The sequence below is a fragment of the Methylobacter sp. BBA5.1 genome, assembly GCF_000746145.1.
Lineage (GTDB): Bacteria > Pseudomonadota > Gammaproteobacteria > Methylococcales > Methylomonadaceae > Methylobacter > Methylobacter marinus.
In genome coordinates this window covers 57672-115342 of the sequence record NZ_JQKS01000019.1, presented here as the reverse complement: position 1 = coordinate 115342, position 57671 = coordinate 57672, and the positions used below count along the sequence as shown (strand labels likewise).

Sequence of the window (57671 nt, the reverse complement as noted above, 5' to 3'; positions counted from 1 at the left end):
CGAATCGATACCGCAAAACCCGCCGTTTACACCCGGCATGCGTTCACCCGCTGGCACGGCAAAACACTGCTGCAATTGGTCTACCAAATCTGGCTGCCGGCGCGGGAAAAAACCGGTCTATTCGATTTATACGGCGGCCCGCTGGATAGCATTATTTGGCGCGTCACGCTGAGCCCCGAAGGGTCGCCGATCGCCTTTGACAGCATGCACGGCTGCGGCTGCTATTATCTATTGTTTCCCGGTCCGGGCTACCGCGCGATAGCGCCAAAAGACGGCGAGGAGCCGGTACTCAGTCCGATGTCGATGCCTGAAATACCCTCCGATAAACGTCTACTGCTCCGTTTGGCAACCCGCACTCATTATTTGCAGCAATTAGCCGTTGTTCCCGATAGCCCTGATCACACCGCGCGGCGCTATGCCTGGCAGGAATCTGAGCAGTTGCGCTCGATGCCCCTGCAAGACGACGCATGGCGCAGTCTTTTCGGTGCGGACGGGATTATCAATGCCAGCCGGCGCGCCGAACGCTTTCTGTTCTGGCCTTTCGGTATCGCCAGTCCCGGCGCGATGCGGCAATGGGGCACCCATGCGATTGCCTTTATCGGCAGACGCCATTTTGATGATCCGCTTTTACTGGAAAAGCTGCTGGCGCGCGAATAAGCCTTTAATGCGCTTAACTTATCCGGTCAAGTATTCTGCACAACGATATTAGGGAATTTGCTGCTGAAATCCTTGGCTTTCAGCGCCAGCCTAGCCGCGGTCTTGCGGGCGATTTCCCTGTAAATCTGCGCCGGGCGCCCGTCGGGGTCGGCCACGACCGTCGGCCGGCCGCAGTCGGCGAATTTGCGGATGGCAATATCCAGCGGCAGCGAGCCCAGAAACTCGACCTTGTTCTTCTCGGCCATGGCCTTGCCTCCGCCCTCGCCGAAAATGGCTTCTTCATGACCGCAGTTGCTGCAGATATGGATGCTCATGTTTTCCACGATGCCCAGCACCGGCACATTGACCTTTTCGAACATGCCGAGACCGCGCTGAGCGTCGATCAGGGCGATGTCCTGCGGCGTCGTGACGATGATCGCGCCGCTGACCGGAATCTGCTGCGCCAAAGTCAGCTGAATATCGCCGGTGCCGGGCGGCAAATCGATAATCAGATAATCGACATCGGTCCAGTTGGTATCTTTCAGCAACTGCTGCAAGGCATTGGTTACCATCGGCCCGCGCCAGATCATCGGCTGATCGGCGTCGATCAGGTAACCGATAGAATTGGTCTGCACGCCGTAAGAGACTTTCGGCATCATGGTTTTGCCGTCCTCGCTGGCCGGATAGCCGGAAAGCCCCAGCATGGTCGGAATGCTGGGGCCGTAAATGTCGGCATCGAGAATGCCGACCTGCGCGCCTTCAGCCGCCAGCGCCAGCGCCAGATTGACCGCAGTCGTGGATTTGCCGACGCCGCCCTTGCCCGAGGCCACGGCAATAATGTTTTTGACGTTGGGCAACGGCTTCAAGGCCTGCTGCACGGCATGCGAGACAATGTTCACCGAAACTTCGACCGTCACATCGCCTATGCCGGCCAGTGCTTTCAGGTGCTGTTCGACGGCCGCCTTAAGCTCGGCCAGGTAACTTTTGGCCGGATAACCCAGTTCCAGTTTAACGCTGACGTTTGCGCCATCGACGGCAATTGCTTTAACCGATTTTGCGGAAACCAGATCGGTGCCATTGTTGGGATCGATAAACGTACTCAGCAGTTTTTCTATCGCGGCCTTTTCGATGCTTGCCATGACTATGCTCCATGTTGGGAAGAGAAGGATGAGTAATAACCAAGTGATTTACTATGGAATAGAAGGCATTTTACAGCTTTTCTTTTATAATGCACATTTTAGCGCCCGCTACTCGGTAGTGCGCTTATTTTGTGCCATAATACACGGTTCGTTTTGTCTTCGTACTGCTTGCTATTTAATTAATTATGTCGGATAGAAAAATTCTCGTCACCAGCGCTTTACCTTACGCCAACGGCCCTATTCATCTCGGACATCTGGTTGAATACATTCAAACGGATATCTGGGTCCGTTTTCAGAAACAACGCGGCAACCAGTGCTACTACGTTTGCGCGGACGACACGCACGGCACGCCGATCATGCTCAAAGCCGATCGCGAAGGCATCACGCCGGAAGCGCTGATCGCCCAGGTCGGCAAGGAACACCTGGCCGACTTTACCGAATTCGGCATCGCATTCGACCATTATCACAGCACCCATTCCGACGAGAACAAGATTTTTTCATCGCTGATCTACGAACGCCTGCGCGATGCCGGCCACATCAGCTCGCGCACGATCACGCAGGCGTACGACCCGGTCAAGAACATGTTCCTGCCCGACCGGTTCATCAAAGGCGAGTGCCCCAAGTGCGGCGCGGCCGATCAATACGGGGACAGTTGCGAAGCCTGCGGCGCCACCTATTCACCGACTGAATTGAAAAACGCCGTTTCCGCCGTATCGGGTGCGAAACCGGTGGAAAAGGAATCCGTCCATTACTTCTTCAACCTGGCCGATTTCGCCGGCCTGCTCCGGCACTGGACCAAATCCGGCCACCTGCAGCCGGAAGTCGCCAACAAGCTCGACGAATGGCTGGAAGCCGGCCTGCAGCAATGGGACATTTCCCGCGACGCGCCGTATTTCGGCTTCGAGATTCCCGATGCCCCGGGCAAGTATTTTTACGTCTGGCTCGACGCGCCTATCGGCTATATGGCCAGCTTCAAGAGCCTGTGCGACAAGCAGGACCTGGACTTCGACGCGTTCTGGGGCAAGGACAGCAATGCCGAGCTGTACCATTTCATCGGCAAGGACATCATTTACTTCCACGCCCTGTTCTGGCCGGCCATGCTCAGCGGCGCCGGTTTCAGGACGCCCAGCGCCATTTTCGCGCATGGCTTTTTAACCGTGAACGGCGAGAAAATGTCCAAGTCGCGCGGCACGTTCATCAAGGCCCGGACCTATCTGGAGCATCTGAACCCCGAATACCTGCGCTATTATTTCGCCGCCAAACTGAGCGCCGGCGTCGATGATCTCGACCTGAATTTCGACGATTTCAGCCAGCGCGTGAATTCCGATCTGGTCGGCAAGGTTGTCAATATCGCCAGCCGCTGCAGCGGCTTCATCAAAAAGCGCTTCGACAACAGACTGTCGTCGCGCTGTTCGGAGCCGGCTCTGTTCGCCGAATTCGTCAACGCCCATAAGCAAATCGCCGAATTCTATGAGACGCGCGAATTCGCCAAAGCCATGCGCGAGATCATGGCGCTGGCCGACAAAGCCAACCAGTACATCGACGAGAAAAAACCCTGGCTGATCGCCAAGGAAGAAGGCAAGGATGCCGAACTGCACGAGGTCTGCTCGATGGGCATCAACCTGTTCCGCATGCTGGCGGCCTATCTGAAACCGGTCATCCCGGCACTGGCGTCCGAAGCCGAGCAGTTCCTGAACATTGCCTCGCAAGCCTGGCCGGCAGCCGGCGCACAACCGTTGACAGACCATGTCATCAACGATTTCAAACCGCTGATGACGCGTGTCGAGCCTGATAAAATCGCCGCCATCATAGAGGCCTCCAGGGAGAATCTGGAAAAAACGACCGAACCGCCCAAAGCCAAGGCCCGCACCTGCGACCCGATCGCCGATACCATCGAATTCGACGATTTCGCCAAACTGGACCTGCGCATTGCACGCATAGTCAAAGCCGCCCCCGTCGAAGGCGCCGACAAGTTATTGCAACTGACCGTTGATATCGGCGATGAAACCCGCAACATTTTCGCCGGCATCAAATCGGCTTACGCACCGGAAGATCTGGAAGGCAAATTGACGGTCGTGGTCGCCAATCTGGCTCCGCGCAAAATGCGTTTCGGCGTTTCGGAAGGCATGGTGCTGGCGGCGGGCCCCGGCGGCAAGGATTTATGGGTGCTGCACCCTGATAATGGCGCGCAGCCGGGTATGCGCGTTAAGTAATTTAGTAGTAGAGAGTTAGAAATGTTTTGTTACCACTGTCAGGAAGCCAAAAAAAACATCGCCTGTGATTCCGCCGGTATCTGCGGCAAAAAAGAAGATGTCGCCAGTCTTCAGGATTTATTAGTGTATGTTCTGAAAGGTTTGTCTTTTTACGCGCATAAAGCCAGACAACTGGGCATAAGCGATGCCAGAACCGACCGGTTTACCGCTCGGGCATTGTATTCCACGGTGACCAATGTCAATTTCGACCCGACCGTGTTCGTTTCCCTGATACAGGAAGCCGTGCAACGTAAAAATCATCTGTGCCACCGGTTTACCGCCGCGTTCGAAGCACAGAACGGCGTTGCCTTCAGCGAACCGGTGCCCGATGAAGCCGCCTGGCAATACACCGATGTCTCGGAAGCGGCCTTTGTGGCACAAGGCGAAACGGCCGGCGTCATGCAGATTCCGGCGCTGGACGACGACTGCCATGCCCTGCGCGAATTACTGGTGTACGGCCTGAAAGGCCTGGCGTCGCTGATCGAACATGCCGAAGCGTTGGATTTTTCCGATGCCGAATTGTATGCCTTCCTGCACGAGGCGCTGGCTTTCAGCATGAAAACCGACAGCCCGCTCGATGAACTCATGGCCATGACCTTGAAATGCGGCGAGCACGGCTTAGCCGCTTTCGCCCAGCTCGACAAGGCCAATACCGCGCGCTTCGGCGCCCCGGTTCCGACCAAAGTCTATTTCGACAGCTGGGACAAGCCGGGCATACTGGTTTCAGGCCATGACCTGCGCGACATCGAAGACCTGCTGGAGCAGACCGCCGGCACCGGCATTGACGTTTACACGCACGGCGAAGCCATTGCCGCGCACGCCTATCCGGCCTTGAAAAAATACTTCAATCTGGCCGGCAATTTCGGCGATGCCTGGCAGGAGCAGCGCACCGATTTCCAAAAATTCAACGGCCCGATTCTGATCACCACCAACAGTATTCAGCAGCAAAAAGGCAACTACAAAGACAAGATTTACACGACCGGCATGGTAGGTTGGCCCGACATACCCCATATCGCCGACCGCCGCCCCGGCCGGCGCAAGGATTTCACCCCGCTGATCGAGCAAGCCAGGCAATGCGAGCCGCCCAGCCAGCTCAGCGACAATACGACGACCCTCGGCTATGCCCATCAATCGCTGCACAACTATCTGAACCAGATCGCCGCGGGCATTCAGAACGGCGCCATCCGGCGCCTGATCGTGCTGGCTGGCACCGACGGCCGTCACAAGGAGCGCCGATACTACACGCAGTTCGCCGAAGCGCTGCCTCAGGATACGCTGATCCTGACCGCGGGCGATACCAAATACCGTTTCAATACACTGCCTCTCGGCGACATCAACGGCATTCCGCGCCTGCTGGACGCCGGCCAGAGCAATGATTTTTACTCGTTACTCGTGTTCCTGAAAGATCTGCAGCAGACTCTGGGCCTTGACGACCTTAACGCACTGCCAGTATCTTTCAGCATCGCCTGGTATGAACAGAAAACCATTCTCATGCTCCTGGCGCTGTTGGCGCTGAACATTAAACACGTGCGCCTGGGCCCGACCCTGCCGCCTTTCTTCACGGACACCGTCAAGGACAGGCTGACCGAACAATTTGCCTTGAAAGGCATAGACACGGTTGAAAACGATGTCGCGGCGATAATGGAAGGACATTGACCTGGACGTGATCGATCGAATTAACGCTTTACTGCCGCAAACCCAATGCGGCCAATGCGGCTTCAAAGGCTGCAAACCCTACGCCGAGGCCATCGCTGCCGGCACGGCGGACATCAACCAGTGTCCGCCCGGCGGTGATGAAGGCATTATTGAAATCGCACGTTTGCTGGGCGTACCGTCCAAACCGCTCAATACGCGATTCGGCCGGCACAAGCCCAAACAGGTCGCATTCATTATCGAAGACGACTGCATCGGCTGCACGAAATGCATCGCCGCCTGTCCTGTCGATGCGATCTTGGGCGCGTCCAAATGCATGCATACGGTCATCGCCTCGGAATGCACGGGCTGCGAGCTGTGCATCTCGCCCTGTCCGGTCGACTGCATCGTCATGAAACCAGCTCCCCAGCCGGCGCAAAAGGCCGAACAAGCGCAAAAAGCCATGCGCCGCTACGAGGCGCGCTGTCTGCGCCAGGCACGGGCAGAAGCGGAAAAAGCCGAGCGCGCGCGCAAGAAAAAAGAAGCCTTGCTGAAACTGAAATCGTTCAAGCGATGAACACCGAGAAACGCCGAATCATCTTTGACCGCCTGGCCGAAGCCATCCCCGAGCCCAAGACCGAGCTCCGGTATGAGACACCGTTTGAGCTGCTGATCGCGGTCGTGCTGTCAGCCCAGGCCACCGATAAAGGCGTCAATAAAGCCACGGCCAAACTGTTTCCTGTCGCCAATACGCCCGAAACCATTCTGGCACTGGGACTGGAAGGTCTGAAGGACTATATCAGGACGATCGGCTTGTATAACAGCAAGGCGGCCAATATCATGACGCTCTGCCAGCAACTGCTCGACCGGCATGCGGGCCAGGTGCCGCGGACGCGGGAAGAACTGGAAGCGTTGGCCGGCGTCGGCAGAAAAACGGCCAATGTCATGTTGAACACCGCGTTCGGCCAGCATACGATTGCGGTCGACACGCACATCTTCCGCGTCGCCAACCGTACCGGCATCGCACCCGGCAAAAACGTGCTGGAAGTAGAGCGGAAGCTGGAGAAATGGGTGCCCAAACAGCATAAAAGAGATGCCCATCATTTATTGATATTGCACGGCCGTTACACCTGCATTGCCAGAAAGCCGCGCTGCCAGAGCTGCGTCATTGAAGATTTGTGCGAATACCCGGACAAAACAGTCGATTAGCGAAAAACTCAGTGGCAGGAACTTGGCTAAGGCTGTATAGTCTGTGTAATTCAGTATTTGAACAAGCGGATATTCATCCGCTGTTCAGTTGTGCTTGATACCATACGCCGCACCCGATGCAGCTTATGTATCATTGTTTATATACCCGGGAGTCAATATGAAAAAAACCAACAAAACACCTTTCGCAGCGGCCATGGGAACCGCGTTTCTGTCTACCTTTGCCGCGACCGCAGCCAACGCCGAAGCCAACCCCTTCGCCATGACCGACATGAACAACGGTTATATGCAAGTGGCTGAAGCCAGCAAATCCGGCGAAGCCATGCCCGGCATGAAAGAAGGCTCATGCGGCGAAGGCAAATGCGGCGGCGCCATGCAATCCGCGCCTAAAACCGTGGAAGGTGCTTGTGCTGGCAACAAGCCTGCCCCTAAAGCGGCGGGTAAGGCGACAGAAGGCAAATGCGGCGAAGGCATGTGCGGCGCCATGATGGAAGGCGGCAAAATGAAAAAAGGCATGGAAAACATGTGCGGCGCCATGATGAAAGGTAAAGAAGGCGCTTGCGGCGCCATGCAAAAAGGCGAGAAAGGCGCGGGCCAGGAAAAAGTCAGCCCTAAAGCCGCAGCCGGCGAATAAGCCTCAAGCAGGTTTAGGAACGGGAATGAAATAAGACCCGCAATTGAGGCAGGATTTCTGTTCATATTCAACGACTGCATGGATGCAGGAGGTAGAGCAACGCATGGAGCAGTTGCCGAGGCGCGCAAACAGGCGCATAGCAAGCTATGAAACTGTTTGCGCAACGCCGAAGAGGGACAGAAAGACAAGTCAGTTGCGGGAGTTATAAAATTCACGTTCCTTATAGCCACCAAAAGAGGGCATGAACATCATGCCCTCCCGCTTTAACCCCATACACAGGTGTTCTTATGGACACAACTCTAAATCTCGTGCACGGCGCCGGCCTGGGCCTGCGTCGGTCGTTTCTCAGTGAAATCGTCGAAAACCCGCCCAAAGAAGTCGACTTCTATGAAGTCGCGCCGGAAAACTGGATCACGATAGGCGGCAAACTGGGCAAGCAATTTCGGGCCATGACCGAACGCTTTGACTTTGTCTGCCACGGTCTGTCCCTATCGATAGGCAGCACCGATCCGCTCGACGAAAAGTTCGTGCGGCAAGTCAAAGACTTCATGGCCGAACACCAAATCAAATTCTACAGTGAGCACTTGAGCTATTGCAGCAAGGAAGGTCATCTGTATGACCTGATGCCCATGCCGTTCACGCAGGAGGCCGTCTCGCACGTGGCCGCCCGCATCAGGCGCGTTCAGGACATACTCGAACACAGAATCGCTATCGAAAACGTCTCGTATTACGCCGCCCCGGGCCAGGAAATGGCCGAAATAGACTTCTTCAACGCCGTCGTCGAGGAAGCGGACTGCGACGTGCTGATCGACATCAACAATATTTACGTGAACAGCGTCAACCACGGCTACGATGCCGAGGCCTTCCTGAAAGCCATCCCGGCCGAGCGCATCGCTTACGCGCATATTGCCGGGCATTATGTGGAAGCCGAGGATTTCCTGGTCGACACGCATGGCGCCGACATTATCGATCCGGTCTGGAAACTGCTAGGTAAGGCCTATGAGCTTTACGGCGTATTCCCGACCCTGCTGGAGCGGGACTTCAACATTCCCTCTTTGGCGGAGCTGGTGCAGGAAGTCCGCACCATCCGGACGATACAGAACGCCTGGAAAAGCCAGCATGAAAAACAGACCGCCTGAAACCGCCAAGCGCGTCGACTTCAAAGCCAAACAGCGTGAATTTGCGGCCTATATCCGGAACCCTGAAAACAATCCGGCGCCGGCCGATGTCAAGGCCCAGCGCATGGCCATGTACCGCGAACTGTTCTTCAACAATGTCGAAAGCTTCCTGTCCAGCAGTTTTCCGGTCCTGCGCAGGATTCTCGATGACCGGCAATGGTTCAGGCTGGCCCAGGATTTTTTTGCCAGCCACCGCTGCCAGTCGCCCTATTTTTCCGAAATCCCGGAAGAGTTCCTCGATTACCTGCAGAACGAACGCGACAATCCCGACGATTTGCCGTTTCTGCTCGAACTGGCGCATTACGAATGGGTGGAAATGGCGCTGTCGACCGCCAAAGTCGAGGTAGCGGTAAACAGTCGCGCCGACATCGAAAACCTGCCGGACAAACGCATCATTCTGTCACCGCTGGCCTGGCCGCTGGCTTATCAATACCCGGTCCAGCGCATATCGCCCGATTATCTGCCGCTCGAGGCACCGGAACAGCCGACCTTCCTGATCGTTTACCGCGATATCGATGACCAGGTGCATTTTTCCCAGATCACGGCGATCACCTACAGACTGCTGCAACTGATCCAGGAAAACGAAGGACTGAAGGCGGAGGATTACTTAAGCCAGGTGGCGGCAGAGGCCCAGCACCCCGACCCGTCCCGGATCATCGAAGCGGGCCTGGCGATATTAAACGAATGGGCCGAAAAAGCGATTATTACGGTAATCGCCTGAAATACCGTTAAGGGGGCGACTCAAGTCGCCCATGGGCGGATATACCCTCAAGAGATCAATACATCCGCCCTTCTCAATCTCAACGCCTTATTGCTACCTGCCAAACAACTTAGGTCCCTTGGGCTGGGCTTTCTGCTGCAGGCAGTGATAAGCCGCGTTTTCATACTTGATCACTAAAGACCGCGTGTTTTTATGCTCGGTGATGAATTTCTTGGCTTCCGCGGCCGTCAGATCCTTCATCAGGAAAGTCGCGATACACATGCAGTCCTCGGAGAGCCGTTTTTTGTCGTACTCTTTATTGACGGAATTTTGCAGTTCCCTGGCCACGCATTGATCGGCGAACTGGTGCTCGAACGTATGTTTTTGAATATCGGTCACTGGCACATCATGCGAATGATCGAAAGGATCATGCACGGCGGCGGTGCTGGCCGGCTTTTGTTGCTTTTGCTCTTCCTTGTCATCCGAGCAGCCTGTCACGGACAGTGTCAGAATTGTGCCGATACAGGCCGCAAAAAAGAAATTCTTTGTCAATGTAATCGTTTTCATAAATTCAGGTCGTAATAGTTAGAGTCTTAATCGGCTATACAGGAAAAAACCTTGGCAGGCCGTCCGCGATAAACGCAGAACTTTATCATTTTATGCCGCTTCGTTCTACTGATCATCGGTTAATGCGAAGCGCCAATATCCGGGTAAACCGCCAGGCCCTTTCTCCGAAGGAAGCGGGACCCATCGGTTCACATCATAGCAAGCCATTTAGCCTCCGCCTCGATACAACCGGCGCGATTATTTGAAAAAATATGCCTTTAAGCTCGCTAGCGAACATAACCGGGGATCGTCACTATGTAAGATTAGGTGTGAATAAAAGCGATCTGGAGAAGGCCATGACCACGACCAACAAAAGTCAGTCGAATAAAAGCACCGCGCCCAAATGCGCTCATCCCGGCTGCAACTGCCCGGCGCGGCCGGGCGAGAAATACTGCAGCGATCTTTGCGAGAACTTAGTGGGCTCGGACATGTGCGCGTGCGGACATGCCGAATGCAAAGGCAAGACGGGGGCACATCATCATGAAAGATAATGTCAGCGATTTTCTCCTGCACCGCCTGTCCGAATGGGGCGTCAAACGCATTTTCGGCTATCCGGGCGATGGCATCAACGGCGTGTTCGGCGCTCTGAACCGGGCCTCCGACATGATTGATTTTGTCCAGGTGCGGCACGAGGAGACGGCCGCTTTCATGGCCTGCGCGCATGCCAAATTCACCGGCGAAGTCGGTGTCTGCGTCGCCACTTCGGGGCCCGGTGCGATTCATCTGTTGAACGGCCTGTACGACGCCAAGCTCGACCATCAGCCCGTGGTCGCGATCGTGGGCCAGCAAAAGCGCGCCGCCCTGGGCGGCAATTACCAGCAGGAGGTCGACCTGATCTCGCTGTTCAAGGACGTCGCGCATGAATACGTGCATATGGTTTCAACGCCTGCGCAAATGCGTCATATTGTCGACCGGGCCATGCGTATTGCCCAGTCCGAGCATAATGTGTGCTGCATCATCATCCCTAACGATGTGCAGGAAATGGAGGCCGAAAAGCCGCCCCGCAAGCATGGCACCATCCATTCCGGGATCGGCTACGAAGCCCCTCGCACCGTGCCTCACGCCGAAGAATTGCAGCGCGCCGCCGATATCCTCAATGCCGGAGACAAAGTTGCGATGCTGGTCGGCGCCGGGGCGCTGCATGCCACGGATGAAATTCTCGAAGTGGCCGACCTGCTCGGGGCCGGCATTGCCAAGGCGCTACTGGGCAAAGCCGCCGTGCCCGACGACATCTCCTATGTAACCGGCTCCATCGGCTTGCTGGGCACCCGGCCCAGCTACGAGATGATGACCGACTGCGACACGCTGCTGATGGTCGGCTCGAGTTTTCCCTATTCCGAATTCCTGCCCGAGGAAGGCCAGGCACGCGGCGTGCAGATCGACATCAACGGCCGCATGCTCAGCATCCGCTACCCGATGGAAGTGAATCTGGTCGGCGACAGCGCCGAAACGCTCAGATTGCTGATACCGCTGCTGCATAAAAAAGAGGAGCGCAGCTGGCGCCAGCGCATCGAAAAGAATGTCGCCGAGTGGTGGGAAACCCTGGAGGACCGGGCCATGGAATCGGCCAACCCGATCAATCCGCAACGCGTCGTTCAGGAACTGTCGCCGCGCCTGCCCGATGATTGCATAATCACCTGCGACTCCGGTTCCGTCACCAACTGGTACGCGCGCAATCTGAAAATCCGGCGCGGCATGATGGCCTCGCTGTCCGGCGGGCTGGCCACCATGGGCGGCGGCGTGCCTTACGCAATGGCGGCCAAATTCGCCCATCCGGAACGCCTGGTTATCGCGCTGATCGGCGACGGTGCCATGCAGATGCTGGGCATGAACGAAATGCTCACGATCGGCAAGTATTGGCGGCGCTGGAGCGACCCGCGCCTGATCGTCATGGTGCTGAACAATCGCGACCTGAACCAGGTTACCTGGGAACAGCGCGCCATGGCCGGCGACCCGAAATTCGATGCCTCGCAGGATCTGCCCGATTTCCCCTATGCGCGCTTCGCCGAACTGGTCGGCCTCATGGGCATCCGCGTCGACCAGCCGGAACAGATCGCTGATGCCTGGGACCGGGCGCTCGGCGCCGACCGCCCGGTGGTGCTGGAAGCCTATGCCGACCCCGACGTGCCGCCTTTGCCGCCGCATATCACCTTCAAGCAGGCCAAAGCCTATGCCTCGGCGATCCTGCAGGGCGATCCGGATTCCGTCGACATTATCAAGGCTTCCATGAAACAAATCTTTTAGCCTGGACAATGTCCCGACCCAACCATGCCGGCTACAACGGCGCACCTATCGCCAGTCTGCAAGGCTCAGCCTTTCGGATTCCGACCGCCGCGCCGGAATCCGACGGCACGCTTGAATGGACGGCAACGACGCTGATACTGGCCGAAGCCCGTGCGAGCGGCAAGACCGGCATCGGCTTCAGCTATGCGGATGCCGCGGCGGCCAGGCTCATTAACGACCGGCTGGCGGCGGTGGTGATCGGTTGCGACGCGCTGGCGGTGGCCTGCTGCTGGGAAGCCATGGTAGCCGTCATCCGCAATCAGGGGCGGCCGGGCATTTGCTCGATGGCCATTGCCGCCGTCGATAACGCGCTGTGGGACTTGAAGGCGCGGCTTCTCGAGCTGCCCCTGGTGTCCCTGCTTGGACAGGCGCGCGCGGCGGTGCCGGTCTACGGCAGCGGCGGCTTTACCTCCTGCCCGACTGCCAAGTTGCAGGAACAGCTGGCCGGCTGGACGGACCGGGGCATCACCCGCGTCAAGATGAAAGTCGGCCGCGAACCGGAACAGGATCCGGCGCGCGTCGCGGCCGCGCGTGCCGCGATCGGGCCGGCCCATGAGTTGTTTGTCGATGCCAACGGCGCTTATTCGCGCAAGCAGGCCCTGGCCATGGCGCGGACCTTTGCCGAAACGGGGATGTCCTGGTTCGAGGAGCCTGTCTCCAGCGATGATCTTGAAGGCCTGCGCTTGATCCGCGACCGGGCACCGCCGGGCATGGACATCAGCGCCGGCGAATACGGCTACGACAGCGTGTACTTCCGGCGCATGCTGGAGGCCGGCGCCGTCGACGTGCTGCAAGCCGACGCGACGCGTTGCGCGGGGATAACCGGCTTCCTGCAGGCCGCCGCCCTGTGCCGGGCCTTCAATGTGCCGCTGTCCAGCCACTGCGCGCCGGCCATGCATGCGCACGTCTGCCGCGCGGCCGCGCCGGTACGGCATCTGGAATATTTCTACGACCATGCGCGCATCGAGACGCTGCTGTTCGACGGCGCGCTCGAACCGGTCAACGGCGAGCTGGCGCCCGACCTTTCCCGGCCGGGCTCGGGGCTAGTGTTCAAGCATGCCGATGCACGGCCCTATGTGGTTTAATCCATGAGCCAAAGTCATGATTAATCCTTCTCTTAACATCGCCGCCCTCGCCGCCGAGCTAAGCCGGAACATTGAGGGCGAAGTGCGCTTCGATGACGGCAGCCGCGCCCTATACGCCACCGATGCCTCCAATTACCGTCAGGTGCCCATCGGCGTGGTCGTACCGAAATCGATCGACGATGTCGTCGCCACGATCGCGGCCTGCCGTCGGCACGGCGCGCCCGTGGTCTCGCGCGGTGGCGGCACCAGCCTGGCGGGCCAGTGCTGCAATGTCGCCGTGGTCATGGACCTGTCCAAATACCTCAATCGTATCCTTGAACTCAACCCCGACGCCAAAACCGCACGGGTCGAGCCCGGCTGCGTGCTCGATGACCTGCGCGAGGCCGCCGAACAGCATCATTTAACCTTTGCGCCCGATCCGGCCACGCACACGCACAACACGCTGGGCGGCATGATCGGCAATAACTCCTGCGGCATCCATGCATTGATGGGCGGCAAGACCGTCGACAACATCATCGAGCTCGACATACTGCTCTACGACGGCACGCGCCTGACCGTCGGCCGCACCGATGCTGTTGAATTCGACCTTATTGTCACCGAGGGCGGACGGCGCGCCGACATCTATACGCGGCTGAGAGCGCTGACCGACAAAGAGGCCGACCGAATCCGCCGCCGCTACCCGAAAATCCCGCGCCGCGTCTCCGGCTATAACCTGGACGAGCTGCTGCCGGAAAACGGCTTTAATGTGGCCCGCGCCCTGGTCGGCTCGGAAGGCACCTGCGCCGTGGTGCTGGCCGCCCTGGTGCGGCTGGTTGACAGTCCGCCGGTCCGCTCGCTGCTGGCGCTCGGCTATCCCGATGTATTCAGCGCCGGCGACCACGTGCCCGAGGTACTGGCGCACCAGCCTATCGGCCTTGAAGGCCTGGACGACCGCCTGGTAATGGATATGGACGCTATCAGCCTGCATCCCGAAAAAGTCGAACTGTTGCCCGAAGGCGGCGGTTGGCTGCTCGCCGAATTCGGCGGCCATGATCAACACGAGGCCGATGCGGCGGCGAAAGCCTGCATGGACGCGTTAAGGCAGTCGGACAATCCGCCAGCAATGAAATTGTTCAGCGATGCCAAGACCCAGAAAAAAGTCTGGAAAGTGCGCGAGTCGGGGCTGGGCGCGACCGCCCATGTCCCGGATAAGAAAAACACCTGGCCGGGCTGGGAGGACGCCGCCGTACCGCCCGACAAAGTCGGCGCCTATCTGCGCGATTTACGCCGGCTGCTGGACCAATATGGCTACGGCTGCGACCTGTATGGCCATTTCGGCCAGGGCTGCATCCATACCCGCATCGATTTCGATCTGGAAACGGAGGCCGGCATCCAGACCTTTCATGCCTTTTTGCACGAAGCGGCCGACCTGGTCGTCAGCTATGGCGGCTCGCTGTCCGGCGAGCACGGCGACGGGCAGGCCAGAGCGGAATTTCTGCCGAAAATATTCGGCGAGGAATTGGTGCAGGCATTCCGTGACTTCAAATCGATCTGGGACCCGGACGGGAAAATGAACCCGGGCAAGGTCGTCGACGCCTATCCGCCGACTGAAAACCTGCGCCTGGCCGGTTTCCAGCCGGTCCAGCCGCTGACGCACTTCCGCTATCCGAAGGACAAGGGCCAGTTCAGCCAGGTCGTTCTGCGTTGCGTCGGCGTCGGCAACTGCCGCCAGCACCATGGTCAAACCATGTGCCCCAGTTACCGGGTGACGCGCGAGGAAAAACACTGCACGCGCGGCCGGGCCCGGCTGCTGTTCGAGACCCTGCGCGGAGAGGTCATTACCGATCGCTGGCAGAGCGAGGCCATGAAAGAATCGCTCGATCTGTGCCTGGCCTGCAAAGGCTGCAAGGGCGATTGCCCGGTCAAGGTCGACATGGCGACCTACAAATCCGAGTTCATGGCCCATTATTACCAGCACAAGCGCCGTCCGCGCCAGGCTTACGCGTTCGGCTGGATCGACCGATGGGCAGCGCTGGCGGCCCATGCGCCGGGGCCGGTCAACTGGCTGGCGCAGGCGCCCGGCATCGGCGGGCTCATCAAAACCGTGGCCGGCGTGTCCTCGCAACGCCGCCTGCCGCGCTTTGCGCCGGAAACCTTCCGGCACTGGTTCAAGCATCGTGCACCCGGCAATGCCGGCAAGCCGGCCGTCATGCTCTGGCCGGACACGTTCAACAATCATTTTCACCCGGCAACCGCCAAAGCGGCCGTCATGGTGCTGGAAGCGGCGGGGTTTCAGGTGCACGTGCCCGAACGGCAAATTTGCTGCGGCCGGCCGCTGTATGACTTCGGCATGCTCGATCAGGCCAGGCGCCAGTTGCGGCGGATTCTTGCCGATCTGCGCCCGGCCATCGATAGCGGCATGCCTGTTGTCGGCCTGGAACCTGCCTGCGTCGCGGTCTTCCGTGACGAACTGGTCAATCTCTTCCCTGAGGATGAAATGGCGCAACGGTTGAGCCGGCAAACCTGTTTCTTTAGCGAATTCCTGATCAAAGAGGCGCCGGATTTCCCGTTTCCGAAGCTGGCGCGGAAAGCCTTGTTGCACGGACATTGCCACCAGAAGGCCCTGGCCGGCCTGGAGCACGAGCAAGCCCTGCTCGACAGGCTCGGGCTGGACTGGCAGGATCTCGACTCGGGCTGCTGCGGCATGGCCGGCTCGTTCGGATTCGAAACAGACAAAGCCGAACTGTCGGCACAGATCGGCGAGCTGGTTTTATTGCCGGCGGTACGCAACGCCCCGCCTGACACGCTGATCGTGGCCGACGGCTACAGTTGCCGCGAGCAGATCGGACAGCTGACCGCGCGGCGAGGGCTGCATATGGCGGAAGTCATACTCATGGCGATGCAAAATGGGGAAACCCGAAACGGTTAACCTGAATATTTCACCATGAAGGACACGAACGCCGCCATCCCTGGGGTCGTTCGTGAACGCTGTGGTGTTTATGAAATATCCGGGCTAACCCTCTCTTTGGCTATAACCGTTATCGAGTTGCTGGTCAATCTGACGCACTTTAGCTCATTGCCGTTGTCAGAAGGAAAAATAACGCGATTGCCCTGACAACTCTGCCCAGGCTGTTTATAAATGATTCCGGGACTGGTAAACGGCGGCCCTGGAATTATCAGCATCCGCTTGTGGCGGAAAAATTTTGAGAGGGAGGCGACTCGAATGCAGGCTAAGCCCATAAAGTTATTTACGTTTGCAGAACTGGCGGTCTTATCGTTACCGACATCTTTGACGCTTTACCCTGTTGAAATCGCAGGCACTTCCTCGATCCACATGATGATCCCTATCGGGCTAATGACGACGGCGGCCGCCATTGTGCCAGTTTTGGAAAGCGGCTCATGACGGGGTGGGTAACCAGGCACTGGCGTGCCCTGCTGCTCTGGACGCTGGGGCTTTTTGCCGGGCTCACCCTGCTGGCGCTGATGATCGCTTATTCGGGGATTTACAACATAGCGGCCAGCGCCGGCCATCCTGCCTGGATGGAATGGGTTCTGCAGCTGGGCAAGGAGCGTTCGGTTAAATTCAACAGCCGGTCCGTCAAGCCGCCGAAACAGGATTCCGCCGACCTGGTGCCGCTTGGCGCCGCGCACTTTCAAAGCACCTGCGCCACTTGTCACGGGGCGCCGGGCCAACCGCTCAACCCGGTTTTCGGGCATATGCTGCCTTCGCCTCCCGATCTGCAAAAACACGCGCATCACTGGACGCGCGAGCAGTTGTTCTGGATCGCGCGCCACGGCATTCAATTCACCGGCATGCCGGCCTGGAGCGGCGCGGGCCGCGATGATGAAGTCTGGGCGGTCGTGGCTTTTCTGGAAGCCCTGCCGTCCATGTCCGAGACCGATTACCGACGCTATGCAGGCGGCCATAGCGAAACGCAAGGCTATTCCGCCGGCGCGTTCGTCAGTCAGGGGCGGCCCCGGCTTGACCTGACCGCCTGCAGCCGCTGCCACGATACGGCCGGAGCGGCGCCGCCCAGTCCTTATGTGCCACATATTGGCGGCCAGAATGAGGCTTATCTGAGAAGGGCGCTGCATGAATATCGCGACGATTCCCGGCAGAGCGGCTTTATGGAGCCTGTCGCGGATGACCTCGATGACGAGCAAATCGATCGTTTGGCCGCCTATTATGCCTCTCTGCCGCCTTCCCCCCGCCAGCGTCCACGGCCTTCCTCTCCGCAGCTGCGCGAGCAGGGCCGCCAGCTCGCGGAACAGGGCGATCGTGCACGCAAGGTTCCGGCCTGCCTCTCATGCCACGGCGCGAACGGGCGATCGGACTATCCGCGCCTGGCCGGCCAGTCGGAACAGTATATCCGGCGGCAATTGCAGGTCTGGCGGCGAGGCGGCCGTCATAAAACCCCGCACGGCGCCATGATGTCGGTTGTCGCAAAGCGGCTGACGGACCAGCAGGTCGAGGCCGCCGCATCGTTCTTCGCGGGTCGGCCGCCACAGGCTGATCGCGTTCAGGAAGAGGCTTCGGCGCCATGAAAACGGCCCGCCCTCGCCTGCTGCCGTTTGTGGCCCTAACGCTGCTGACCCTGGCGGGCTGCGCCGGCGAGCAATCGGCATTTGCGGGGCTCGGGCCGGTTTCGTCGCGCATTACGCTGCTGACCTGGATCATGTTCATCGCCGCCGCGCTGATAACGGTTTTCATCTGTCTGTTGCTGTTTGTCGCCATCGCCGGTCCCGCCGACTGGCGGCGCCAGCTGACCCAGGTCAAAACCGTGGTGCTGGGCGGCATCGTGTTCCCGGTCGTGACCTTGAGCGCCCTGCTGATTTACGGCTTTTCAATATTGCGCGTCGGGGAAAACCTGATACAGGCGGAAAATGCCCTGCGTATCTCGGTGGTGGGCGAACGCTGGTGGTGGCGGGTTATTTATCGACACGACGATGGCCATACGACGGAAGCCGCCAATGAGATACGGATTCCCACGGGACGCCCTGTCGAAATCGAGCTATCGACGGCAGACGTGATTCACAGTTTCTGGCTGCCGGCCTATGCCGGCAAGGTCGATATGATCCCCGGCCGCATCAATCGCCTGCATTTCTCCGCCGACAAGCCCGGCATCGTGCGCGGCCAATGCGCGGAATACTGTGGCGGCGCCCATGCGCTGATGGCTTTTTATGCCGTGGCCATGCCCCCCGACGACTATGACGCGTGGCTCGCCAGGGAAAAGGCGGATGCGGAACCGGCGCGCGGACACGCGGGCGAACGGCTGTTTTTAACCAGCGGCTGCGGCGGCTGCCATACCGTACGCGGCACCCGGGCCGACGGCAAAGAGGGACCGGACCTGACACACGTCGGCGGCAGATTGTCGATCGGCGCCGGCATACTGCCGAACACCCCGGAAAGTTTTGGCCGCTGGATCAGCCGGCACCAGCAGCTTAAGCCGGAGAATCTGATGCTACCCTACGACTTCTTTACCGAAAGCGAGCTTCAGGCTTTGTCGGCTTACCTTAAAAGCTTGGAATAACCCCCATGGTCGATTTTAATGAACTCAGCCTGACCATTAACATGTCGATCTTTGTGGCGGCCGCCTGCGCGGTCTGGATCTCCGGCACCAAGATCGCCGCCTACGCCGATGAGATGGCCAAGCGCTATGCCCTCAGCCAGGCGCTGCTCGGCCTGTTGCTGCTCGCCGGCGTGACTTCGCTGCCGGAGATCGCCACCAGCTTTACCGCCGCGCGCAGCAACAATGCCGCGCTGGCGGTCAATAATTTGCTCGGCAGTATCGCCATGCAGGTGGCGTTACTGGCCATCGCCGACATCTTGTTCGGCAGGCGGGCGCTGACCTCGGTAGTGCCCAATCCGGTGGTGATGCTGGAGGGGGCGCTGAACATTTGCCTGCTGGCCTTTGTAGCCGTCGCCGTGCTGGTCGGCGACGTACCGTTTCTGGGCGCCGGCGCCTGGTCATGGGGCTTGTTCGCGGCCTCCATCTACAGTTTTGTTAAAATCAGCGAAGTCGATAAACGCCGCCCCTGGGTAGTCGGCGATGCCAAAAATCACGTGCGCGGCCAAGAGGGCAGTCAAGATGAAGATGACAAAGCGCGTCCTCTCAAAAACGACAGTCTGGCCCGGCTCATCGTTAAAGCGGCCATCGGCGCGCTGACAATCCTGTTCGCGGGCTATGTCGTCGCAACCGTCGGCGATGTGATCGCGCGGCAGACCGGCCTGGGCGCATCCTTTGTCGGCGTGGCCTTCGTGGCTATCGCGACATCGCTGCCGGAGGCCAGCACCGTGTTTGCCAGCGTGCGCCGCGGCCTTTATACGATGGCCATCTCCGACATCCTGGGCACCAACATTTTCAATGTGACGCTGCTGTTTGGCGTCGACGCCCTCGCGGCCGGACAGCCGGTGTTATCCCGCGTCGGCCGTTTTTCCGCGGTTGGCGCCTTGCTGGGGCTGACTGCCACGGGCTTGTTTCTGATGGGGCTCATCGAACGCGCCGACCGCACGATCTGGCGCATGGGAACCGACTCGGCGGCGGTGCTTGCCGTGTATGCCGGCGGCATGGTTCTGCTTTATACCATGAGGGGGGGATAGTGGCGAACGAGGACAAAGCGACGTTACCTAACAGCCTGCCGCGCCCGGACGGCGAAAAGGATGAATTGCTGCGTATCTGGAAAACGCCAACCGGGTGGCGCTGGCTTACGGCCGTCAACAATACGGTCGTAGGGCTGCTGTATCTGGGCGCCGCTTTTGCTTTTTTCGTGCTCGCCGGCCTGCTCGCGCTGGCCATGCGCACGCAGCTGGCCGTGCCCGAGAACGATCTGCTCAGCCAGGATCTGTACAACCAGGTTTTTACCGTGCACGGCACGACCATGATGTTCCTGTTTGCGGTCCCGGCCATGGAAGCGCTGGGCGTGCTGCTGCTGCCGCAAATGCTGGCCGCGCGCGACCTGCCGTTTCCGCGTCTGAGCGCTTTCGCCGTCTGGGCCTATATCATCGGCGGCTCGGTGTTTTTCTCTACGGTTTTTTACGATCTGGCGCCTAAGGGCGGCTGGTTCATGTATCCGCCTTTGACCCTGACGGCCTATTCGCCCGGCGACAATGCCGATTTCTGGCTGTTAGGGATAGGGTTTATTGAAATCTCCGCCATCGCGGGCGCCATTGAGATTATCGTCGGCACGCTGAAGACGCGTCCGCCCGGCATGTCGCTCGATAAGCTGCCGATTTTCGGCTGGGCCATGCTGGTTTTCGCCGGCATGATCGTCGTGGCGTTCCCGGCCGTCATTCTGGCAACTATGTTTCTGGAAATCGAACGGTCTTTCGGCTGGCCGTTTTTTACCGCCTCGCGGGGCGGCGATCCTCTGCTTTGGCAGCATCTGTTCTGGTTTTTCGGCCATCCCGAGGTCTACATTATTTTCCTGCCCGCGGCCGGACTGGTGTCGATGATCGTGCCGGCCATGGCGCGCACGCCGATCATCGGTTACAAGCTGATCGTCGTGGCCCTGATCGCCACCGGTTTTTTCAGTTTCGGCTTGTGGGTGCATCACATGTTCGCCACCGGCATCCCCGCGCTCAGCCTGGCCTTTTTTTCGGCGGCGAGCATGGCCGTAGCCGTGCCGTCCGGCATTCAGGTTTTTTCCTGGATCGCCACCATCGCTTCGGCCAAGGGCCGGTTTCAGTCGACCACACCGGCGCTGTTCGTGCTGGGCATGCTGTTTATTTTCACCGTCGGCGGGCTGACCGGCGTCATGGTGGCCATGGTGCCGTTCGACTGGCAGGCGCACGATACCTATTTCATCGTCGCGCATCTGCATTATGTGCTGATCGGCGGCATGGTGTTCCCGCTGTTCGCGACCTTCTATTACTGGGCGCCGATGCTCAGCACGCGCATGCTGTCCGAGCGGCTGGGAAAATGGGCCTTCTGGCTGATCTTTATCGGCTTCAATGTCGCTTTCCTGCCCATGCATGTTTCCGGTCTGCTGGGCATGCCCCGCCGCATCTGGACGTATTCGGAAGCGTCGGGCTGGGGGACCTATAATATGATCTCCACGCTGGGCGCTTACCTGATCGGGGCGGGCGTGTTGGTTTTCATCATCGACCTGCTGCGCAATTTCCGGGTCGGGGAAGGCGGCGAGCCCAATCCCTGGCAAGCCGGGACCCTGGAGTGGCTGCCTTCGGATGTGTATTCCACGCGCTCCATTCCGCACGTGACCAGCCGCGAGCCTCTGTGGATGCAACCCGACCTGTCCGAACAGGTCGAGGCGGGGCGGCATTATCTGCCCAATGCCCCGACCGGCGGGCGCGAGACCATCATTACATCGACCGTTGACGCCCGGCCGCAATACATCATCCAAATGCCGGGCCCGGGCTGGGGGCATTTCCTGGCCGCCGCCTTCACCGCCGCCTTTTTTTTGCTGCTGACCATCAAAGCGGTTGCCCCGGCGCTGGTTTGCGGCGCGCTGGCCGTCGTTTGCTTCCTGGTCTGGGTATGGGAGCTTGACAAAGGCCCCGGCAAAGGACCGGTATCTATCGGCGCGGGGCTTGAGCTTCCCATCTATGTCACCGGCCCGATCGGGCATGGGTGGTGGGCCATGGTGATCCTGATGCTGGTCGCCGGCTCGCTTTATTTCGCCTATCTGTTTTCCTATCTGTATATCTGGACGGTATCGCCCGAGCTATGGCCGTCCGAAGCACAGCATCTGCCAGGCTTGCGGTGGCCGGTGATAAGCGCCCTGTTGTTCATTGCCGGCGCGGCATGTTTTGCCATCGCGAAAAGAACCTTGGCCGAACCCGGCAGCCGGCATCCGTGGACGCCGCTGCTGATCCTGGCGGGCGCCCTGTCGAGCGTGGCAGCCGTGGGCCTGGAGATCGGGTGCCACTGGCAGGCGGGCCTGAGGCCCGCGGCATCGAGCTACGGGGCCTTGGTATACATGGCCGGCATTCTAACCGGGCAGCTGGTTTTTGCCATGCTGATTATGGCGCTGTTTGTGATCGCGCGGCACTTTACCGGCAAGCTCGACCGCGTGCGTTCCGCCACGCTGGAAAACACCAGCCTGCTGGCTTACTACATCGCGGCGCAGGCGCTGATCGGTCTGCTGGTGATTCATGGCTTCCCGAGAATGATTGCGTTATGACGGCACCGAAACCGCCTTTTGCCGGAAAACCGCTTGGCGCCCTGCTGATCGCCATGGCCGGCCCGCTGATTTGGGCGCTGCATTTTGCCGTGGTCTACGGGACTCAGCATGTCGTCTGCGCCACTCTCGCCGGCAGCCGCGCCGCTTTTTGGGTGTATCTGGCGGTTTTCGCGGCAACCGCCGTGGCGTTGCCGGCGTTACTGCTGTTAATCGTCAAGCCCGGTATTGCGCGGCATACGGTAAGGCGCGGAGCGGTAACGAAACGGGCGCAGGCGTTTCTGACAGGTATCATGCGCTTGCTGGCGCTGTTGTCCTTTTTTGGCGTGTTATGGGCCGGCAGCGCGGCACTGCTGCTGCCGGCCTGCGCGTCGCTCGCATGACCGGAGGCTTATCGGCGCCGAGGCCATGGCCGCCTCGCTAAAATCCGGCAACCTCAAGCCGCGATAATGGCGGCTTGCTCGATTACGCCCCTGAATCGTCCGGGCGGCGATCCCGATGCCCTAACTCCAGCTTCGATGCCGAAGTCGGCCGGAACGCGCCTTTCCGGCCAGTCTCTTTCAGCATGGCCCAGTGCGCCTGAAAACCTGTCATGATTTCGATAACCCGATGGATGCGGTCCGCGCGCGTCCCTTGCATTGCGGGCGCGCCTTCTTTACTGAACAGCGCCAGATGGGCGGCATTGTTGATCAGCGCCAGATGGGTGAAGGCCTGGGAAAAATTGCCCAGGAACTCGCCGGTATCAGGATCAATCTCTTCCGAGAACAGTCCGACATCATTGGCTTTATTCAACAGACGCTCATACAGCGCCTTCGCTTCCGGGTACCGATCCGCGACCAGAAGCGCGTCGACCAGCCAGAAACTGCAGATTAAAAAAGCCCCTTCCTGGCCGGCCAGATAGTCATGCCGCTTATAGCGGTGCAGGAAATCGCCCCGCCCCAGTTCCTGCCGGATCTGCTCGATCGTCGCTTGCAGCACGTTCTCGCCGAGCGGGAAGCCGACCAGCGACGCCAGCAGCAACGAGGCATCGGTCGCCGGATGGTCAAACGCTTGCCGAAGGTAGCGCTTGCCGGGTTCCAAGCCATGCGCTTCGATGGCTTCCAGGATCTGCTCGCGTGCCGAAGTCCAGCCCTCGCGAACCCCGAACAGGCGTTCGGCATTGTCCAGCGCCACCCAGCACATGATTTTGCCGTAGACATAATGCCGCGGAGGTCCGCGTATCTCCCAAATGCTCTGGCCGCCTTCCTGCCAATGATCCTTGATGTAATCGGCCAAAAGCACCAGCGTTTCCCGTTCCCGCCGGCCAAACTGCCCGCCCAGCGACTGGTACAGATAGGCCCACGCGATCACCTCGCCGTAGGCATCGAGCTGCTCCTGATCGTAGGCCGCGTTGCCGTTGCGCACGGGCCGGCTCTTGCGGTAGCCTTCCAGATGGTCGAACAGCGTTTCGGTCAGCGTCGTCTCGCCGTTGATGCCGTACATGATCTGGATGACGTTGCCGGCGCCGGCGCCCTTGCATTCCTCGTAGAGAAAGTCCGAGAAGCGCCGCGCCTCGCCACTGTAACCGAGCACGGTCAAGGCATAAAGCGTGAAGGTCGCGTCACGGAGCCAGCAGTAACGATAGTCCCAGTTGCGCTCGCCGCCGATCGCTTCGGGCAGCGAACAGGTCGGCGCGGCCACGATGGCGCCGGTGGGCGCATAGGTCAACAGTTTCAGGGTCAGCGCGCTTCTGAGCACGGCCTCCTGATAAGGGCCACGGTAATGGCAGTCCAGCGCCCACTCCCGCCAGAACGCCTGGGTGGTCCGGAAAACGTCATCAACCAGGGTTTTCGTCATGAAAGGCCCGTCCTCGTCCGGTTCGGCCATGACCACAAAGCAGTACCGCTCCCCTTGCTGTACCGGAAACCCGGCTTCCGCCACGTCGCCTTTCAGGGAAAACGCCACATCCGGGGCAAACAGGGCCGGCCCTTCCGGCACGCTGATCCCGCTGCCGGTTTTTACCAGCCGGGCCGGCGCTCTGGCGAACTCCACCGAAGGTCGATAGCGGACCCGGACGTCAACCGCGCCGTCCACACAGTCCAGCAGGCGGACGAGCCAGTATGGCGCCCTGAGCGAAACATAATCGTGCTCGCCGGCATCGGGCCGGCGACCCACGGGCATGAAGTCCGTGACCCGCACCGACCCGGATGCGGCTGTAAAGCAGGTCTGCAAAATAGCCGTATCATAGATATAGGCCCGTGTGCTTTCGGCCGGTTCGTCGGCGCTGATTTGAAAATATCCGCCCTTGCCTGCATCCAGTATCCGGCAAAAAACCGGATCGGCGTCAAACCTGACCAGCGAGCACCAGTCGATGCTGCCGTCGCGCGCCACCAGGGCCGAGCCATGGCAGTCGCCGATCAGCGCGTAATCGCGGATAGGCGCGTAAGGGGAACGACAGTCTTGTTCTTCCGTCATACTGCCGTCCCCGCCTTCAGCCGCAACGGCATCACCTTATTCGCCATCGGGCCTGTTTTTACTGCGCACTTTTAAGTTGCAGGTTATTTTCCACGGACTTGACGCCTTCGACGCGCTGGGCAACCTCGGCCGCTTCATTGATATCCGCCTGAGAGTCCACGAAGCCGTTTAATTGCACGACGCCCTGATTGGTTTCGACATTGATGTCAAAGGCACTCAGTCTGGCATCATTGACTATGGCCGCCTTGACCTTGGTGGTGATCATGGCATCGTCAACATATTCGCCGGCAGTATATTCGCCGCCTCCGGCCGCGATATCCAGCCTTTCCCCGGCTATCGCGGTTCCGTAACCGACTGTTGAGGTCAATACCAGCGCCAGGAAAAAAGCAGGGCAATGTTTGAATGATTTCATAACGAACCTCCTGATGTAATGATTAAATGACAACGGTCTAGCATGATGGATACCCGGATATCGAAAAGCACATGCTTATGAGGCGAAACGGTATTATGTCGCCGGGCAAGCGTGCGCCACTCTGGCTTGGCTGACAGCATCCTCCAGACGTAAAAACCAACCGAACCCCGAAGGATCAGGTATTACGGCAGAAGACAGGCTCTGGCTTAAAGATTGGGCATCATCCAGCTGTATAACAACATTAGCCTCCAAACCAGCCACCGTCAGTTCGATGTCGAACATAAGGCGCATCTCGTTTCATTCATTATCGTACCTGTCCTGATTGCCGGATCTGAAAAATGTGCCCGCGCCAATTCACAGGCATGGCGGCAACAGCACCGCCATCAGCCCCAGGCTCAGCGTCGCGATGGCGCCTATCAGATTGATGCCCATGCCCAGCCTGGCGATGAACCGGTGTGACGAACCGTTTCGCCTGTCGCCGGCGCTGGCCGCGCGCCAGCAGTCGTAGGCCCAGTACAGCAGAAACCCGGTAACCGCCAGGGTACTGAACAGCAACGCGACATTGATCCAGGTGAAAGGACCATGCTCGGCCGGCGGCGGCGCCACCTCGCAGGCATACGACAAGGCGCCGTACATCAAGGCAAACCAGATGATCCAGACAGCCAACCCCAAAGCCAACTGAAATGGATTGTAAGGCGATATCATCAGGCACCTCCCCAGGCGATAGGCAACAGCACGATGGCTGCGAAACTGACCCAGAAGATGACGACCGTGTAAAACCACCAGGGCTCCACGACCGCCAGTTCGTAGGGCGCGGCTTTGCCGACATAACCGCAAGCCACGCGCCAGGCCTGCAGCACGGTCATGATCACGGCAAGCCCGCTGTGGAACAGCTGGTTCATCAGCATCACCGAAATAACGGCGTCATGGGCGGTTTGCGTGGGGACCAGCGTCGAATCCGCCCAGGCCCAGATCAGCATGCCGCAGTGCAGCAAGCCAAGCACCGATATGCCCCACAGCCAGCCGCGCAGATGACTGTCCAGTCCCTCGCGCAGCCGCTGCACGACACGGATGTAACAGATCACGGCGACGGTCAACAGGACGCCGCTGATCAGCAACGGCATCCAGGCCAGCGGCGCCGTCTCGGGCACCTGCCAGTGCGGCGCCACGGTCCACAGATACAGCCAGCCGAACAGCAGGGACAGAAACAGCGCGCCATCGGCCAGCAATGTCACGACCATGCCCCACAAACCGGGGCTGTCAAATGTTCGGGAATGCAAGGGCGGGTAGCCGGGCATGACCTCGGCATCGGGCGCCGCCAGAGGATGCGCGCCGTTTACCCAGGACCAGCGCAGCAGCAGCACCAGGCTGACTCCGACCGCAACCAGCGCCAGGCTATAGGTCCGGATCAACAGACTGATGCACAGCACCGACAACGCCAGCGCCGCGTAAAATGGCAGCCAGGAATTGCCGGGCAGATGGATGATGTCCCGCACCCTGCCGGTCACCGCGTCCGACCCCCAGGTCTCGCGCCTGCCGTGTTCGATCTCCGGCAGGGTATGGCGGCCTTCGGCAACGGTCGCCTGCAGGTCCGGCTGATCCCACATCGGATGCCGCATCGGATAGGCCGGCAGGCTGATGAAATTGTACGGTTCGGGCGGTATGTCGGTGGCCCACTCCAGCGTGTCGGCCTGCCACGGATTCGTCCCGGCCGGCCGGCCGAAGCGGAAATGCAAGGCGATATCGAGCAGCACCATCGCGATGCCCATGGCGGTAATGAAGCCGCCTATCGACGAGAGGCTGTTGGGCAGGTCCCAGCCCAAGCCCGCCGGATAGGTGTAAACGCGCCGCGGCATGCCCAGCAGCCCGGTCAGATGCATGACCAGAAACGTGGTATTGAACCCGATAAAGGTCAGCCAGAACCCCCAGCGCGCAAGCTTGTCGGACGGCATGCGTCCGGAAAAATGCGGCAGCCAGTAGTACAGGCCCGCGATGACCGGAAACAGCATGCCGCCAAACAACACATAATGCATGTGCGCCACCACGAAATGGGTGTCGTGCACCTGCCAGTTGAACGGCACCAGCGCCAGCATGACGCCGGTCAATCCGCCGGCCACGAAGATAATCAGAAACCCGACCAGCCAGAGCATCGGCACATGATAGACCGGCCGCCCGGTCCATAGCGTCGCCAGCCAGGCGAAAATCTGGATGCCGGTGGGAATCGCGATCAGCATGCTGGCCATCGAAAAGAACGCCTGCGCCAGTTTCGGAATGCCGATGGCAAACATGTGATGCACCCACAGACCGAAGCTGATGAAGCCGGTCGCGATGACGGCCAGCACGATCCACTGGTAAGCGACGATAGACCGGCGCGCGAACACCGGCAGCAGCGTCGACACGATGCCCGCGGCCGGCAGGAAGATGATGTAGACCTCGGGATGGCCGAACAGCCAGAACAGATGCTGCCAGAGAATGGAATCGCCGCCGCGCGCGACATCGAAGAACGGCAGGCCGGCCGAGCGTTCCAGCTCCAGCAGGATACTGCCCAGGATCAGCGGCGGAAAGCCGAACACGATCATCAGCGCCATGACCAGTATGTACCAGCAATACAGCGGCATGTGCAGCAGCCCCATGCCGGACGTGCGGCTGCGCAGGATCGACACGACCAGCTCGACTCCGGCCGACACCGCCGAGATCTCGATAAAGGTCACTCCCAGCAGCCAGAAGTCGGCGTTCGGCCCTGGCGAGTAAACGGCATTGCTCAACGGCGTGTACATGAACCAGCCGGCCGCCGGCGCGATGCCCAGCACCAGGCTGGACATCAGGATAAGGCTGCCGAACAGATAACAAAAGTAGCCGAAAGCGCTGAGCCGCGGAAACAGCAGGTCGCGCGCGCCGAGCATTTTCGGCACCAGATAGAGCGCCATCCCCTCCAATATCGGCACCGCGAACAAAAACATCATGACCGTGCCGTGCATGGTAAACAATTGATCATAGAGTTTCGGGGCGATCAGTGTCTGCTCCGGCAAGGCCAGCTGTGTGCGCATCAGCATCGCCATCAGTCCGCCGATCAGGAAGAACACCCCGCCCGTGACCATGAAGCGGATGCCGATCGCGGTATGGTTGACGATCGTCAATGCCCGCCAGCCGCTCGGATTGCCCCAGACCGCCATGAACTCGTCATGGAGCGCGGCGCGGTCTTTTCCGTGAGATTCATTCATGCTGATGTGCCTCCAGCCAGGCCTTGAATGCTTCCGGCGTATGCGCCTCCACCGCCAGCACCATACGGGCATGCCCCTTGCCGCAGAATTCCGCGCACTGCCCGCGAAAACGGCCCGGCGCGTCGGCTTGAATACGCAGGATATTGATGTGGCCAGGAATCATGTCGATTTTGCCGGCCAGTCTCGGCACCCAGAACGAATGAATCACATCGCTGCTGGTCACGTGGATATCGACCGGCACGCCGGCCGGCAGGTGCAGTTCGTTCTTTGCCGCGACGCCGGACTCGGGATAGCGTACTTCCCACCACCACTGATGCCCTGTTACATCGATACGCAGCGGCGGCTCTTCCAGCGGCAACGGCAACATGCGGTAGCCCAGGGGTATGCCGAAGCCGATCAGCACGGCAATAGTGATAATCGGCAGGATCAGGCCGCCGCCGACGATCCATTGATGATAAAGCCGGCGGGTCTGCCCTTCGCTATACGTCTTCGGCTGACGCCACATCGCATACAGCCATAATGCCGTGACCGCCACCAGCACCAGCGTGAAAAAACCGAACATGCCCCACCAGAGCCCGGCTATGGCAAGCGCTGACGGTCCCGCCGGATCCAGCGAGGATTGCGGACCGCTGCAGCCGCCCAGAAAAAAAATGATGCCGATGGGCACTGGCAAAGCTAAACTGAGACTAACCGTTAACGATTCCGCTTTCAACCGCGAAGGGAGGCCGTCATGACGAATGAACCTATCCGCAGTCTCATGTCCATCGCCGGACACCCGGTTCACCCGATGCTGATTCATTTTCCCGTGGCCTTCCTGCTCGGACTGGTCGGCGCCGATCTGGCCTATGTCTATACCACCGACCCGTTCTGGGCGCGCGTCGGCCTGTGGCTGGCAGGCCTGGGCAGCCTGGGCGGCTGGCTGGCGGGACTGGCGGGACTGGGCGACCTGGTCTTGGTGCGGCGCATCCGCAACCTGATCATCGCCTGGAGCCATGCGTTGATGGCCGTCATGACACTGTCGCTGGCTTCGCTCAACTGGCTGCTGCGTTTTAACGACGCGAACGGCTTCAATCCCTGGGGCTTGTATCTGTCGTTGCTGACGGCAGCGCTGATCACCGTTACCAGCCTGCTGGGCGGGCAAATGGTGTACGGACATGCCGTCGGGGTCGATGTCAAGCATTGATCCTCTGCTTTGCCGGTTCAGTTTCAGATATCGCAACGCCGACTCCTAAAAGGGTTTAGTCAATACAATCCAGACAATCGCCGGGATCAGCAGGGCAACCGCGGCGCCCAGCAGCACGCAAGGGAGCGTCACGGTTTTGTAGGGCGCCGTCTGCGTGCGCAGCAGCATCCAGCCGACAACGGCATGGCACACGACCAGTACAGCGACCAGCGTGAGCTTTAGAATGAGCCACGGTTCAACGATGCGGCCCGTGATAAAAACGGCTGTGCCGGAAGCAATGGCGATTAAGGCGGCCGGCGTCGCGAACAGGCTGAACACCATGATGGTCACAGCCTGATGGCGTTGCACGTCAATGGCCGTCTGCCGGGAAGCCGTGCCGGCGATCAGCGCGGGCAAATAGAGCAGTGAGCCGCACCAGCATAAAACAGCGGAGATATGTAACAGCAAAAGCCAAACCACAATCCCTCCCCTTTCCATTATCGCAGCCCATCTCCGCCAGCTCCGGAGCTGAACAGGCTTAACTCGGTGTTTATCAGAAACTTATAGGGAATGAATAGTTCAGTCTGTGCGGTAGCGTACGTATCGCGTTAACCGCGGCATACCCCGCCGGTTACTCGGCGTATTTCGGATCGAACGGGTGTTCCGTACGGCGGTAAAGCCTCAATACTTTTTTCACATATTGCTGCGTTTCAGGATAAGGCGGCACGCCCCGGTAGCGGTCGACCGCGCCCTCGCCGGCATTGTAACCGGCGGCGACCAGCGCCACATTGCCTTCATAGCGCGCCAGCAGCCAGCGCAAGTAGGCCAGGCCACCGCGGATATTTTGCGTGGCGTTGAAAGCGTCCTTGACATTGAAGCGGTTCGCCGTGCCGGGGATCAGCTGCATGAGCCCCATGGCGTTTTTTGCCGAGCGCGCCTTCGGTTCGAAGTTGGATTCGACGCTGATGATGGACAAGGCCAGGCGCGCGTCGATCTGGTACCAGGGTGACATCGTTTTGACCAGTTTGACTATCCATTTTTTGCCGGCCGGCAAGCGCCGGATGGTTTTCTCAAGGTCCAGGAGCTGACCGGCCGATAAGCCGTAACCGCGAGGCTTCTCCGGCAGGCGGCCTTCAACGGTCATGCATGCGGGCAATTCGGATGAAACCAGATGCACGGTTTCGAGCATGGCTTGCGCCTCATAATGACCCTGCCGGCCGGCCAGGGAAAACAGCGCGGCGGCCAGCGCGCGGTTTTCGGGCACGCCTTCGCCGAATGCGTACAACATGCCCAGCTGATACTGCGCCTCGGTACTGCCCAGTCTTGCCGCCTGGCAATAACGCCCTGCCGCCCGCCACAAATCCAGCGGCTTGAAAGCGTGTTCCGCCAGTTTGGCGCCTTCGCTCAGCAGACGCCGCGTGACCGGCGGCTCAAGTTCCAGCTCCACGGCTTCAGCCGGCAGTATGGGCCACGCGCAAGTCGCCAGCCATAGCGCGACGCACATGGCCCGGTTAAATCTGATCATCAGTACGTTACCTGTGGGGATAGTCTTACCTTAACCTGAATATTTCACCACGAAGGACACGAACGCCTCCAAGGATGGAGGCGGTAGAATTGCGTCTGGAACAGCAATCGAGCACACGAAGGCTTTTCAATTCAAATACTTAGAAATATTTCATGATGAGCTTATGAAGTTATCGGTGATAAATGATAACGCCATGATTTTCTTCGTGTTCTTCGTGTTCTCTGTGGTTTCATCAAATATCCGGGTTAATGGACCGATTGCGGGAATTATAAAATTCACGTTCCTAAGCATAGACAAGCTCAGGCATTTAGCCAGTGAACCGCCCTCCCTCTTCCCATCAAGGCCAAGTTCCCCTATCCTGTACGGCACTGAAAATTAACCTTAACCAAAAAAATTATGACTGAAGCAGCTGTTTTATTTTCCGATGCCAAACGCGTCATTCCGGGCGGCGTGAACTCGCCGGTCCGCTCTTTCAGCGGCGTAGGCGGCACGCCCGTATTCATCGACCATGCCAGTGGCGCTTATATTTACGATAGCCAGGGCAACCGCTATATCGACTACGTCGGCTCCTGGGGCCCCATGATTCTGGGCCATGCCCATCCTGAAGTGATTGCGGCGGTCAAAACGACTGTCGAGAAAGGCCTGAGCTTCGGCGCGCCGACCGAAATCGAAACAATTATGGCCCAGCGCGTGACCGAGCTGGTGCCGTCCATCGATCTGGTCAGAATGGTCAGCTCCGGCACCGAAGCGACCATGAGCGCGATCCGCCTGGCGCGCGGCTATACCGGCCGCGACAAGATCGTCAAATTCGAGGGCTGCTATCACGGCCATTCCGACTCCCTGCTGGTCAAGGCCGGCTCCGGCGCATTGACGCTGGGCGTACCGAGCTCGCCGGGCGTGCCGGCCGCCTTCGCCGAAAACACCATTACCCTGGCCTATAACAACATCGAGGCGGTCAAGACACTGTTTGCCGATATCGGCGAGCAGATCGCCTGCATCATCGTCGAGCCGGTCGCCGGCAACATGAACTGCATCCCGCCGGTGCCGGGCTTCCTGGAAACTTTGCGCGAGGTCTGCGACCAGTACGGCAGCGTGCTGATCTTCGATGAGGTCATGACCGGCTTCCGGGTCGGCCTGCACGGCGCGCAAGGTCTGTACGGCATTACCCCCGACCTGACGACGCTGGGCAAGGTCATCGGCGGCGGCATGCCGGTCGGCGCCTTCGGCGGCAAGCGCAAGATCATGGAATGCCTGGCGCCGCTGGGCCCCGTCTATCAGGCCGGCACCTTGTCCGGCAACCCGGTCGCGATGGCCGCCGGCCTGAAGACGCTGGAGCTGATCTCGCGCCCCGGCTTCTTCGAGGAGCTGGCGGCCAAAACCGAAACACTGACGGCGGGCATTCAGCAGCGCGCGCAGCAGGCCGGCATCGCGCTGACCACCAATACGGTCGGCGGCATGTTCGGGCTGTTTTTCACCGCAGCCGGGCAGGTCACGAGCTTCGCCCAGGCCACGGAATGCGACCAGAACCTGTTCAAACGCTTCTTCCATGCCATGCTGGAGCAAGGCGTTTATCTGGCGCCGTCGGCGTTTGAAGCTGGGTTTGTATCCATCGCGCATACGGACGACGACCTGAGCCAGACGCTCGATACCGCCGAGGCCATCTTCAGGCGCTTATAAACCGGTTCAGGAAATAAACATGACGGATGATATTCGCTGGCGGCAACGCTTTCAGAATTATGAAAAAGCATTCTTGTTGCTGGAGCGGGCTCTGGTTATAAAAACGCCTTCTGAAGTCGAGCGCGGCGGTATCATCCAGTTCTGCGAAATGGCTTTCGAACTGGCATGGAAGCTGATGAAGGATTATCTCGAATATCAAGGCTTTACCTGTGTGTCGCCCAGAGAAGCGATCAAGCAGGCTTTTCAGGCCAATATTCTCGATGACGGCCATTTATGGCTGGAGGTTTTGGTCGACAGGAATCTGGCCACGCATACTTATGACGAAAACAGGGCCCTGGCGGTTGTCGCCAAAATCAGGTCATCTTATTTTCCGGCCTTGCAGCAATTGTATCGTTATATGAAAGCCGAAATGCAATGATGGACGCAGGACTGACTCAAGCCGATATCCGGCTCATCCTGGGCGCGATCAAGCAGTTTCCTGAAATTCATGAAGCGCTGATCTTCGGCTCTCGCGCCAAAGGAACGTACAAAAAAGGATCCGACATCGATCTGGCCATCAAAGGCAAGGCTGTCTCCAGCGAAACGATTCACCGATTGAGTTTTCTGTTGAACGAAGAATTGCCTTTGCCGTATTTTTTTGACGTCGTGCATTATGAAACTATTGAGAACCAGACACTGATTGAGCACATCGATAGAATCGGCACACCGCTTTTCTCTTATCTTCAGAAGAATGATAGTTTTTCCCACAACTGAACGATGGACCTGTTAATTAACACACCCGCCTGGGCATTTGCCTTGATCGGCGCTTTAATCGGCGCATTACTGATGCACCTGTTCAATAGCCGTAGCAAGGCGCTTGTTACACGGCTGTCGACCGATCTCGCCGTCGCCGGGGAAAAATTAAGGCAGCTCCAAGCCTGCGACGCCGAATTGAAACAGTATCAGCAGCGCCTGATGCAGGCCCAGGCCCAAAATGCCCAGTTGCAGGCGCGCATGGACGAGCAGGCCCGGCATGCGGCCGAGAAACTGGCGCTGTTGCAGGATGCCGAAGTCCGGTTGAAAACCCAGTTCGAAAACCTGGCCGGCAAAATCTTCGACGAGCGCAGCCGACAGTTTTCCGAACACAATAAAGCCAGTCTCGATCACATCGTGATGCCGCTGCGCGAGCAACTGGGCGAATTCAGGCAGCGCATCGAAACGGTTTACGACAATGAAAACAGGGACCGCATTTCCCTGCGCGAAGAGATCGTCTCGCTGCGGCGCGATACGGCGCAGATGAACCAGGAAGCATTGAACCTGACGCGCGCCCTGAAAGGCGACAAGAAAGCCCAGGGCAACTGGGGTGAGATGATTCTGGAAAAGGTGCTGGAACAGTCGGGGCTGCGCAAGGGCATCGAGTATGAGACCCAGGCCGCGTTCCGGGACGGGGACAACCGGCTGTTCAAGCCCGATGTCATCATCCGCCTGCCCGAGGACAAGGACATCATCATTGACTCCAAGGTATCGCTGCTGGCCTATGAGCGCTACTGCGCCAGCGAGGACGAGCAGGAAAGGACGCAGGCCTTGAAACAGCACACGGAAGCCGTGCGCGAGCATATCAAAAGCCTGAGTCGGAAAGACTACGCCGGCCTGAAAGGCCTGCGGTCGCTGGATTTCGTCCTGCTGTTCATGCCGATCGAGCCGGCCTTCATTGCCGCGGTCCAGGCCGACGAGCGCCTGTTCACCGACGCCCTTGAGCACAAGATCGTGATCATCACGCCGACCACGCTGCTGGCAACCTTGCGCACGATCGAGAATATCTGGCGCTACGAGCGCCAGAACGAGAATGCCCGGGCCATCGCCGACAAGGCCGGCATCCTTTATGACAAGATCCGCGGCTTCGTCGAAGAACTGGATAAGCTGGGCCGGCAGTTGAGCACCGTCAACACGACCTATGACAGCGTCATGAACAAATTGACGCGCGGCAACGGCAATCTGATCCGCCAGGCCGGCAGCTTCGTCGATCTGGGCGTTAAGGTCAAAAAGCCGTTTGCCAAAAGCATTACCGAACAGGCGGGGCTGGAAACCGGCGAGCGTTAATGCGTTTCAGCCGCCAGACCGGATTCACTGACCGGCGGCAGCGGAACGGAGTTTGTAGTCATGCCGAACATTGGGAACGGGTGACCTGCCCGTCCGGCGGTAGAACCGACGGCAGTTAAAGCGCTTCTTCAGGCTCCAGCCTGGATTCCGTGGACAGCGTGCGCTGCCGGCTTTTCCATGCCCGATGCTCGATCATGACCTGCAGCACTTCCTGCGGATCGTCGGTAACCTTGATCAGGTCCAGGTCTTCCGGCGAAATGGTCTCGTACTGGATCATCGTCGTTTTGATCCAGTCGATCAGGCCGGCCCAGAAATCGCTGCCGAACAGCACCAGCGGCATCGGGTATATTTTGTGCGTCTGCATCAGCGTCAGCGCTTCAAAAAGCTCATCGAGCGTGCCGAAACCGCCGGGCATGCAGATGTAACCCATCGAATAGCGCACGAACATGACTTTTCGCACAAAAAAATAGCGGAAATCCAGCGCGACGTTCTGATAGGGATTCGGTTTTTGCTCCATCGGCAGGTTGATGTTCAGGCCGATGGAGTGGCGCTTTTGCAGATGCGCGCCCTTGTTGGCCGCCTCCATGATGCCGGGGCCGCCGCCGCTGATAATGGCGAAATCGTTCTTGGCCAGCAGTTCGGCGATTTCGACCGTTTTTTGATAATAGGCATGATGCCGGTCAAGACGGGCCGAGCCGAAAATCGACACGGCATCGCACAGGCCCGACAGCCTGTCGAAGCCTTCGGTGAATTCGCTGATGATTCTGAAGATGCGCCAGGACTGGTCGCCTTTCATGTCCTCGATAATGCCCGAGGCGTCATAATGGTTCTTCCAGCAATCCATCGCTTCAAGCCCTCAAGCCGTGGCCCGGCATATGCCCGGCGCCCTGCTCCAGTTCATGAATGATCCGGCCGCCCTGCAGGGTATGCGTCACGCGGCCTTTCAGGGTCTGGCCCCAGAACGGCGTGTTGACGCCCTGGCTTTGCCAGTTGTCCTGGTTGACCTGCCAGGTCAGCTCCGGATCAAACACGCAGACATCGGCGGAAAAGCCCGGGGTCAGCGCGCCGCTTCTCAGGCGCAGAATCTGGGCCGGCTTCTCGGTCAGGGCTGCGATGCCCTGGGTCAGCGTGATAGCCCGGTGGGCGACCAGACTCAGCATCAAAGGCAGCAGGGTTTCCAGCGTCGACATGCCCGGCTCGGTCTCAGGAAACGCGCCGAGCTTGGCGTCGATATCGTGCGGCTGGTGGTCGGAGCAGATGCTGTTGATCGTGCCGCCGGCCAGGCCCTGCCGCAGGTACTCCTTGTCCTCTTCGGTGCGCAGCGGCGGCAGGACATGATAGGCGCTGTCGAACGGCGCGATGTCGTTTTCGGTCAGGTGCAGCTGGTGCATGGCCACGTCGGCGCTGACATCGAGACCGTATTTTTTCGCCTGGTGGATGCGGATGACCGAACGCTTGCCGCTGAGCTGGCCGAAATGCACGCGGCAGCCGGTCAGCTCGGCCAGCTCCAGGCACTGCGCCACGGCGATGGTTTCGGCCGCTTCCGGAATGCTCGGCAGGCCGTAACGCGTCGCGAACACGCCTTCGTGCGCGCAGCCGTTATTGCCCAGCCAGTAATCGTTGGGCCGGAACATCAGCAACAGATCGTGACTGGCTGCGTATTCCATGGCGCGGCGCAGAATCAGCAGGTTTCTGACCGGCTGATTGGCGTTGCCGACCGCGATGCAGCCGGCCTGCATCAATGACAGCATGTTGCTCAGTTCGGTGCCCTCCAGTTTCTGGCTCAGCGCCGCGATCGGATAGATCTGCGCATAGCCGGCTTTTTCGGCAATGTCCTTGACCAGTTCGGCGACGGCCGGCGTGTCGATGACCGGCACGGTGTCGGGCTGCAGGCACATGGCGGTTATACCGGCGCTGGCCGCGGCCCGCGTTTCGCTGGCGAACGTCGCCTTGCGGCTTTGTCCCGGTTCGCGCAGGCGCGTGCTCAGGTCGATGAAACCCGGGCAGATGATCCGGTCGCTGGCATCGATGGTCCGGTCGGGCCTGAAGCCGTCCGGCTCGCTGAGCACGGAAACGATCTTGCCGTCGGCGATATAGACGGAGCCGACATGGTCGATTTTATTGGCGGGATCGATGATGCGTCCCTGGCTGATTTGTATGCGGCTCATGATAAGGCTCCCTGTCTTTGCATGGCCATGGACATGACCGCCATGCGCACGGCGATGCCGTTGCTGACCTGTTTCAGGATGACGGACCGCGGGCCGTCGGCGACTTTGGAATCGATTTCGACGCCGCGGTTGATAGGGCCTGGATGCATGACGATGGCGTCCGGCCTGGCGATTTTCAGCTTGTCCTCGGTCAGTCCGAAGCATTTGAAGTACTCGCTCTCGCTGGGCAGCAGCGCCGAAGTCATGCGCTCTTTCTGCAGGCGCAGCATGATGATGACGTCGATGTCCTTCAGGCCTTCCTTCAGGTTGTGCGACACGGTCACGCCGAGGGTCTCGACATGCGCGGGCAGCAGCGTTTTCGGCGCGATGACGCGGACTTCGGCCGCGCCCAGGGTGTTCAGGGCCAGAATCTGCGAGCGCGCGACCCGTGAATGCAGGATATCGCCGATGATCGCCACGCGCAGATTGGAGAAATCCTGTTTGATCTGGCGGATCGTGAACATGTCCAGCATGGCCTGGGTCGGATGCGCGTGCTGGCCGTCGCCGGCGTTGATGACGCTGATATGGGGCGCCGTGTGCTGGGCGATGAAGTGGGCCGCGCCGCTGATGTTATGGCGCACGACGAACATATCGACGAACATCGATTCCAGGTTGCGGATGGTGTCGAGCAGGCTTTCGCCCTTCGAGGTCGCCGAGGTGGCGATGTTCATGCTAAGGACGTCGGCGGACAGGCGCGTGGCCGCCAGTTCGAAGGTCGTGCGCGTGCGCGTGCTGTTTTCAAAGAACAGGTTGACGATGGTCTTGCCGCGCAGCAACGGGACTTTTTTGACCTGTTGCTCGGACATGCCGGCGAAGGACTCGGCGGTATCGAGAATTTCCGTCAGCAGGTTTTTGTCCAGTCCTTCAATGGTCAGGAAATGTTTGAGTTTGCCTTCCGAATTTAATTGCAGGTTATCGCCCATGGATGTTATGCCGCCGCCTCAATCGTTTGCACATGGATGGCCAGAGGGTCGGGACCGGTCAATTTAATGCGCTGATCGGCATTGAGCGTGATAACGGCGCCGACGCAATCGGGACTGAGCGGGATCTGCCGGCCGTCGCGCTCGATCAGCACCGCCAGGACCACCTGATTGGGCCGTCCATAATCGAAGATCTCATTGAGTGCGGCGCGAATCGTGCGTCCGGTGTAGAAGACATCGTCGACCAGGATAATATCGCGGCCTTCGACATTGAGCGGAAGCTGGCTGGGCTTGACGTTAGGATTGACGCCGATTTGCGAGAAATCATCGCGATAAAACGAGATGTCCAGCAGCCCCAGCGGTTCGCTCAGGCCCAGGCGCCGGTGCATCTGTTCGGCAACCCAGACGCCGCCGGTACGGATGCCGATCATCAAGGGATTTTCAAGCCGGCGCTCGACAATTACGTTTTTCAGCTCGGCTTCCAGTTTATTCAGTAATACGGGTATTTCCAGGTTATGCGTAGTCATGTTTTGTTTGTATGATCATTGAGCCAGGTTTGCAGGATAAGCTGGGCCGCCAGTTGGTCCTGAACTTCCCAGAGCTTGGCCGCATTGACGCCGACTTCGTCGAACAGCATCTGCTTGGCTTCGAATGTCGACAAGCTTTCATCCTGTTGATAGACAGGCAGCTGATAACGTCCTTCCAGCTGCCGGCAAAACTTTAGCATGCGAGGCGTGACCGGATTGTCCGAGCCGTCGGCCTGCCGGGAGACGCCAACCACGAGCCCTGCCGGCCGCCATTGCTGTATCAGCTTGCCGATGATGTCCCAATTGGGCGCCTGGTTGATGGAGCGAATGGTTTGCAGCGGACTCGCGGTGCCCGTGGTCGTTTGGCCGACGGCGACACCGATCTTTTTATTGCCGAAATCGAAACCCAGATAAGTATCGGTCGACGCTTTCGCCAACAGCGGATCTTGTTTAACCATGTCCGGCCGGTGCCGTCAGCAAATTGATGTTGATGCCGATCTGGCTGGCGGCTGCGCTCCAGCGCTGCTCCACCGGTGTATCGAATAACACGGTATTGCCGCAAGGCGTATTCAGCCAGGCATTGTTCCTCATTTCGTTTTCCAGCTGGCCTTCGCCCCAGCCGGCGTAGCCTAAAGCGACCAGAAACTGCCCAGGACCTTCCCCGACAGCGATGGCTTCAAGTATGTCTCGCGACGTCGTCAACGAAATGGAATCCGAAATCGCCAAGCTCGAATCCCAGCCGCCGCCGGCGCTATGGATCACGAAGCCGCGCTCCATCTGCACCGGGCCGCCGACAAAAACAGGCGTATCGGCCGCGGCCATGGAGGTCACGCGGATGTTCATCTGGTTAAAAATCTCGCTCAGCTTCATCTCTGCCGACCGATTGATGACTATCCCCAAGGCACCCTCTTCATTGTGCTGACACAAATAGGTGACGGTATGGAAAAAATTGGGGTCCGCCAGATTGGGCATGGCGATAATAAATTGATTGGTTAAATAAGTCGCTCCGTTCATGTGCCGTAGTATCAGGGGTTATGGTTGGCTCTGCAAATATTTATTGCGAGGTCATACCGGATTCATCGGTAAATTTCCAGACTCTGGGAATCACCAACACCTTGGTCTCTTTGAGCACTTCAGCCGGCAATGGTGCAAAAGGCGCACTCATTTTGACAATGTTTTTCGCGGCCTCATCGAGCGCGGGATTCCCCGAGGACCGGTTGATGCGAATGCTATAGATGCTGCCGTCGGCACTGATGCCGACATCCATCATTAATGTCGCCGAGAAATTTTTCTTGGCCGCCACTTCCGGGTAGTTGAGATTGCCGGTCCGCTCCACTTTGTTTTCCCAATCCTTCATGTATTGCATGCCGACCGCTTTATGAGCGCTCAGCTGTTCAACAAATTTTATCTGGGAATTGTCGGCGCTTTGCTCCTTGCGTCTTATTTCCGCGCCCAACTGGGCAATTTGACGCTGCAGGGTTTCGGCTGACAAGTGCGGACGCGGTTGCGGTTTCTGTTTGCCCTCCTCGGGCTTGCTGGCCACAACTATTTTCTTCTCGGCTGTCTTTTGCACGACCACTTTTTCTATTGCCTTGGGCTTGCTTTCGACCTCCGCTGACTTTTTCGCAACCGGCTTGGCCTGGCTTGCGCCTTGACTGGGCAGCTGCTGCTTGGGCGGCTCGGGCTTGCGGGTCTCGTCACCGGCACCGACCTGATTTTCCTGCGCCAGGAATTTTGCTTCCTTGGGGGCCTTTTTCGCCGGCGTATTCACCAGGACGATGTCAATGGAGCGATGCACTTTCTCCGGTTTAGGCAGGCTGAAGCTGACGCCTAAGACCAGGACGATATGCACGACAGCCGCCAAAAACAACGTTATCAATAATGAGTCATTACTGGATAAAGAGGGAGGGGGATCGAACATAGCTTCAGTCGTCATCGTTGAATTTTACCTTCAATATGATCCATTAACAGGCCGGCAATATTAAGCCCGAACTGGCGGTCCAGTTCCTGTACGCAAGTCGGGCTGGTGACATTGATCTCGGTTAGCATATCACCGATCACATCGATGCCGGCAAAAACAAGGCCTTTTTCGCGCAGGGTCGGCCCAACCTGGTTGGCGATCCACAAGTCCCTTTCCGTCAATTTGCGTCCTTCGGCCGTGCCGCCGGCCGCTAGATTGCCGCGCGTCTCGCCCTGCGCGGGGATGCGCGCCAGCGCATAAGGCACGGGCTCGCCGTTGACCAGTAAAATACGCTTGTCGCCGTCCTTGATCTCGGGCAGGTATTTTTGCGCCATCACATAACGACTGTTGTACTGCGTCATGGTTTCCAGAATCACGCTGAGATTGGGATCGTTCTGGCGCAAATGAAAAATCGACGTCCCGCCCATGCCGTCCAGCGGCTTTAAGATAATCTCGCCCTGTTCCTGCAGAAAATGCCGGATTCTGGCGGGTTCCCTCGCCACCAGTGTCGGTGCGCAACATTGCGGAAACCAGGCCGTGAACAGCTTCTCATTGGCATCGCGTAGCGACTGCGGTTTGTTGACGACATAAACGCCCGCATTTTCCGCGCGCTCCAACAGGTACGTGGCATAGATGTATTCCTGATCGAATGGCGGGTCTTTGCGCATCAGGATGACATCCAGCGTATCCAGGGCAATATCCTGCTCCGCCAGGAACTGGTACCACTGCTGTTCATCGCGCTGAACGGTCAGCGTTCGCGTTCTTGCATACGCCCTGCCATTGCTCAGGAACAGATCGTTAAGTTCCATATAATGCAACTCCCAGCCCCGGGACTGGGCTTCCAGCAGCATGGCAAAACTGGTGTCTTTCTTTATGTTGATATGGTCGATGGAGTCCATGACCATACCGAGCTTAATAGGCATGAGAGGTCCTGATGTAATTACTTGAAAAACAAAATAACGGATGGTTTTAGGGCGGTCATTTTATCGATTGTTATTTACCTTGAAAAGAATTTTTGGTATAAAGCACGGCTAACTTTTGAATTTAGGCACACTAAGAGGTTAATCATGTCCAGAGTATGTCAAGTAACAGGGAAACGCCCGGTTACCGGAAATAACGTATCGCACGCCCACAACAAAACCAGAAGACGCTTCAGCCCGAACCTGCAACATCACAGATTCTGGGTGGAAAGCGAGAATCGCTGGGTTCGTCTTAGAGTTTCTGCCAAAGGCATGCGTGTCATCGATAAAAAAGGCATTGATGCTGTTCTGGCTGATTTGCGTAAACGCGGCGAAAACGCTTAAGGGGTTAAAAAATGCGCGATAAAATCAAACTGGTTTCTTCCGAAGGCACAGGTCACTTCTATACCACGACCAAAAACAAACGTACAATGCCTGAAAAAATGGAGATCAAAAAATTTGATCCCGTTGTTCGCAAGCACGTTATCTACAAAGAAGCAAAAATCAAGTAAACAGTTGGTTTGACAACTTCTTTTAAGTCGCCTGGCTGACCACAGCTGATTAAAGCTGTGGTTTTGCTAGCCTTCCGGGCGATATTCCGCCCCTCCTATGCTTTATTCAGCACCTGCGTCAGCTTTTCCATCTGCCTGCGCAACATGCGGCTTTGTTTTAACGCCTCTTCCTTCTCAATCTCCAGATTCTGGCACTTTTCACTGAGCTGCAGATTCAATTTTCTCAGCGCTTCATTCTCGGACTTCAAAGCCTTGACCAGATCATCGCTGGCTGAGATTGATGGGGCCTGAACAGCTTGTTGTTGCGGCTGGTGCTGCAAATGAACGCCGTCCGCATGGCTTGTCAAGGTCTCAGTGCCGTCATCAATAATAAATTGAGCGGTCTCACGTTTCTGCTCCGCCGCTTCCTTCTTTGCTTTCGGCTCCGTAACAGCGTTCATGCCGCCGTCCAGGATCAAGGCATCAAATCTATGCCTGAGCAATAAAAAGGCCGCCGCCTCACTGGCCTTGCCATCGGCGCAAACCACAATGACGGGCTGCTCGCGATTGAACGTTTTAAGCTGCATCCTTAACGAGAAAAAAGGCGCGTTGATACTGCCAGGCAAATGCCCCGCCCTATGCTCGTCCAACGAACGAACATCAAGCAACGTTGCGCCCTGGCTCAAGGCTTTCCGCATCTGCTCATGGGTAATAAACTTCAGCAACGGCTCTTTGATCAAGGATAAAAAATGATATTTATCCAGACGCAATACGACCATATTCGTCAGTGCTGTGATGGTAACGTTTCTCGGCGCGCCGGAAAGCAGCGCATCCTCTCCGAAAGCATCGCCTTTGCCAAGTTGCGCCAATTTAATCTCTTTGGCATTCGGCGAGGGTTTGCGCGACACCAGGCAGTGCCCGCTTTTTATCAAATAATAATAATCGCCCTGGTCCCCCTGTTTGATAATGGGTTCGCCCGCATCAACGCTGACTTCTTCCAGCGTGATCAGAACTTTCTGCAGATTGGCAGGCGGCAGGCGCTGAAAAACAGGCGACCTCAATAATGCGGTCATCCAGTCATTTGGATCATCTTCAGGTTCTTCATTAACCATATAACTATTGTCCTCTTTGTAAACCAAAGGCGCCGGATTATTAACCATGCCGGCATCCAGACGCAAAAAACGCACGGCGCCATTCGCGACGGCATCGATTTTCCTCGGTATCTGGTGTGCCAATGCAAATCGGGCGGCTTCGCTTTCGGCGGCAATGACTTCGATAATGAGTCCTTCCGCCTGAAGCGTCACTTCGCCACTTAATAGATAAATGAGACGCGTATCCGTGTCTCCTTTTTTAAACAGCGTCCCGCCCTGAACTTCCTCGATGTTCATGTTTTCGCATAAAACGTTGAATTGAGCACCAGGCAAAGTGCCCAACGGGATCAGCTTGCGAACAATCTGTCCATCCTCGGAATTAATATCTATGGCCATCAAAGTATCTTGAAGCGGGATTCATATTAAAAATAGTCCATTTTTTATCGATTGCCTTATCAAAGGCTGGATTCTAGCAATTAAGTGACTGGCAAAAAATGAACCGGCGCTCAAAATCAGCAAATGCATAACCCGTTTTTCGCCGAATCGCCATCAGTTCATTTATTATGGACAACTCAGCCTTGTATTAAACATTTTCACACCCATATTGTCTATGGACACGATTAATCACTCGCGGAACCCCATGATGAATAATAAATTAGTAAAACAGCTTTTATTGATGACTTTATTACCGGTTTACCTGACCGCCCCCTCGATGACACATGCCGCGTTGCCGTCCTACGCGGAAGGGCAGCCTTTACCGTCATTGGCGCCGATGCTTGAGCGCAGCATGCCGGCCGTGGTCAATATTTCCACCACTACCAATATTCAGGTCAGGGAAAATCCGTTGATGCAGGATCCGTTTTTCCGCCATTTCTTTCAACTGCCTAATCAGCCTCCACGCCAGCAGCAAAAGAACAGCCTGGGCTCCGGCGTTATCATCGACAGCGAACAAGGCTTTGTACTCACCAACAACCATGTGATCGACAAAGCCGACAAGATTATGGTGACGCTGAATGACGGCCGCCAGCTCAATGCCGAACTGATCGGCACCGATCCGGAAGCCGACGTCGCCATCATCCAGATTCCGGCCGATAATCTGACGGAACTGCCCATTGCCGATTCCAACCAGCTCAAAGTCGGCGATTTCGTCGTGGCTATCGGTAATCCGTTCGGTCTGGGCCAGACTGTCACGTCGGGTATTGTCAGCGCGCTGGGCCGATCAGGACTGGGCATAGAAGGCTATGAGGATTTCATCCAGACCGACGCCTCCATCAACCCCGGCAATTCAGGCGGCGCGCTGGTTAACCTGCGGGGCGAGTTTGTCGGCATGAATACGGCCATTCTGGCGCCCACCGGCGGTAATGTCGGCATCGGTTTCGCGATTCCGGCCAATATGATCATGACCATCAAGGAGTCACTGGTCAAACACGGAGAGGTCAGACGGGGCCTGCTGGGCGTCACGACACAGGATCTGAGCGCCGAACTGGTCAAGGCGTTTAATCTGAAAAATAAAAACGGCGCGGTCATCAGCCGGGTCGACAACAACTCGCCGGCAGCCAGAGCCGGCCTGGAACCGGGCGACATCATCGTATCCGTCAACGGCCGCCCCGTTAAAAACAGCCATGACATCCGCAACATCATCGGTTTGATGCAAATCGGCGATAAAGTGGAACTGCAATACTTTCGCGGCGATGAGAAAAGGGAAACGACGGCGACGATCGGCAAGCCAAAAAAACTGCAATTGGCGGGCGACAAGCTGCACCCGACCTTGCAGGGCACGATATTAAGCGCCACGCGAAAAGAACAGGTCGAAGGTGTCCTGATCGAAAAAATCAACACCGCTTCAAAAGCATGGCACGCAGGATTGCGCCCTGGCGACGTGATTGTGACGGCAAACCGTTATCGCATTCATAATCTTGACGAACTGGCCCAGGTCGTTAACCCGAACTCCCCGCTGCTGATTAATATCCAGCGCGGGCCGGAAGCTTTCTTTCTTGTATTACAGTAAGTAATATAGAATCAGAAATCCGGAGGGCGATCGGAAGGTCGCCCCTTTTTTTGTTATGCGGCTAAAAGCGGAGGCGCGCATTGCCCGAGCGGCTGCCCGGCTGCCCACCCCATTGAATTATGAAAACTGAAAAACAATTTATCCCGTTAAACATTGTCGTGCTGACGGTCTCGGACACCCGTACCGATAGCGATGATATCTCTGGCAAGGCCTTGGCGGAGCGCGCCCAGGCAGCCGGACACCAAGTCATCGAAAAGCAAATAGTGCCCGACAATATTTACCGGATCCGGGCCGCGGTTTCTGCCTGGATTGCCGCTGATGACATTAATGTCATCATCACTACAGGCGGCACCGGCGTGACCGGCAGGGATGGCACGCCGGAAGCGGTCGAACCTTTGCTGGACAAGGTGCTGGACGGTTTCGGCGAGGTTTTCAGAATGTTGTCGTATCAGGATATTAAAACCTCTACCATCCAGTCCCGGGCCGTCGCCGGCGTTGCCAATGCAACTTATATTTTTTGCCTGCCCGGCTCGTCGGGCGCCTGCCGCACGGCCTGGGACGAGCTCATCAAGGAGCAGCTCGATTTCCGCACCCGCCCGTGCAATCTTGTGCAACTCATGCCCAGACTGATGGAAAAATAATATGCATTCAATTTTTTTAGGCCTTGGCGCTGCCAGCGCATTTCTGGGTGTCGGCATGGGCGCGTTCGGCGCACACGCGCTCAAAACCGTCCTGAGCCCTGATATGCTCGAAGTCTACAAGACCGCGGTCAGCTACCAGATGTGGCACGCGCTGGGACTGGTTGCCATCGCCTTTATACCGCAAGCATCCGGGTCAGCTCTGGTACACTGGGCCGGTTGGCTGATGTTCGCCGGCATACTGCTGTTTTCCGGCAGTCTCTATCTGCTGACGATCCTGAATCTGAAATGGTTGGGCATGATTACGCCGATAGGCGGCGTTGCTTTCCTGAGCGCATGGTTACTTATCGTCATTTTCGCTGTCAAAACCCATTACTGAATTTAATCCATAAACAGTCCCGAACAACACTATGCGTGATACCAACCCACAAACCGTCTATTTAAAAGATTACACCGCTCCTGAGTACCTGATCGATAGCGTTGAGCTGAATTTCACGCTCGACGACGAAAACACCCAGGTCATCTCCCGGCTTACCATGCGCCGCAACCCGGACAGCCGCTCCGCCGGCAAGTCCCTGACCTTAGTCGGCGAAAACCTGAAACTGTCGCACGTCAACCTGAATGACGGCGATGACCTGACGACGGCCGACTACCAGCAGACCGCCGATGAGTTAATCATCACCGAAGTACCGCAAGATAAAAGCTTTGTGCTGACCATCGAAAACCAGATTAATCCGCAAGCCAATACCGCGCTGGAAGGGCTGTATCTTTCCAACGGCATGCTGTGCACGCAATGCGAGGCGGAAGGTTTCAGGAAAATCACTTACTACCTCGACCGGCCCGACGTCATGGCGCGGTTTACGACCACCATCATCGCCGACAAAAGCCGCTATCCGGTGCTGCTGTCGAACGGCAACAAGGTCGGTCATGGCGAGCTGTCCGAAAATCGCCATTGGGTCACCTGGGAAGACCCGTTCGCCAAGCCCTGCTATTTGTTCGCGCTGGTCGCAGGCCAGCTGCATTGCGTCGAAGGCCGCTTCACCACGCAATCGGGCCGTGACATCAGCCTGCAGGTTTTTGTCGAGGCGCATGACCTGGATAAATGCGATCACGCGCTGCAGTCACTGAAAAACGCGATGCGCTGGGACGAAGAAGTCTACGGCCGCGAGTACGATCTGGACCTGTACATGATCGTCGCGGTCAGCCACTTCAATATGGGCGCGATGGAAAACAAGGGACTCAACGTATTCAACACCAAATATGTGCTGGCGCGCCCGGACACGGCCACGGACGCCGATTACGAACATATCGAAGGCGTCATCGGCCATGAATATTTCCACAACTGGACCGGCAACCGCATCACCTGCCGCGACTGGTTTCAGCTCAGCCTGAAGGAAGGCTTCACGGTGTTCCGCGATCAGGAATTCACCGGCGACCGGACTTCTAAAGCCGTCAAGCGCATCGAGGACGTCAACATGCTGCGCACGCGCCAGTTCGCCGAGGACGCAGGCCCGCTGGCGCATCCGATCCGCCCCGACGCCTATATGGAAATCAACAATTTCTATACCCTGACCGTGTATGAAAAAGGCGCCGAAGTCGTGCGCATGATCCACACCCTGCTGGGCGCCGAAGGCTTCAGAAAAGGCAGCGATCTGTATTTTCAGCGCCATGACGGCCAGGCCGTGACCTGCGATGATTTCGTCAAGGCCATGGAAGACGCCAACGGCGCCGACCTGACCCAGTTCCGGCGCTGGTACTCCCAGGCCGGCACGCCGGTATTGACGGTACGGCAGCACTATGAACCAGGCGATCAGACGCTGACGTTGACCATCGCCCAGAACTGCCCGCCGACGCCGGGCCAGCCCGTCAAGGAACCGCTGCATATTCCCGTCAGGATCGGACTGATCAATCCTGACGGCTCTGTCGCGCCGTGCCGGCTGGCAGGCGGCGATCAGGCCAGCGATGAAGTGACTTTATCGGTCACCGAAGCCGAGCAGTCGTTTACCTTCGAAGGACTGGCGCAGCAGCCTGTCGTCTCCCTGCTCAGGGGGTTCTCGGCTCCGGTAAAACTGGACATGGACTATAGCCTTGAAGAGCTGGCGTTTTTATTGAGCCACGACAGCGACACCTTTAACCGCTGGGAAGCCGGGCAACAGTTGGCAGGCACCATTATCATCGGACTCATAGAAGACGCCCGGAAAGGCCGCGACCTGCATCTTGACCCGATGATCGTCGAGGCTTTCAGGCAAGTGCTGGAACAATCCTGGGACGACCTGTCCTATTTCTCGCTGTTGCTGGACCTGCCGTCGGAAACCTATCTGGCCGAGCAGATGCCGGTAGTCGATGTGGAAGCCATCCACACGGCGCGGGAATTCGTCAAACGGACGCTGGCGCGGCAGTTACAGCCGCAATTCCAGGCGTTGTACCAGGCCAATCACCGCGACGAATCAGGCCAGTTCGATGCCGGCGCCATAGGCCGCAGGCGCATCAAAAACACCTGCCTGGGTTATTTGAGCAAACTGGAAAACGCCGACATCCAGAACTGGGCCGAACAGCAATTCAAAACCGCCGGCAACATGACCGATCAAATAGCCGCTCTTACGGCTATCGTCAACAACCCGCACCCGGCTACCGAGCAATGCCTGACGGATTTTTACCGGCAATGGCGGGACGAGGCGCTGGTGATCGATAAATGGTTTACCTTGCAGGCCACCAGCCCCATGCCGGGCACTTTCGCCACGGTTCAGTCCTTGCTGGCCCATGATGCCTTTGATCTGAAAAACCCGAACCGCGTCAGGTCCCTGATCGGCGCCTTCAGCCAGGCCAATCCGCTGCATTTCCATGCCGCGGACGGCCAGGGTTATCAGTTCCTGGCCGATCAGATCATCGCACTGAACACGATCAACCCGCAGGTGGCCTCGCGCATGCTGGGCGCCTTGACCCAATGGCGGCGTTTTGACGAAAGCCGTCAGGCGCTCATGAAAGCGCAGTTGGAAAGGATCATGGGCACCGAAGCCATCTCCAGGGATGTTTATGAAGTAGCGAGCAAAAGCCTGGCTTAAACGCTCTCACGCCGGGAATGCGGACTCGCGCGGCCCGCGTTCCCGCTGAATACGTGCTTGCCCAAACCCTCCATCATGAACCTGCGCCGTCTGATCTGGAACAGCCGCTGGCTGACCGATAAGCAACGTATAGAATGGTATCCGGCCTTCTGGCTGATGCGCCTGAAAGTGCTGGAAATTTCACCGTGCTGGCGCACGGTAAGAATTCTGCTGCCGCACAGCTGGATCGCCACCAACGCCGGCGGCAGCCTGTTCGGCGGCTTTCAGGCCTGTCTGGCCGATCCGATTGCCGCCATGTCCTGCGTCAAGGTATTTCCCGGCTATGCCGTCTGGACCCGCTCCCTGCATCTGGACTTCAGGCATGAGGGCCGCACCGACCTGGAACTGCGTTTCAGCCTGTCCGCCGATCAGGAGGATCAAATCCGGCAGGAGCTGGCGCGCAAGGGCCGCAGCACCCCTGAATTCACTTACGCGTTCTATCAGCGCGACGGGACTTTATGCACGGAAATCAAGGCCCGCATCGCCATCAGACCTAAAGGTTACGCTGTGCCGAAAAGAGGCAATAAATAAGCGCCTGAATCGCTACGAATCTGTATTGAGTGCTAGAATAGCACCATTCATACAGGCATCGCGCGGACAATGGCCCATGCTTGTATATTAAGCATCGTTAAAAGCATAATCTATAAAGAGGACACTATGCGGAACTGGAAGCTTTTACTCGTCTTGATAGGATCGACACTGGTAGTCGCCGGCATTCTGTATGCCGCCTTTTATTTCATCTTTCTCGATCTGATCGTCGATTTCTGGTGGTTCCGGGAATTGAATTTCGAGGCCTACTTCTGGCTGAGACTACTCTACAGGTTCTTTCTGTCCGGCGCTGTCACGCTGGCTTTCTTCGCGATTTTCTTTTTCCATTTCTGGATTGCCTCTCGTTATCTGGGCCTGAATCCTCCCGATGAAATCTTTAATAATATAGACAAAAGCCGCCGCTTCCAGCGCTTTGCCGATGTCTTCATGAGCGGGTCGGTGAAAATATACACGCCGATCTCCCTGGTTTTGGCTATTCTGATCGCGATACCGTTTTATCAGCAGTGGGAGACCGCGTTACTGTACTTTTTCGGCAGCGCCTCAGGGGTGGTCGAGCCGGTATACGGCAATGATGTCAGCTTTTACATGCTGTCCTACCCGATCTACCTGCTGATTCAAAAAGAATTGCTGATAACCGCCAGTTTAATCTTTGTTATGGTCGGCGTGCTGTATTGGCTCGAACATATTTTTGTACCTCATCAAAGCAAGGAATTTCCGCTGGGCGCCAAGATTCACTTAAGCATTCTGATTACGTTTGTGGTGTTATTCGTTGTCTGGGGCTTCATGCTGGAACGGTTTTCCCTGCTCTATACCGATTCGCACGAGCCTGTGTTTTACGGCCCCGGCTTTGTGGAAATCCGCTATAAACTGCCGTTTATCTGGCTCGGCATCATCACATTTCTGGCAACGGCCATTACCGCCGGCCTGTTTATTTTTTCAGAAAAATACCGCATCAAAGCCCCGTTCTTTATCTCGTCCGCTGCGTTTCTGATAGTGGTATTGCTGCCGAAGGTTGAGTTTATCCCGGCCGCCATACAAAAATACATTGTCAATCCGAATCCGGTCAGGACTGAAAAACCGTTCATGCAGAACAATATCGACGCGACGCTGGACGCGTATGATTTAAAGCGCATTGAGGTGGTTGAGTTGCCGATTAAACTGGACGCGACTGACGACATTGAAACCTGGAGCACGCAGAAATTTTTCGAGAATATTCCGGTTTGGGACCGCGAACTGCTGATAGACGGCTACCGCCAACTGCAGGGCATCAGGCCTTATTACAGCTTTCTGAGCGTCGATGAAGACCGCTATTTTATTCTTGATCACACCCGGCAGGTCAACCTGTCGGCACGCGAGATCAATACGTCAAAGTTGCCGCTCGAAGCGCAAAACTGGGAAAACATTCATTTGCGTTACACGCACGGCTACGGCGCCGTGGTTTCACCGGCCGCACAAGATGCCGGCAAACCCCTGGTCTGGTATTTGCGCGATCTGAATATGTTTTCGCCGGTCGGATTAAGCATCCAGTATCCGGACATTTACTATGGGCAGGAAGACTACACTTATGCCATCACGCCTAACAGGCTGAATGTCGTCGGTATTTCCGGTTCACTGACGGATCCGGGCGTGGAGACGGAATACAGGGGGAAAGGCGGCATCCCGATTCCGTCACTGTTCAGAAAAGCGTTATTCGCCTTTTATTTCAAGGACGAGAAAATATTTTTCTCTACCAATATCACCAGGCAGAGCAAAATCCTGATGCGCCGTAATATCGTTGAGCGCCTCAACAGGCTGACGCCGTTCCTGCATCTGGACAAGGATCCTTATCTGGTGATCGGTAAAGACCGTTTTTTCTGGATACAAGATGCCTATACCTTATCCAACCGGTATCCCGTTTCCAAGCCGGCCGCCGATGATTTTCTCGATGGCACGCAGGACTTCAACTATATCCGCAATTCGGTCAAAATCGTTGTCGATGCCTTTGATGGCGAGGTGAGTTATTACATTTCAGACCCGTCGGATGCTCTCATCAGGGCATACAACAGCGCTTATCCCAGCCTGTTCAAGAATATCGAGGAAATGCCGACCGACTTACGCCAGCATTTGCGTTATCCGCGCGATCTGTACTATGCGCAAATGAAAATTTTTGCCAAATATCACCAGCGCGCGCCCGAACTATTCTACGAGCAAGCCGAGACCTGGCAGTTCGCCAATGTGCGAGAAGCACCGGTAATGCCGTATTATCAGACCATGGATTTTGGCCACTGCAATAATAAGGAAGAGTTTGTCATGATCAACCCGATGACGCCTATCAACAGAACCAATCTGAGCATGATCGGTGTTGCCAGCATACTCGATACAGTCGGATGCGGTCTTGACTATACCCCCCACGTTACCGTTTACAGGTTTCTGAAGGATGTCCAGGTCAATGGGCCGGCGCAGGTCGAGGCCTTGATTAGCCAAAACCCCGAAATTGCAGCTCAATTTACCTTATGGGATCAACGTGGCTCAAGGATTGCCCTGGGTCGCATGGTTATCCTGCCGATGGGTAATACCGTGCTGTATGTACAGCCGGTATATATGCTGTCCACCCGCAACCACATACCCGAACTGGCCCGCGTTATCGTCTCGATCGGTAACCATACCGTCATGGATACGACCTTATGGGGGGCCTTTAGCCGTCTGAAGAACCTCTATTATAGAGAAACCCGGGATGTAGGCGGAACCGGCACCGCCAGACCTCCGGAAGCGCCGGCCGCCGAGTAAAAGCCCGGACCATCGTTAACCGGCGGAAGAGGCTAAGCCTCTTCCGCCGGTTATGAAAACATACCAACCCATGAATCAAGCCAACACCTGCAATATTTTCATCTATACCGCCCTGCCCTGTGAGGCCAAACCGCTGGTCGCCCATTTCAATTTAAAGAAGGATACCACCGTACAGCCGTTTGCCGTCTATTCAAATCAGGCCATCCGCCTGACCGTGACCGGCCCCGGAAAAAACGCCATGGCCGCGGGCATCGCCTACACGCAAGCCCTGTTTGCCGCAACCGAGCACCCGATCATGCTTAATATCGGTATCGCCGGACATAAGGATCACGCCCTGGGATCATTGTTCTTAATCGACAAGCTCATCGATCTCGACAGCGGCAGAACTCATTATCCGCCAATGATCTGCCATCCGCCTTGCGCCACCGGCAGTCTGCAAACCGCCTCAAAGCCTCAACTTGGTTATGACCATCCCCATCTTTGCGACATGGAAGCCTCGGCCTTTTATGAAACGGCGGTGCGTTTTTCTTCGGCAGAGTTGATCCAGTGTCTGAAAGTGATCTCGGACAATCGACAGACGCCGGCGGAAAATATTGCGCCTGACCAGGTTTCCGCCTTAATGGCGGCTCATATCCCGGCGATCGAGGGCCTGCTTGCTGACATGACCGCCCTGGCCCAACTGATCACGCCGTCCGAGCCGCGCCTGTTCAAACAACTGGTTCAACAATACCACTTTACCGCCAGCGAACGCGGCCGGTTAAAAACGCAGCTATGCCGCTGGCAGGTATTGACCGATAATAAGGAACCGGCCTTCGACGCAACCGGCATGCAGCGAGGTAAGGACGTCTTGCACTGGCTGGATCGGCAGATCAGTCAAATAGACTTTTGCCTATAACCGATGTTGCGAAACAACTAACCTGAATATTTCACCACGAAGGGCACGAACGCTTTTCAATTCAAATGCTTGCCCATGTTTCCGAATGAAGTCATGAAGTGACGGGAAGAAAAGACAATACCTTGATTTTTCTTCGTGTTCTTTGTGTTCTCTGTGGTTTCATGAAATATCCGGATTATGTGCAATGACTGCATGGACAGATGATGCCATCATGTCCATGCAATCGTCCGCATTTTTTGTGCTTTTTTATACTGATTTATAAAAAGAACCACGCATCCTTGGCCACCGCAACCATGCCGATATAGGCAAAACAGGCCAACGCTCCGGCAAAAGCCAGCCAGCGGGCGGCGCCCTGATTGCGCATCGCCATGATACCTAAGCCGATATAGCCCAGCAGTCCTATTATCTTACCGATAATCCAGCCGTGTTCCACCGACAACCATGCCCCTTGAAAAACCAATGCGATACCGCTGAGCAGCAACAGTGTGTCGATGACATGGGGCGCGATTTTAAGGACTTTCTGCTTCAGCATGTCCGGGTTGACTTCTGATAGGACGACTCTGCCGACAAAGCTGAGAATTGACATTGCCACAAAGGCCAGGTGAAAAATTTTTATCATAATGCCCTCAGGTATAGGGAGCTGCCTGCTCCGGTTAATTGATACGACCTGGCATTGTAAGCGATGGCGTCCGGACAAAATAGCCGAATTTTATTGCGGGTTCTCCGGCGGCGGCAAATCCGGGCAACGGTCGCCGCTGCCTTCACAGGCTCAATGCTTGCCCGGTTCCAGTTTGACGCCGCGCCGCTCATACGTTATATACGCCTGCAGCGCCGTCATCTTCGGATCGTCGGCGGCGAGCGGCTGGCCTTCCAGCGGGTTTCTGATGCACCAGTTGATCATTTCCCAGACCGGCACGACTTTACCGAGCTGCTGCTGAAATTTCGGGTAGGTCTCGGGATGCGTATTGGAGGCGTTGGGATGGCATTGCACGCAGGCCACGCCGTTGTTGCCCAGTTCGGCACTGGTCCATAACCGGCGACCTTCATTCGCGACACTCATAAACTGCCGCTGCCAACGCTGTACGTCGGCCTCGGTGAATTCATCGGCCTGCGTTGGTCTTGGTCCCGCCACGGCCAGAACCAGCAAAGCCAAACCCAATACCTTCGTTTTTTTCTGATAGTGAGACATAGTTTGCTCCTGTGCGGGGATTAGTAATGAATTTGTGGCGGTATGCGCGCGCTTTCATGCTGAAAATCAACATCTTCCGGACGATTTTGTTCACGGTGGTAACGTACGCTGCGGCCGCGGTTGTTATAAAGCAGGTATTCCATGTCCACATTGCCATTACCCAGATTGATCAATTGCCAGCCGGTGCCGTCGCGTTCGAAAAACGGATCGGCCCGGTTCATCGGCACGATCAGTTTTGGCAAATACTGCTCGGCATGGGCGTAGGTGGGTGGATACGGCCAGGGCCAGGCTGTTGCCATGACCGAATTAAAACTGATATTGCCGACCTGATTGTACTGGATTTGATGCACATGGCCGTAGATCACCGAGACCTTATTGAACGGCTGCAGCAATGCCTGGACTTGCTCGGCGTCTTCGGTCCAGAAATTCCAGTTTTTGAAAATTTTCTGCAACGGCGAATGCGAGAACACCACGATCGGTGTAGCGCTGTCAATCCTGGCCAGATCTTTTTTCAGCCATAGCAGTTGTTCGGCACCGACCATGAACGGCGAGCCGTTCGGATTGTCGAGCATGGCCATCTCGAGCATGCGCTGCTCGTCGGTGGGCCAGCGGTTATGCGTCCATTCGTCATAGGTCAGGATGCTGTTGAGCGCGATGAAGTGCACGCCTTTATGATCGAAACTGTAGTATTGCGGGCCGAACAGTTCCTGCCAGTATTCGCCCAGATCCAGGTAATAATCATGCTCGCCCATCACATAATGGATTTTGTATTTTAGCCCCGACAGAATCTCGGCGCCATGATCCAGCTCTGGCTTGTTGCCGAGTTGGGCCAGATCGCCGCCGAAAACGACAAAATCCGGCTTGGGCACTAACAGATTGGTTTCGGCGACAGCGCGAATCAGCCCGCGATCCCAGTTTCTGACAAAACGGTTGTCCTTGATATGCTGGATATGGGCATCGGAAATATAAGCGAAGCTGAAATTCTGACTGCTTTCGGCGAACGCCAGTTCGACCAGACTGACAGGTAGCGCGCTGCCCAAGGCTAAAGCGCCGGCGTTTTTGATAAATTGCCGGCGACTGCGATTGATCGTATTCATGGATGCTCTCCTTCAGTTAGCCGCTTGATCCGGAGCGGGTTGGGCGAATTTCGAACTGGTCAGTGCTTTCATAAAAACGACCAGATCGTCCATTTGCTCGTCGGTCAGGTTCAGCGGCCGTATACCGCCGCTCAAAAAGTCATTGACCCGTTCGCGCGGCTGCGACACGCCGCCGTTGTTGTAGTGAATTATTACGTCTTTCAGGGTTTTGAGGCTGCCGTCATGCATATAAGGCGCCGTCAGATCGATATTGCGCAAGGTCGGCGTCTTGAAAGCGCCGATGTCATCGAGTTCGTCAGTCACGGCAAACCGGCCCAGCTCGGACGATTTCTTGTCGCTGAGCACCATTTTGTCGACATCGCCGCCTTTGTATTTGGCTTCCAGAAAGGCTTTGGTCAAACGCGGCACGTCCTCCTGGACGTGATTGATGCCGATGCCGATATTGTGAAAGCGGTTGTCCGTAAACAGCGCGTGATCCTGTTCGATGGTGTGACAGGATACGCAGCGGCCTTGTCCGATAAACAGCATGAATCCTCTCACCTGGGCTTCGGTCATGGCGTCGGTCTCGCCTTTGAACCGGTATCGGTCGAAAGGCGAGTTACCGGCCACGAGTGTTCGCTCGAAACTGGCTATCGCCTTGGCGACATGCGTAATGGCAACCTGATCGCCGCTGACATCGAACACGGCCTTGAAAGCCGATTGATATTCGGGATCGGTGCGAACTATCTCGAGAATGGGATCGTGATTTTCCAGGCCGCCCTCCACCGGATTGACCGGCGGCTGCAGGGATTGATTTTCCAGATCCGGCTCACGGCCGTCCCAGAACTGGTGCTTATAATACGCGGCATTCAATACGGTCGGAGCATTGCGCGTGCCGGTCAGGCCATGATGACCTACCGAGAATTGCAAGCCGTCGGTAAACGCCAGATCATCACTGTGACAATTGGCACAACTGACAGTGCCGTCGACGGAGAAACGCTTGTCGTGGAACAGTTTATCGCCTAACTGAATTTTGGCCGGTGTCTGGGGATTGTCGGCCGGAATAGGCACCGGAGGCAATCCTAACAGATTGTCGTCGGCGGGCTGGGCATAAATGAGGGATGCTGCCGTAGTCAACACTAGCAATAGTAAATATCGCATAAGAGCCTCCTGTTATGTCACGGATAGGATCGGTGTAGCGATCAAATGAAATAACTGATTGGAAATATAGGCCGATTATGCCGATTAGTAAAATAGATTGCTGTCGATGAGCAATTTTAAAACAAAAAACCGCCCGAAGGCGGTCATTGTTGCCCGATCCTTCCCTGGACCGGAACGGGGTCTGTTGTCCATGTAAACTGTTATTCCTGTGTTTCGGCGCCTTTCTCCTGTTTTTGGGCACCTTTTTTCTGTTTCCATTTTTCGTGATGACGTTTTTTCATTTCGTCCATTTTTGTCATCTGCTCTGGCGTCAGGATTTCCTTCATGCGTGTGCGGGTTTCTTCATGAATGGTTTTATATTTCTCGTGCTGTTCCTTGAACAAGGTCTCCATTTTGGTTTTTTGTTCTTCAGTTAAATCCAGTTCCTTGGTCAGACGCTCCATTTTATTGCCATGGCGATAGCCGCCTTCATAACCCTCTTTCTCTGCGCCGGGCATGGCGGCCACGGTTAAAGGAAGAGCCAGGGCCATTGCGATTGTTAGGATTTTCTTGTTCATAGTATTCTCTCATTCTGTAAGATTGTGAATTTAGAACGGTTTGTTTCCGTTCTTGGTTCTTACTATATTGGCCAAAAGCGCAAATAATTCGCAGCGATTGTGTAAAGAATAAGGAAATTTAATCGCCGCTGTGGCTTGGCGCTTCATAGCGATAACCGGCACCGTAAACCGAGTGGATCAATTCCTGGCCGGGCAACAGGTCGGCCAGTTTTTTGCGCAACTTTTTAATGTGGCTGTCTATGGTCCGGTCGGAGACGATACGCTGATCCTGATACATCAGATCCATGAGCCTGGCGCGTGAAAAGATACGCCCCGGCTGTTGGTACAACGTTTGCAGCAGTTGGAATTCGACCGCTGTTAATTCGGTTTCCAGTTTACCGACAGAAACACGGAAACTCCGCGGGTCCAGTTTTAACATAGTAGAGACCTGCTCCATGGCCAAAGGTTGCATCCTCCGCAATACGGCTTTGACCCGTGCGATCATTTCGCGCGGGCTGAACGGCTTGCAAATATAATCATCAGCGCCAAGCTCCAGCCCCAGAAGCCGGTCGACCTCCTCGATGCGCGCGGTCACCATG

Annotated in this window: 57 protein-coding genes (2 of these 57 cut by a window edge); 32 read left to right on the top strand and 25 right to left on the bottom strand. The window is 57.3% G+C overall.

Features of this window, described 5'->3' with window-relative positions:
- Positions 1–657 carry the final stretch of a hypothetical protein gene (locus tag EK22_RS13115; RefSeq protein WP_152565100.1) on the top strand. Its footprint begins 831 nt before the window's first position, so 657 of the gene's 1488 nt are visible here — the last part of the coding sequence; its start codon lies beyond the left edge, outside the window; the stop codon is at positions 655–657.
- 26 nt (positions 658–683) lie between these two features.
- Here EK22_RS13115 and apbC read toward each other — a convergent pair whose 3' ends face one another.
- The gene (apbC, locus tag EK22_RS13110; RefSeq protein ID WP_036251605.1) at positions 684–1775 is read right to left on the bottom strand and encodes an iron-sulfur cluster carrier protein ApbC; all 1092 of its coding nucleotides are present in this window, start codon (positions 1773–1775) and stop codon (positions 684–686) included.
- Positions 1776–1960: 185 nt separating this feature from the next.
- Here apbC and metG point away from each other — a divergent pair, with 185 nt between their 5' ends.
- From metG to EK22_RS13075, 7 genes are all read left to right on the top strand, one after another.
- Complete coding sequence (gene metG, locus EK22_RS13105) at positions 1961–3988, top strand: methionine--tRNA ligase (RefSeq protein ID WP_036251603.1); 2028 nt, start codon at positions 1961–1963, stop codon at positions 3986–3988.
- Positions 3989–4009: 21 nt separating this feature from the next.
- Positions 4010–5683 (top strand): hydroxylamine reductase, encoded by a 1674-nt coding sequence (gene hcp / locus EK22_RS13100; protein ID WP_036251601.1) that lies wholly within the window; start codon positions 4010–4012, stop codon positions 5681–5683.
- A gap of 7 nt (positions 5684–5690) precedes the next feature.
- Positions 5691–6236, top strand: a complete 546-nt coding sequence (gene rsxB, locus EK22_RS13095; protein ID WP_036251598.1) for an electron transport complex subunit RsxB — start codon at positions 5691–5693, stop codon at positions 6234–6236.
- Complete coding sequence (gene nth, locus EK22_RS13090; RefSeq protein WP_036251595.1) at positions 6233–6868, top strand: endonuclease III; 636 nt, start codon at positions 6233–6235, stop codon at positions 6866–6868. Before rsxB ends, nth begins: the two co-directional genes overlap by 4 nt.
- A gap of 157 nt (positions 6869–7025) precedes the next feature.
- A complete protein-coding gene (locus tag EK22_RS13085; protein WP_020158304.1) occupies positions 7026–7499 on the top strand; it encodes a hypothetical protein in 474 nt (157 codons plus the stop codon).
- A gap of 287 nt (positions 7500–7786) precedes the next feature.
- Positions 7787–8638 carry an HvfB family MNIO-type RiPP peptide maturase gene (locus tag EK22_RS13080; RefSeq protein ID WP_020158306.1) on the top strand — a complete coding sequence of 284 codons (852 nt, stop codon included), beginning with the start codon at positions 7787–7789 and terminating at the stop codon, positions 8636–8638.
- Complete coding sequence (locus tag EK22_RS13075; RefSeq protein WP_036251593.1) at positions 8619–9398, top strand: HvfC family RiPP maturation protein; 780 nt, start codon at positions 8619–8621, stop codon at positions 9396–9398. The genes EK22_RS13080 and EK22_RS13075 overlap by 20 nt, the downstream gene beginning before the upstream one ends.
- 93 nt (positions 9399–9491) lie before the next feature.
- On the opposite strand, the gene EK22_RS13070 is transcribed toward EK22_RS13075, so the two are convergent.
- On the bottom strand, positions 9492–9944 hold the full coding sequence (locus tag EK22_RS13070) for a hypothetical protein (protein WP_020158308.1): 453 nt from the start codon (positions 9942–9944) through the stop codon (positions 9492–9494).
- Between the two features lie 308 nt (positions 9945–10252).
- Between EK22_RS13070 and EK22_RS13065 the strand changes: the two genes are divergently transcribed.
- The 10 genes from EK22_RS13065 (at position 10253) to EK22_RS13020 (ending at position 22851) form a co-directional block, all read left to right on the top strand.
- Positions 10253–10474, top strand: coding sequence for a hypothetical protein (locus EK22_RS13065; RefSeq protein ID WP_020158309.1), 222 nt, complete (start codon positions 10253–10255; stop codon positions 10472–10474).
- The gene (locus tag EK22_RS13060) at positions 10464–12227 is read left to right on the top strand and encodes a thiamine pyrophosphate-requiring protein (RefSeq protein ID WP_036251591.1); all 1764 of its coding nucleotides are present in this window, start codon (positions 10464–10466) and stop codon (positions 12225–12227) included. Before EK22_RS13065 ends, EK22_RS13060 begins: the two co-directional genes overlap by 11 nt.
- Positions 12228–12235: 8 nt before the next feature.
- A complete protein-coding gene (locus tag EK22_RS13055) occupies positions 12236–13351 on the top strand; it encodes an enolase C-terminal domain-like protein (protein ID WP_051961891.1) in 1116 nt (371 codons plus the stop codon).
- Between the two features lie 16 nt (positions 13352–13367).
- Positions 13368–16259 carry an FAD-binding and (Fe-S)-binding domain-containing protein gene (locus EK22_RS13050; RefSeq protein ID WP_036251589.1) on the top strand — a complete coding sequence of 964 codons (2892 nt, stop codon included), beginning with the start codon at positions 13368–13370 and terminating at the stop codon, positions 16257–16259.
- 210 nt (positions 16260–16469) lie between these two features.
- Entirely contained in the window at positions 16470–16733 is a 264-nt protein-coding gene (locus EK22_RS13045; protein WP_036251587.1) for a hypothetical protein, read from the top strand.
- Positions 16730–17875 carry a c-type cytochrome gene (locus EK22_RS13040; protein WP_036251584.1) on the top strand — a complete coding sequence of 382 codons (1146 nt, stop codon included), beginning with the start codon at positions 16730–16732 and terminating at the stop codon, positions 17873–17875. The genes EK22_RS13045 and EK22_RS13040 overlap by 4 nt, the downstream gene beginning before the upstream one ends.
- Positions 17872–18861, top strand: coding sequence for a cytochrome c oxidase subunit II (coxB, locus tag EK22_RS13035; protein ID WP_036251582.1), 990 nt, complete (start codon positions 17872–17874; stop codon positions 18859–18861). Before EK22_RS13040 ends, coxB (EK22_RS13035) begins: the two co-directional genes overlap by 4 nt.
- Before the next feature lie 5 nt (positions 18862–18866).
- A complete protein-coding gene (locus EK22_RS13030) occupies positions 18867–19931 on the top strand; it encodes a sodium:calcium antiporter (protein WP_036251580.1) in 1065 nt (354 codons plus the stop codon).
- Positions 19931–22471, top strand: a complete 2541-nt coding sequence (gene ctaD / locus EK22_RS13025; protein WP_036251577.1) for a cytochrome c oxidase subunit I — start codon at positions 19931–19933, stop codon at positions 22469–22471. The genes EK22_RS13030 and ctaD (EK22_RS13025) overlap by 1 nt, the downstream gene beginning before the upstream one ends.
- Complete coding sequence (locus EK22_RS13020) at positions 22468–22851, top strand: hypothetical protein (RefSeq protein WP_036251574.1); 384 nt, start codon at positions 22468–22470, stop codon at positions 22849–22851. Before ctaD (EK22_RS13025) ends, EK22_RS13020 begins: the two co-directional genes overlap by 4 nt.
- Before the next feature lie 82 nt (positions 22852–22933).
- Here EK22_RS13020 and EK22_RS13015 read toward each other — a convergent pair whose 3' ends face one another.
- The 6 genes from EK22_RS13015 to coxB (EK22_RS12990) all read right to left on the bottom strand — a co-directional run bounded on the left by EK22_RS13015 (position 22934) and on the right by coxB (EK22_RS12990) (position 29222).
- Positions 22934–24922 (bottom strand): glycoside hydrolase family 15 protein, encoded by a 1989-nt coding sequence (locus EK22_RS13015; protein WP_051961890.1) that lies wholly within the window; start codon positions 24920–24922, stop codon positions 22934–22936.
- A gap of 58 nt (positions 24923–24980) precedes the next feature.
- Positions 24981–25334, bottom strand: a complete 354-nt coding sequence (locus EK22_RS13010; RefSeq protein ID WP_020158318.1) for a BON domain-containing protein — start codon at positions 25332–25334, stop codon at positions 24981–24983.
- A gap of 93 nt (positions 25335–25427) precedes the next feature.
- Positions 25428–25616, bottom strand: coding sequence for a hypothetical protein (locus tag EK22_RS13005; protein WP_152565099.1), 189 nt, complete (start codon positions 25614–25616; stop codon positions 25428–25430).
- A gap of 72 nt (positions 25617–25688) precedes the next feature.
- Positions 25689–26039, bottom strand: coding sequence for a hypothetical protein (locus EK22_RS13000; RefSeq protein WP_020158320.1), 351 nt, complete (start codon positions 26037–26039; stop codon positions 25689–25691).
- Complete coding sequence (ctaD, locus tag EK22_RS12995) at positions 26039–28555, bottom strand: cytochrome c oxidase subunit I (protein ID WP_036251569.1); 2517 nt, start codon at positions 28553–28555, stop codon at positions 26039–26041. Before ctaD (EK22_RS12995) ends, EK22_RS13000 begins: the two co-directional genes overlap by 1 nt.
- The gene (gene coxB, locus EK22_RS12990; RefSeq protein WP_036251566.1) at positions 28548–29222 is read right to left on the bottom strand and encodes a cytochrome c oxidase subunit II; all 675 of its coding nucleotides are present in this window, start codon (positions 29220–29222) and stop codon (positions 28548–28550) included. Before coxB (EK22_RS12990) ends, ctaD (EK22_RS12995) begins: the two co-directional genes overlap by 8 nt.
- Before the next feature lie 63 nt (positions 29223–29285).
- Between coxB (EK22_RS12990) and EK22_RS12985 the strand changes: the two genes are divergently transcribed.
- Entirely contained in the window at positions 29286–29738 is a 453-nt protein-coding gene (locus EK22_RS12985; protein WP_036251564.1) for a DUF2231 domain-containing protein, read from the top strand.
- A gap of 45 nt (positions 29739–29783) precedes the next feature.
- On the opposite strand, the gene EK22_RS12980 is transcribed toward EK22_RS12985, so the two are convergent.
- Entirely contained in the window at positions 29784–30197 is a 414-nt protein-coding gene (locus EK22_RS12980; RefSeq protein ID WP_235209353.1) for a CopD family protein, read from the bottom strand.
- 151 nt (positions 30198–30348) lie between these two features.
- Positions 30349–31242: a lytic transglycosylase domain-containing protein gene (locus EK22_RS12975; RefSeq protein ID WP_036251559.1), complete on the bottom strand. Its 894-nt coding sequence runs from the start codon at positions 31240–31242 to the stop codon at positions 30349–30351.
- A gap of 396 nt (positions 31243–31638) precedes the next feature.
- Here EK22_RS12975 and hemL point away from each other — a divergent pair, with 396 nt between their 5' ends.
- The 4 genes from hemL to EK22_RS12950 are packed head-to-tail and all read left to right on the top strand — an operon-like array spanning position 31639 to position 34998.
- Positions 31639–32919, top strand: coding sequence for a glutamate-1-semialdehyde 2,1-aminomutase (gene hemL / locus EK22_RS12965; protein ID WP_036251554.1), 1281 nt, complete (start codon positions 31639–31641; stop codon positions 32917–32919).
- A 19-nt stretch (positions 32920–32938) separates the two neighbouring features.
- Positions 32939–33337 carry a nucleotidyltransferase substrate binding protein gene (locus EK22_RS12960; RefSeq protein ID WP_036251552.1) on the top strand — a complete coding sequence of 133 codons (399 nt, stop codon included), beginning with the start codon at positions 32939–32941 and terminating at the stop codon, positions 33335–33337.
- Entirely contained in the window at positions 33334–33672 is a 339-nt protein-coding gene (locus EK22_RS12955; protein WP_081917889.1) for a nucleotidyltransferase domain-containing protein, read from the top strand. The genes EK22_RS12960 and EK22_RS12955 overlap by 4 nt, the downstream gene beginning before the upstream one ends.
- Positions 33673–33675: 3 nt before the next feature.
- Positions 33676–34998: a DNA recombination protein RmuC gene (locus tag EK22_RS12950; protein WP_036251550.1), complete on the top strand. Its 1323-nt coding sequence runs from the start codon at positions 33676–33678 to the stop codon at positions 34996–34998.
- A 115-nt stretch (positions 34999–35113) separates the two neighbouring features.
- Here EK22_RS12950 and EK22_RS12945 read toward each other — a convergent pair whose 3' ends face one another.
- From EK22_RS12945 to gshB, 8 genes are read right to left on the bottom strand one after another with little or no spacing between them, the layout of a single operon-like run.
- Complete coding sequence (locus EK22_RS12945) at positions 35114–35842, bottom strand: LOG family protein (protein ID WP_020158330.1); 729 nt, start codon at positions 35840–35842, stop codon at positions 35114–35116.
- Between the two features lie 4 nt (positions 35843–35846).
- Complete coding sequence (locus EK22_RS12940) at positions 35847–37166, bottom strand: dihydroorotase (protein ID WP_036251546.1); 1320 nt, start codon at positions 37164–37166, stop codon at positions 35847–35849.
- Positions 37163–38128 (bottom strand): aspartate carbamoyltransferase catalytic subunit, encoded by a 966-nt coding sequence (locus tag EK22_RS12935; RefSeq protein WP_036251543.1) that lies wholly within the window; start codon positions 38126–38128, stop codon positions 37163–37165. The genes EK22_RS12940 and EK22_RS12935 overlap by 4 nt, the downstream gene beginning before the upstream one ends.
- Before the next feature lie 5 nt (positions 38129–38133).
- On the bottom strand, positions 38134–38652 hold the full coding sequence (gene pyrR / locus EK22_RS12930; protein ID WP_020158333.1) for a bifunctional pyr operon transcriptional regulator/uracil phosphoribosyltransferase PyrR: 519 nt from the start codon (positions 38650–38652) through the stop codon (positions 38134–38136).
- Positions 38649–39089, bottom strand: a complete 441-nt coding sequence (ruvX, locus tag EK22_RS12925; RefSeq protein ID WP_369798218.1) for a Holliday junction resolvase RuvX — start codon at positions 39087–39089, stop codon at positions 38649–38651. The genes pyrR and ruvX overlap by 4 nt, the downstream gene beginning before the upstream one ends.
- 13 nt (positions 39090–39102) lie before the next feature.
- On the bottom strand, positions 39103–39666 hold the full coding sequence (locus EK22_RS12920; RefSeq protein ID WP_036251541.1) for a YqgE/AlgH family protein: 564 nt from the start codon (positions 39664–39666) through the stop codon (positions 39103–39105).
- A gap of 40 nt (positions 39667–39706) precedes the next feature.
- Complete coding sequence (locus tag EK22_RS12915; protein WP_020158336.1) at positions 39707–40588, bottom strand: energy transducer TonB; 882 nt, start codon at positions 40586–40588, stop codon at positions 39707–39709.
- Positions 40585–41535 carry a glutathione synthase gene (gene gshB, locus EK22_RS12910; RefSeq protein ID WP_036251538.1) on the bottom strand — a complete coding sequence of 317 codons (951 nt, stop codon included), beginning with the start codon at positions 41533–41535 and terminating at the stop codon, positions 40585–40587. Before gshB ends, EK22_RS12915 begins: the two co-directional genes overlap by 4 nt.
- A gap of 144 nt (positions 41536–41679) precedes the next feature.
- Here gshB and rpmB point away from each other — a divergent pair, with 144 nt between their 5' ends.
- Both rpmB and rpmG read left to right on the top strand, forming a co-directional pair.
- On the top strand, positions 41680–41916 hold the full coding sequence (gene rpmB / locus EK22_RS12905) for a 50S ribosomal protein L28 (RefSeq protein ID WP_036251535.1): 237 nt from the start codon (positions 41680–41682) through the stop codon (positions 41914–41916).
- 11 nt (positions 41917–41927) lie between these two features.
- Positions 41928–42083, top strand: coding sequence for a 50S ribosomal protein L33 (rpmG, locus tag EK22_RS12900; RefSeq protein ID WP_020158338.1), 156 nt, complete (start codon positions 41928–41930; stop codon positions 42081–42083).
- 95 nt (positions 42084–42178) lie between these two features.
- On the opposite strand, the gene EK22_RS12895 is transcribed toward rpmG, so the two are convergent.
- Positions 42179–43549 (bottom strand): cyclic nucleotide-binding domain-containing protein, encoded by a 1371-nt coding sequence (locus EK22_RS12895; protein WP_036251532.1) that lies wholly within the window; start codon positions 43547–43549, stop codon positions 42179–42181.
- 247 nt (positions 43550–43796) lie between these two features.
- On the opposite strand from EK22_RS12895, the gene EK22_RS12890 reads away from it, so the two are divergent.
- The 7 genes from EK22_RS12890 (at position 43797) to EK22_RS12860 (ending at position 53110) form a co-directional block, all read left to right on the top strand.
- Positions 43797–45161 (top strand): DegQ family serine endoprotease, encoded by a 1365-nt coding sequence (locus EK22_RS12890; RefSeq protein WP_020158340.1) that lies wholly within the window; start codon positions 43797–43799, stop codon positions 45159–45161.
- Between the two features lie 119 nt (positions 45162–45280).
- Positions 45281–45802, top strand: coding sequence for a molybdenum cofactor biosynthesis protein B (moaB, locus tag EK22_RS12885; protein ID WP_036251530.1), 522 nt, complete (start codon positions 45281–45283; stop codon positions 45800–45802).
- 1 nt (position 45803) lies between these two features.
- Positions 45804–46178 carry a DUF423 domain-containing protein gene (locus tag EK22_RS12880; protein ID WP_036251528.1) on the top strand — a complete coding sequence of 125 codons (375 nt, stop codon included), beginning with the start codon at positions 45804–45806 and terminating at the stop codon, positions 46176–46178.
- Between the two features lie 31 nt (positions 46179–46209).
- On the top strand, positions 46210–48861 hold the full coding sequence (pepN, locus tag EK22_RS12875; RefSeq protein WP_036251526.1) for an aminopeptidase N: 2652 nt from the start codon (positions 46210–46212) through the stop codon (positions 48859–48861).
- Between the two features lie 57 nt (positions 48862–48918).
- On the top strand, positions 48919–49431 hold the full coding sequence (locus EK22_RS12870; RefSeq protein ID WP_020158344.1) for a PaaI family thioesterase: 513 nt from the start codon (positions 48919–48921) through the stop codon (positions 49429–49431).
- Positions 49432–49557: 126 nt separating this feature from the next.
- Positions 49558–52215, top strand: a complete 2658-nt coding sequence (locus EK22_RS12865; RefSeq protein WP_036251648.1) for a UPF0182 family protein — start codon at positions 49558–49560, stop codon at positions 52213–52215.
- 52 nt (positions 52216–52267) lie between these two features.
- Entirely contained in the window at positions 52268–53110 is an 843-nt protein-coding gene (locus tag EK22_RS12860) for a nucleoside phosphorylase-I family protein (RefSeq protein WP_081917887.1), read from the top strand.
- 256 nt (positions 53111–53366) lie between these two features.
- On the opposite strand, the gene EK22_RS12855 is transcribed toward EK22_RS12860, so the two are convergent.
- The 6 genes from EK22_RS12855 to EK22_RS12830 form a co-directional block, all read right to left on the bottom strand.
- Positions 53367–53729: a SirB2 family protein gene (locus EK22_RS12855; RefSeq protein ID WP_036251523.1), complete on the bottom strand. Its 363-nt coding sequence runs from the start codon at positions 53727–53729 to the stop codon at positions 53367–53369.
- Between the two features lie 150 nt (positions 53730–53879).
- Complete coding sequence (locus EK22_RS12850; protein WP_020158348.1) at positions 53880–54299, bottom strand: c-type cytochrome; 420 nt, start codon at positions 54297–54299, stop codon at positions 53880–53882.
- 20 nt (positions 54300–54319) lie between these two features.
- Positions 54320–55396, bottom strand: coding sequence for a metallophosphoesterase family protein (locus tag EK22_RS12845; RefSeq protein WP_020158349.1), 1077 nt, complete (start codon positions 55394–55396; stop codon positions 54320–54322).
- A 12-nt stretch (positions 55397–55408) separates the two neighbouring features.
- Positions 55409–56536: a cytochrome-c peroxidase gene (locus tag EK22_RS12840; RefSeq protein WP_036251520.1), complete on the bottom strand. Its 1128-nt coding sequence runs from the start codon at positions 56534–56536 to the stop codon at positions 55409–55411.
- Between the two features lie 200 nt (positions 56537–56736).
- On the bottom strand, positions 56737–57093 hold the full coding sequence (locus EK22_RS12835) for a Spy/CpxP family protein refolding chaperone (protein ID WP_036251517.1): 357 nt from the start codon (positions 57091–57093) through the stop codon (positions 56737–56739).
- A gap of 118 nt (positions 57094–57211) precedes the next feature.
- On the bottom strand, positions 57212–57671 hold the 3' portion of the coding sequence (locus EK22_RS12830; RefSeq protein ID WP_020158352.1) for a response regulator. Its footprint extends 227 nt past the window's final position; only the last 460 of its 687 coding nucleotides appear in the window; its start codon lies beyond the right edge, outside the window; it ends in the stop codon at positions 57212–57214.

Bases quoted from the DNA above. Each gene is read 5' to 3' on its own strand.
- apbC (WP_036251605.1), bottom strand. From the start codon at position 1,775: ATGGCAAGCATCGAAAAGGCCGCGATAGAAAAACTGCTGAGTACGTTT.
- metG (WP_036251603.1), top strand. From the start codon at position 1,961: ATGTCGGATAGAAAAATTCTCGTCACCAGCGCTTTACCTTACGCCAAC.
- hcp (WP_036251601.1), top strand. From the start codon at position 4,010: ATGTTTTGTTACCACTGTCAGGAAGCCAAAAAAAACATCGCCTGTGAT.
- nth (WP_036251595.1), top strand. From the start codon at position 6,233: ATGAACACCGAGAAACGCCGAATCATCTTTGACCGCCTGGCCGAAGCC.
- EK22_RS13085 (WP_020158304.1), top strand. From the start codon at position 7,026: ATGAAAAAAACCAACAAAACACCTTTCGCAGCGGCCATGGGAACCGCG.
- EK22_RS13080 (WP_020158306.1), top strand. From the start codon at position 7,787: ATGGACACAACTCTAAATCTCGTGCACGGCGCCGGCCTGGGCCTGCGT.
- EK22_RS13075 (WP_036251593.1), top strand. From the start codon at position 8,619: ATGAAAAACAGACCGCCTGAAACCGCCAAGCGCGTCGACTTCAAAGCC.
- EK22_RS13070 (WP_020158308.1), bottom strand. From the start codon at position 9,944: ATGAAAACGATTACATTGACAAAGAATTTCTTTTTTGCGGCCTGTATC.
- EK22_RS13060 (WP_036251591.1), top strand. From the start codon at position 10,464: ATGAAAGATAATGTCAGCGATTTTCTCCTGCACCGCCTGTCCGAATGG.
- EK22_RS13055 (WP_051961891.1), top strand. From the start codon at position 12,236: ATGTCCCGACCCAACCATGCCGGCTACAACGGCGCACCTATCGCCAGT.
- EK22_RS13050 (WP_036251589.1), top strand. From the start codon at position 13,368: ATGATTAATCCTTCTCTTAACATCGCCGCCCTCGCCGCCGAGCTAAGC.
- EK22_RS13045 (WP_036251587.1), top strand. From the start codon at position 16,470: ATGATTCCGGGACTGGTAAACGGCGGCCCTGGAATTATCAGCATCCGC.
- EK22_RS13040 (WP_036251584.1), top strand. From the start codon at position 16,730: ATGACGGGGTGGGTAACCAGGCACTGGCGTGCCCTGCTGCTCTGGACG.
- coxB (WP_036251582.1), top strand. From the start codon at position 17,872: ATGAAAACGGCCCGCCCTCGCCTGCTGCCGTTTGTGGCCCTAACGCTG.
- EK22_RS13030 (WP_036251580.1), top strand. From the start codon at position 18,867: ATGGTCGATTTTAATGAACTCAGCCTGACCATTAACATGTCGATCTTT.
- EK22_RS13020 (WP_036251574.1), top strand. From the start codon at position 22,468: ATGACGGCACCGAAACCGCCTTTTGCCGGAAAACCGCTTGGCGCCCTG.
- EK22_RS13015 (WP_051961890.1), bottom strand. From the start codon at position 24,922: ATGACGGAAGAACAAGACTGTCGTTCCCCTTACGCGCCTATCCGCGAT.
- EK22_RS13010 (WP_020158318.1), bottom strand. From the start codon at position 25,334: ATGAAATCATTCAAACATTGCCCTGCTTTTTTCCTGGCGCTGGTATTG.
- EK22_RS13005 (WP_152565099.1), bottom strand. From the start codon at position 25,616: ATGTTCGACATCGAACTGACGGTGGCTGGTTTGGAGGCTAATGTTGTT.
- EK22_RS13000 (WP_020158320.1), bottom strand. From the start codon at position 26,039: ATGATATCGCCTTACAATCCATTTCAGTTGGCTTTGGGGTTGGCTGTC.
- ctaD (WP_036251569.1), bottom strand. From the start codon at position 28,555: ATGAATGAATCTCACGGAAAAGACCGCGCCGCGCTCCATGACGAGTTC.
- EK22_RS12985 (WP_036251564.1), top strand. From the start codon at position 29,286: ATGACGAATGAACCTATCCGCAGTCTCATGTCCATCGCCGGACACCCG.
- EK22_RS12975 (WP_036251559.1), bottom strand. From the start codon at position 31,242: ATGATCAGATTTAACCGGGCCATGTGCGTCGCGCTATGGCTGGCGACT.
- hemL (WP_036251554.1), top strand. From the start codon at position 31,639: ATGACTGAAGCAGCTGTTTTATTTTCCGATGCCAAACGCGTCATTCCG.
- EK22_RS12960 (WP_036251552.1), top strand. From the start codon at position 32,939: ATGACGGATGATATTCGCTGGCGGCAACGCTTTCAGAATTATGAAAAA.
- EK22_RS12955 (WP_081917889.1), top strand. From the start codon at position 33,334: ATGATGGACGCAGGACTGACTCAAGCCGATATCCGGCTCATCCTGGGC.
- EK22_RS12950 (WP_036251550.1), top strand. From the start codon at position 33,676: ATGGACCTGTTAATTAACACACCCGCCTGGGCATTTGCCTTGATCGGC.
- EK22_RS12945 (WP_020158330.1), bottom strand. From the start codon at position 35,842: ATGGATTGCTGGAAGAACCATTATGACGCCTCGGGCATTATCGAGGAC.
- EK22_RS12940 (WP_036251546.1), bottom strand. From the start codon at position 37,166: ATGAGCCGCATACAAATCAGCCAGGGACGCATCATCGATCCCGCCAAT.
- EK22_RS12935 (WP_036251543.1), bottom strand. From the start codon at position 38,128: ATGGGCGATAACCTGCAATTAAATTCGGAAGGCAAACTCAAACATTTC.
- pyrR (WP_020158333.1), bottom strand. From the start codon at position 38,652: ATGACTACGCATAACCTGGAAATACCCGTATTACTGAATAAACTGGAA.
- EK22_RS12920 (WP_036251541.1), bottom strand. From the start codon at position 39,666: ATGAACGGAGCGACTTATTTAACCAATCAATTTATTATCGCCATGCCC.
- EK22_RS12915 (WP_020158336.1), bottom strand. From the start codon at position 40,588: ATGACGACTGAAGCTATGTTCGATCCCCCTCCCTCTTTATCCAGTAAT.
- gshB (WP_036251538.1), bottom strand. From the start codon at position 41,535: ATGCCTATTAAGCTCGGTATGGTCATGGACTCCATCGACCATATCAAC.
- rpmB (WP_036251535.1), top strand. From the start codon at position 41,680: ATGTCCAGAGTATGTCAAGTAACAGGGAAACGCCCGGTTACCGGAAAT.
- rpmG (WP_020158338.1), top strand. From the start codon at position 41,928: ATGCGCGATAAAATCAAACTGGTTTCTTCCGAAGGCACAGGTCACTTC.
- EK22_RS12895 (WP_036251532.1), bottom strand. From the start codon at position 43,549: ATGGCCATAGATATTAATTCCGAGGATGGACAGATTGTTCGCAAGCTG.
- EK22_RS12890 (WP_020158340.1), top strand. From the start codon at position 43,797: ATGAATAATAAATTAGTAAAACAGCTTTTATTGATGACTTTATTACCG.
- moaB (WP_036251530.1), top strand. From the start codon at position 45,281: ATGAAAACTGAAAAACAATTTATCCCGTTAAACATTGTCGTGCTGACG.
- EK22_RS12880 (WP_036251528.1), top strand. From the start codon at position 45,804: ATGCATTCAATTTTTTTAGGCCTTGGCGCTGCCAGCGCATTTCTGGGT.
- pepN (WP_036251526.1), top strand. From the start codon at position 46,210: ATGCGTGATACCAACCCACAAACCGTCTATTTAAAAGATTACACCGCT.
- EK22_RS12865 (WP_036251648.1), top strand. From the start codon at position 49,558: ATGCGGAACTGGAAGCTTTTACTCGTCTTGATAGGATCGACACTGGTA.
- EK22_RS12860 (WP_081917887.1), top strand. From the start codon at position 52,268: ATGAAAACATACCAACCCATGAATCAAGCCAACACCTGCAATATTTTC.
- EK22_RS12855 (WP_036251523.1), bottom strand. From the start codon at position 53,729: ATGATAAAAATTTTTCACCTGGCCTTTGTGGCAATGTCAATTCTCAGC.
- EK22_RS12850 (WP_020158348.1), bottom strand. From the start codon at position 54,299: ATGTCTCACTATCAGAAAAAAACGAAGGTATTGGGTTTGGCTTTGCTG.
- EK22_RS12845 (WP_020158349.1), bottom strand. From the start codon at position 55,396: ATGAATACGATCAATCGCAGTCGCCGGCAATTTATCAAAAACGCCGGC.
- EK22_RS12840 (WP_036251520.1), bottom strand. From the start codon at position 56,536: ATGCGATATTTACTATTGCTAGTGTTGACTACGGCAGCATCCCTCATT.
- EK22_RS12835 (WP_036251517.1), bottom strand. From the start codon at position 57,093: ATGAACAAGAAAATCCTAACAATCGCAATGGCCCTGGCTCTTCCTTTA.